General features: G+C 57.3%; 58 protein-coding genes (2 of these 58 cut by a window edge). 35 read left to right on the plus strand and 23 right to left on the minus strand.

Annotated features, from left to right (window positions below; all coding sequences use genetic code 11):
• The 5 genes in view from tsaD to INHI_RS0116340 are tightly spaced (at most 44 nt apart) and all read left to right on the plus strand, a layout consistent with a single transcriptional unit that may run on beyond the window.
• Window positions 1–69, plus strand: the end of a protein-coding gene (gene tsaD / locus INHI_RS0116320) for a tRNA (adenosine(37)-N6)-threonylcarbamoyltransferase complex transferase subunit TsaD (RefSeq protein WP_027248304.1). 1,029 nt of this gene lie to the left of the window's left edge; the window shows 69 of its 1,098 coding nt (coding positions 1,030–1,098); its start codon lies off the left edge, out of view; it ends in the stop codon at window positions 67–69.
• Window positions 66–1,028, plus strand: coding sequence for an NAD(P)H-dependent glycerol-3-phosphate dehydrogenase (locus INHI_RS0116325; protein WP_027248305.1), 963 nt, complete (start codon window positions 66–68; stop codon window positions 1,026–1,028). The genes tsaD and INHI_RS0116325 overlap by 4 nt, the downstream gene beginning before the upstream one ends.
• A gap of 1 nt (window position 1,029) precedes the next feature.
• A complete protein-coding gene (locus tag INHI_RS0116330; RefSeq protein WP_027248306.1) occupies window positions 1,030–1,302 on the plus strand; it encodes a YciI family protein in 273 nt (90 codons plus the stop codon).
• Entirely contained in the window at window positions 1,302–1,724 is a 423-nt protein-coding gene (locus INHI_RS0116335; RefSeq protein WP_027248307.1) for an EVE domain-containing protein, read from the plus strand. Before INHI_RS0116330 ends, INHI_RS0116335 begins: the two co-directional genes overlap by 1 nt.
• Window positions 1,725–1,768: 44 nt before the next feature.
• A complete protein-coding gene (locus INHI_RS0116340) occupies window positions 1,769–2,164 on the plus strand; it encodes a DUF1761 domain-containing protein (protein ID WP_014876429.1) in 396 nt (131 codons plus the stop codon).
• A gap of 369 nt (window positions 2,165–2,533) precedes the next feature.
• Here the strand turns inward: INHI_RS0116340 and INHI_RS0116345 are convergent, their stop codons facing one another.
• The 4 genes from INHI_RS0116345 to INHI_RS0116360 all read right to left on the minus strand — a co-directional run bounded on the left by INHI_RS0116345 (window position 2,534) and on the right by INHI_RS0116360 (window position 5,891).
• Entirely contained in the window at window positions 2,534–2,875 is a 342-nt protein-coding gene (locus INHI_RS0116345) for a DUF2853 family protein (protein WP_014876428.1), read from the minus strand.
• A 250-nt stretch (window positions 2,876–3,125) separates the two neighbouring features.
• Window positions 3,126–3,785 (minus strand): PRC-barrel domain-containing protein, encoded by a 660-nt coding sequence (locus INHI_RS0116350; protein ID WP_014881560.1) that lies wholly within the window; start codon window positions 3,783–3,785, stop codon window positions 3,126–3,128.
• 254 nt (window positions 3,786–4,039) lie between these two features.
• Complete coding sequence (gene ahcY, locus INHI_RS0116355; protein ID WP_014881559.1) at window positions 4,040–5,431, minus strand: adenosylhomocysteinase; 1,392 nt, start codon at window positions 5,429–5,431, stop codon at window positions 4,040–4,042.
• 145 nt (window positions 5,432–5,576) lie between these two features.
• A complete protein-coding gene (locus tag INHI_RS0116360; protein ID WP_027248308.1) occupies window positions 5,577–5,891 on the minus strand; it encodes a hypothetical protein in 315 nt (104 codons plus the stop codon).
• A gap of 272 nt (window positions 5,892–6,163) precedes the next feature.
• Between INHI_RS0116360 and INHI_RS0116365 the strand changes: the two genes are divergently transcribed.
• On the plus strand, window positions 6,164–6,760 hold the full coding sequence (locus INHI_RS0116365) for an HD domain-containing protein (RefSeq protein WP_014881557.1): 597 nt from the start codon (window positions 6,164–6,166) through the stop codon (window positions 6,758–6,760).
• Between the two features lie 43 nt (window positions 6,761–6,803).
• Here INHI_RS0116365 and INHI_RS0116370 read toward each other — a convergent pair whose 3' ends face one another.
• Window positions 6,804–7,358 (minus strand): ActR/PrrA/RegA family redox response regulator transcription factor, encoded by a 555-nt coding sequence (locus INHI_RS0116370; RefSeq protein ID WP_014876423.1) that lies wholly within the window; start codon window positions 7,356–7,358, stop codon window positions 6,804–6,806.
• A gap of 81 nt (window positions 7,359–7,439) precedes the next feature.
• On the minus strand, window positions 7,440–8,060 hold the full coding sequence (locus tag INHI_RS0116375; RefSeq protein WP_027248309.1) for an SCO family protein: 621 nt from the start codon (window positions 8,058–8,060) through the stop codon (window positions 7,440–7,442).
• Between the two features lie 388 nt (window positions 8,061–8,448).
• Here INHI_RS0116375 and regB point away from each other — a divergent pair, with 388 nt between their 5' ends.
• From regB to INHI_RS0116425, 10 genes are all read left to right on the plus strand, one after another.
• Complete coding sequence (regB, locus tag INHI_RS0116380) at window positions 8,449–9,846, plus strand: sensor histidine kinase RegB (RefSeq protein ID WP_014881555.1); 1,398 nt, start codon at window positions 8,449–8,451, stop codon at window positions 9,844–9,846.
• Window positions 9,847–9,938: 92 nt separating this feature from the next.
• Complete coding sequence (locus INHI_RS0116385; RefSeq protein WP_027248310.1) at window positions 9,939–11,489, plus strand: PAS-domain containing protein; 1,551 nt, start codon at window positions 9,939–9,941, stop codon at window positions 11,487–11,489.
• Window positions 11,490–11,589: 100 nt separating this feature from the next.
• Window positions 11,590–12,069, plus strand: coding sequence for a tRNA (adenosine(37)-N6)-threonylcarbamoyltransferase complex ATPase subunit type 1 TsaE (gene tsaE, locus INHI_RS0116390; protein ID WP_014881554.1), 480 nt, complete (start codon window positions 11,590–11,592; stop codon window positions 12,067–12,069).
• Window positions 12,066–13,064 (plus strand): aminoglycoside phosphotransferase family protein, encoded by a 999-nt coding sequence (locus INHI_RS0116395; RefSeq protein WP_027248311.1) that lies wholly within the window; start codon window positions 12,066–12,068, stop codon window positions 13,062–13,064. The genes tsaE and INHI_RS0116395 overlap by 4 nt, the downstream gene beginning before the upstream one ends.
• A gap of 23 nt (window positions 13,065–13,087) precedes the next feature.
• Window positions 13,088–13,762, plus strand: a complete 675-nt coding sequence (locus INHI_RS0116400) for a nucleotidyltransferase family protein (RefSeq protein WP_027248312.1) — start codon at window positions 13,088–13,090, stop codon at window positions 13,760–13,762.
• Window positions 13,752–16,685 carry a double-strand break repair protein AddB gene (gene addB, locus INHI_RS0116405; RefSeq protein ID WP_027248313.1) on the plus strand — a complete coding sequence of 978 codons (2,934 nt, stop codon included), beginning with the start codon at window positions 13,752–13,754 and terminating at the stop codon, window positions 16,683–16,685. The genes INHI_RS0116400 and addB overlap by 11 nt, the downstream gene beginning before the upstream one ends.
• Window positions 16,682–20,050, plus strand: a complete 3,369-nt coding sequence (gene addA / locus INHI_RS0116410) for a double-strand break repair helicase AddA (RefSeq protein WP_027248314.1) — start codon at window positions 16,682–16,684, stop codon at window positions 20,048–20,050. The genes addB and addA overlap by 4 nt, the downstream gene beginning before the upstream one ends.
• A 62-nt stretch (window positions 20,051–20,112) precedes the next feature.
• Window positions 20,113–20,433, plus strand: a complete 321-nt coding sequence (gene trxA, locus INHI_RS0116415) for a thioredoxin (RefSeq protein WP_014876414.1) — start codon at window positions 20,113–20,115, stop codon at window positions 20,431–20,433.
• Window positions 20,434–20,524: 91 nt separating this feature from the next.
• Window positions 20,525–20,872 carry a Lin0512 family protein gene (locus INHI_RS0116420; RefSeq protein WP_027248315.1) on the plus strand — a complete coding sequence of 116 codons (348 nt, stop codon included), beginning with the start codon at window positions 20,525–20,527 and terminating at the stop codon, window positions 20,870–20,872.
• Complete coding sequence (locus tag INHI_RS0116425; protein WP_027248316.1) at window positions 20,869–21,234, plus strand: Lin0512 family protein; 366 nt, start codon at window positions 20,869–20,871, stop codon at window positions 21,232–21,234. Before INHI_RS0116420 ends, INHI_RS0116425 begins: the two co-directional genes overlap by 4 nt.
• 81 nt (window positions 21,235–21,315) lie before the next feature.
• On the opposite strand, the gene INHI_RS0116430 is transcribed toward INHI_RS0116425, so the two are convergent.
• Complete coding sequence (locus INHI_RS0116430) at window positions 21,316–21,510, minus strand: DUF1127 domain-containing protein (RefSeq protein ID WP_014876411.1); 195 nt, start codon at window positions 21,508–21,510, stop codon at window positions 21,316–21,318.
• A 334-nt stretch (window positions 21,511–21,844) separates the two neighbouring features.
• Between INHI_RS0116430 and hslV the strand changes: the two genes are divergently transcribed.
• From hslV to INHI_RS0116450, 4 genes are all read left to right on the plus strand, one after another.
• On the plus strand, window positions 21,845–22,408 hold the full coding sequence (gene hslV / locus INHI_RS0116435) for an ATP-dependent protease subunit HslV (RefSeq protein WP_014881547.1): 564 nt from the start codon (window positions 21,845–21,847) through the stop codon (window positions 22,406–22,408).
• A 1-nt stretch (window position 22,409) separates the two neighbouring features.
• Window positions 22,410–23,480 (plus strand): hypothetical protein, encoded by a 1,071-nt coding sequence (locus INHI_RS0116440; protein ID WP_027248317.1) that lies wholly within the window; start codon window positions 22,410–22,412, stop codon window positions 23,478–23,480.
• 12 nt (window positions 23,481–23,492) lie between these two features.
• Window positions 23,493–24,803, plus strand: a complete 1,311-nt coding sequence (gene hslU, locus INHI_RS0116445; protein ID WP_014881545.1) for an ATP-dependent protease ATPase subunit HslU — start codon at window positions 23,493–23,495, stop codon at window positions 24,801–24,803.
• Between the two features lie 85 nt (window positions 24,804–24,888).
• Entirely contained in the window at window positions 24,889–26,034 is a 1,146-nt protein-coding gene (locus INHI_RS0116450; RefSeq protein ID WP_014881544.1) for an alpha/beta hydrolase, read from the plus strand.
• A 21-nt stretch (window positions 26,035–26,055) separates the two neighbouring features.
• Here INHI_RS0116450 and INHI_RS0116455 read toward each other — a convergent pair whose 3' ends face one another.
• The 3 genes from INHI_RS0116455 to INHI_RS0116465 are packed head-to-tail and all read right to left on the minus strand — an operon-like array spanning window position 26,056 to window position 28,366.
• Window positions 26,056–26,658, minus strand: a complete 603-nt coding sequence (locus tag INHI_RS0116455) for a Smr/MutS family protein (RefSeq protein WP_014876406.1) — start codon at window positions 26,656–26,658, stop codon at window positions 26,056–26,058.
• Window positions 26,658–27,713 carry a murein transglycosylase A gene (gene mltA / locus INHI_RS0116460; protein WP_027248318.1) on the minus strand — a complete coding sequence of 352 codons (1,056 nt, stop codon included), beginning with the start codon at window positions 27,711–27,713 and terminating at the stop codon, window positions 26,658–26,660. The genes INHI_RS0116455 and mltA overlap by 1 nt, the downstream gene beginning before the upstream one ends.
• A complete protein-coding gene (locus tag INHI_RS0116465) occupies window positions 27,710–28,366 on the minus strand; it encodes a Tim44/TimA family putative adaptor protein (RefSeq protein ID WP_014876404.1) in 657 nt (218 codons plus the stop codon). Before INHI_RS0116465 ends, mltA begins: the two co-directional genes overlap by 4 nt.
• Before the next feature lie 115 nt (window positions 28,367–28,481).
• Here INHI_RS0116465 and INHI_RS0116470 point away from each other — a divergent pair, with 115 nt between their 5' ends.
• Both INHI_RS0116470 and secB read left to right on the plus strand, forming a co-directional pair.
• On the plus strand, window positions 28,482–28,988 hold the full coding sequence (locus tag INHI_RS0116470) for an FxsA family protein (RefSeq protein WP_014881541.1): 507 nt from the start codon (window positions 28,482–28,484) through the stop codon (window positions 28,986–28,988).
• Between the two features lie 78 nt (window positions 28,989–29,066).
• The gene (secB, locus tag INHI_RS0116475; RefSeq protein WP_014876402.1) at window positions 29,067–29,561 is read left to right on the plus strand and encodes a protein-export chaperone SecB; all 495 of its coding nucleotides are present in this window, start codon (window positions 29,067–29,069) and stop codon (window positions 29,559–29,561) included.
• A gap of 78 nt (window positions 29,562–29,639) precedes the next feature.
• On the opposite strand, the gene dnaQ is transcribed toward secB, so the two are convergent.
• The 4 genes from dnaQ to INHI_RS0116495 are packed head-to-tail and all read right to left on the minus strand — an operon-like array spanning window position 29,640 to window position 32,389.
• Window positions 29,640–30,377, minus strand: a complete 738-nt coding sequence (gene dnaQ, locus INHI_RS0116480) for a DNA polymerase III subunit epsilon (protein WP_027248319.1) — start codon at window positions 30,375–30,377, stop codon at window positions 29,640–29,642.
• Window positions 30,370–30,963 carry a dephospho-CoA kinase gene (gene coaE / locus INHI_RS0116485; protein WP_027248320.1) on the minus strand — a complete coding sequence of 198 codons (594 nt, stop codon included), beginning with the start codon at window positions 30,961–30,963 and terminating at the stop codon, window positions 30,370–30,372. Before coaE ends, dnaQ begins: the two co-directional genes overlap by 8 nt.
• The gene (locus INHI_RS0116490; protein WP_027248321.1) at window positions 30,960–31,793 is read right to left on the minus strand and encodes a shikimate dehydrogenase; all 834 of its coding nucleotides are present in this window, start codon (window positions 31,791–31,793) and stop codon (window positions 30,960–30,962) included. Before INHI_RS0116490 ends, coaE begins: the two co-directional genes overlap by 4 nt.
• Window positions 31,790–32,389 (minus strand): Maf family protein, encoded by a 600-nt coding sequence (locus INHI_RS0116495; RefSeq protein ID WP_027248322.1) that lies wholly within the window; start codon window positions 32,387–32,389, stop codon window positions 31,790–31,792. Before INHI_RS0116495 ends, INHI_RS0116490 begins: the two co-directional genes overlap by 4 nt.
• Before the next feature lie 405 nt (window positions 32,390–32,794).
• Between INHI_RS0116495 and INHI_RS0116500 the strand changes: the two genes are divergently transcribed.
• From INHI_RS0116500 to INHI_RS0116530, 7 genes are all read left to right on the plus strand, one after another.
• The gene (locus tag INHI_RS0116500; RefSeq protein ID WP_014881537.1) at window positions 32,795–33,250 is read left to right on the plus strand and encodes a CopD family protein; all 456 of its coding nucleotides are present in this window, start codon (window positions 32,795–32,797) and stop codon (window positions 33,248–33,250) included.
• A 129-nt stretch (window positions 33,251–33,379) separates the two neighbouring features.
• The gene (rho, locus tag INHI_RS0116505; protein WP_014876396.1) at window positions 33,380–34,651 is read left to right on the plus strand and encodes a transcription termination factor Rho; all 1,272 of its coding nucleotides are present in this window, start codon (window positions 33,380–33,382) and stop codon (window positions 34,649–34,651) included.
• Window positions 34,652–34,683: 32 nt separating this feature from the next.
• Window positions 34,684–35,976 carry a tRNA uridine-5-carboxymethylaminomethyl(34) synthesis GTPase MnmE gene (gene mnmE, locus INHI_RS0116510; protein WP_027248323.1) on the plus strand — a complete coding sequence of 431 codons (1,293 nt, stop codon included), beginning with the start codon at window positions 34,684–34,686 and terminating at the stop codon, window positions 35,974–35,976.
• A gap of 12 nt (window positions 35,977–35,988) precedes the next feature.
• Window positions 35,989–37,863, plus strand: coding sequence for a tRNA uridine-5-carboxymethylaminomethyl(34) synthesis enzyme MnmG (gene mnmG, locus INHI_RS0116515; protein ID WP_027248324.1), 1,875 nt, complete (start codon window positions 35,989–35,991; stop codon window positions 37,861–37,863).
• Window positions 37,864–38,478: a 16S rRNA (guanine(527)-N(7))-methyltransferase RsmG gene (gene rsmG / locus INHI_RS0116520; RefSeq protein WP_027248325.1), complete on the plus strand. Its 615-nt coding sequence runs from the start codon at window positions 37,864–37,866 to the stop codon at window positions 38,476–38,478.
• Entirely contained in the window at window positions 38,471–39,280 is an 810-nt protein-coding gene (locus INHI_RS0116525; protein ID WP_027248326.1) for a ParA family protein, read from the plus strand. The genes rsmG and INHI_RS0116525 overlap by 8 nt, the downstream gene beginning before the upstream one ends.
• Window positions 39,281–39,300: 20 nt before the next feature.
• Window positions 39,301–40,194: a ParB/RepB/Spo0J family partition protein gene (locus tag INHI_RS0116530; RefSeq protein WP_027248327.1), complete on the plus strand. Its 894-nt coding sequence runs from the start codon at window positions 39,301–39,303 to the stop codon at window positions 40,192–40,194.
• On the opposite strand, the gene INHI_RS0116535 is transcribed toward INHI_RS0116530, so the two are convergent.
• From INHI_RS0116535 to rph, 4 genes are read right to left on the minus strand one after another with little or no spacing between them, the layout of a single operon-like run.
• Entirely contained in the window at window positions 40,184–40,537 is a 354-nt protein-coding gene (locus tag INHI_RS0116535) for a YbaN family protein (RefSeq protein WP_027248328.1), read from the minus strand. The genes INHI_RS0116530 and INHI_RS0116535 overlap by 11 nt on opposite strands.
• Window positions 40,538–40,543: 6 nt before the next feature.
• Window positions 40,544–41,698 carry a radical SAM family heme chaperone HemW gene (gene hemW, locus INHI_RS0116540; protein WP_027248329.1) on the minus strand — a complete coding sequence of 385 codons (1,155 nt, stop codon included), beginning with the start codon at window positions 41,696–41,698 and terminating at the stop codon, window positions 40,544–40,546.
• Window positions 41,691–42,305, minus strand: coding sequence for an RdgB/HAM1 family non-canonical purine NTP pyrophosphatase (gene rdgB / locus INHI_RS0116545; RefSeq protein ID WP_027248330.1), 615 nt, complete (start codon window positions 42,303–42,305; stop codon window positions 41,691–41,693). Before rdgB ends, hemW begins: the two co-directional genes overlap by 8 nt.
• The gene (gene rph, locus INHI_RS0116550; RefSeq protein WP_027248331.1) at window positions 42,302–43,015 is read right to left on the minus strand and encodes a ribonuclease PH; all 714 of its coding nucleotides are present in this window, start codon (window positions 43,013–43,015) and stop codon (window positions 42,302–42,304) included. Before rph ends, rdgB begins: the two co-directional genes overlap by 4 nt.
• 154 nt (window positions 43,016–43,169) lie before the next feature.
• Between rph and hrcA the strand changes: the two genes are divergently transcribed.
• Together hrcA and INHI_RS0116560 are read left to right on the plus strand one after the other, a co-directional pair.
• Window positions 43,170–44,246, plus strand: a complete 1,077-nt coding sequence (gene hrcA, locus INHI_RS0116555; protein WP_014876387.1) for a heat-inducible transcriptional repressor HrcA — start codon at window positions 43,170–43,172, stop codon at window positions 44,244–44,246.
• 9 nt (window positions 44,247–44,255) lie between these two features.
• Complete coding sequence (locus tag INHI_RS0116560; protein ID WP_014876386.1) at window positions 44,256–44,819, plus strand: nucleotide exchange factor GrpE; 564 nt, start codon at window positions 44,256–44,258, stop codon at window positions 44,817–44,819.
• Between the two features lie 102 nt (window positions 44,820–44,921).
• Here the strand turns inward: INHI_RS0116560 and mutS are convergent, their stop codons facing one another.
• Window positions 44,922–47,537 (minus strand): DNA mismatch repair protein MutS, encoded by a 2,616-nt coding sequence (gene mutS / locus INHI_RS0116565; RefSeq protein ID WP_211233573.1) that lies wholly within the window; start codon window positions 47,535–47,537, stop codon window positions 44,922–44,924.
• Window positions 47,538–47,699: 162 nt separating this feature from the next.
• On the opposite strand from mutS, the gene INHI_RS0116570 reads away from it, so the two are divergent.
• Window positions 47,700–49,955: an NADP-dependent malic enzyme gene (locus tag INHI_RS0116570; RefSeq protein WP_014876384.1), complete on the plus strand. Its 2,256-nt coding sequence runs from the start codon at window positions 47,700–47,702 to the stop codon at window positions 49,953–49,955.
• Window positions 49,956–49,959: 4 nt separating this feature from the next.
• Window positions 49,960–50,832 (plus strand): ribokinase, encoded by an 873-nt coding sequence (locus tag INHI_RS0116575; protein ID WP_014881525.1) that lies wholly within the window; start codon window positions 49,960–49,962, stop codon window positions 50,830–50,832.
• Window positions 50,833–50,910: 78 nt separating this feature from the next.
• Here INHI_RS0116575 and msrA read toward each other — a convergent pair whose 3' ends face one another.
• Window positions 50,911–51,576, minus strand: a complete 666-nt coding sequence (msrA, locus tag INHI_RS0116580) for a peptide-methionine (S)-S-oxide reductase MsrA (RefSeq protein ID WP_027248333.1) — start codon at window positions 51,574–51,576, stop codon at window positions 50,911–50,913.
• A gap of 144 nt (window positions 51,577–51,720) precedes the next feature.
• Between msrA and INHI_RS0116585 the strand changes: the two genes are divergently transcribed.
• Both INHI_RS0116585 and INHI_RS0116590 read left to right on the plus strand, forming a co-directional pair.
• Window positions 51,721–52,629, plus strand: a complete 909-nt coding sequence (locus INHI_RS0116585) for a D-amino acid aminotransferase (protein ID WP_027248334.1) — start codon at window positions 51,721–51,723, stop codon at window positions 52,627–52,629.
• On the plus strand, window positions 52,629–53,342 hold the full coding sequence (locus INHI_RS0116590) for a sulfotransferase-like domain-containing protein (protein ID WP_027248335.1): 714 nt from the start codon (window positions 52,629–52,631) through the stop codon (window positions 53,340–53,342). Before INHI_RS0116585 ends, INHI_RS0116590 begins: the two co-directional genes overlap by 1 nt.
• Before the next feature lie 89 nt (window positions 53,343–53,431).
• On the opposite strand, the gene INHI_RS0116595 is transcribed toward INHI_RS0116590, so the two are convergent.
• The 3 genes from INHI_RS0116595 to INHI_RS0116605 form a co-directional block, all read right to left on the minus strand.
• Window positions 53,432–53,716 (minus strand): SCP2 sterol-binding domain-containing protein, encoded by a 285-nt coding sequence (locus INHI_RS0116595; RefSeq protein ID WP_014881521.1) that lies wholly within the window; start codon window positions 53,714–53,716, stop codon window positions 53,432–53,434.
• 92 nt (window positions 53,717–53,808) lie between these two features.
• Window positions 53,809–54,267 (minus strand): DUF1810 domain-containing protein, encoded by a 459-nt coding sequence (locus INHI_RS0116600; protein WP_014881520.1) that lies wholly within the window; start codon window positions 54,265–54,267, stop codon window positions 53,809–53,811.
• Window positions 54,264–55,361, minus strand: partial view of an argininosuccinate synthase gene (locus INHI_RS0116605; RefSeq protein ID WP_027248336.1) — the 3' portion only. It continues 129 nt past the right edge of the window; only the last 1,098 of its 1,227 coding nucleotides appear in the window; its start codon lies beyond the right edge, outside the window; the stop codon is at window positions 54,264–54,266. The genes INHI_RS0116600 and INHI_RS0116605 overlap by 4 nt, the downstream gene beginning before the upstream one ends.

Genomic DNA, 55,361 nt, shown 5'->3' on the forward strand with positions numbered 1-55,361 from the left:
CCCCGCTGGCCACTGGATCAGAGCAGCCCCGCCATGTTGGGCAGCGGCAAGAAAGGCGCCAAAGCATGAGTGTTTCAGTGCTTGGATCCGGCGCGTTTGGCACGGCGCTGGCAATTTCGCTCGCAGGCAATGGCCCGGTTACTCTATGGGCACGGGATGCTGATCAGGCGCGCGATATGCGGGCGACCCGTCGCAATACCAGACGCCTGCCCGGCGCCGATCTGCCCGAGACACTGACCGTGACCAGCGACCTAGAGCGTGCCACGCAGGCTGATACCATATTGCTCTCCGTGCCGATGCAGACACTACGGGATTTTGTCTTCACCCACGCTGATCTGCTGCGCAACCGGGCTCTTGTAGCCTGCTGCAAAGGCATTGAACTCGAGACCGGTCAGGGTCCGCTGGCGGTTCTCCACGCCTGCCTTCCGAAGGCTCGGACGGCCTTGTTGACTGGCCCGAGTTTCGCCGCCGACATCGCGAAAGGCCTGCCAACGGCGTTGACGCTGGCCTGTCGTGACCCGGAGACAGGTGCGCAATTGCAGCAGCAGCTGACCACGAAAAACCTGCGGCTCTATCGTACTACGGACACAAATGGTGCGGAAATCGGCGGTGCTCTGAAGAACGTCATGGCGATTGCCTGCGGTGCCGTTATTGGCGCTGGACTCGGCGACAGCGCCCGCGCCGCGCTGATGACCCGTGGTTATGCCGAGATGCAGCGCATGGCACTGGCGTCTGGCGCACAGCCCGATACGCTGGCAGGTCTCTCCGGTTTTGGCGATCTCACTCTGACCTGCAGCTCGGAGCTGTCGAGGAACTACCGTCTCGGACTGGCGATCGGGCGGAACGAGACTTTTGACCCCAGCATCACGGTTGAAGGCGCCGCCACGGCGCGTGCTGTCCATGCCGAGGCCCAGACCCGAAATCTGGACATGCCTATCACCGCCATTGTCGTGGCTCTGCTCGATCAGCGCTTGACGATTGCCGACGCCACCGCTCAACTGCTTGCAAGACCATTGAAAGAGGAATGACATGCTGATTGCCCTGATCGCGCGCGATAAACCCGATCATTTGCAGACCCGGATGGACAACCGGGCGGCGCATCTTGCGTATATTGAGGAAACCAATGTCGTGGCGCAGGCCGGTCCCTTGCTGGACCAGGATGGCGGCATGGTTGGCTCACTGATCATCCTTGATGTCGAAGATATGGCCGCCGGTCAGTCCTGGGCCGACAACGACCCCTACGCCAAAGTCGGCCTGTTTGAGGCGGTTGAGCTGATCACCTGGAAGAAAGTCGTCGGCTGATGGCGTACTGGCTGTTCAAATCCGAGCCATCCACCTGGAGCTGGGCTGACCAGCAAGCCAAGGGCGAGACGGGTGAGGAATGGGACGGTGTGCGCAACTATCAGGCGCGCAATTTCATGCGTGAAATGAAGATTGGAGATCGCGGATTTTTCTATCATTCGATGAAGGAAAAATCCTTGGTCGGGATCGTTGAAATCTGCGCTGATGTCCACCAGGACAGCACCACAGACGATCCCCGCTGGGAATGCGTTGACATCAAAGCGGTGCGCAGCTTTGCTGTCCCGGTCACTCTCGATCAGATCAAGGGCGACCCCCGTCTTGAGAATATGGTTCTGGTGAAGAACTCCCGGCTATCAGTGCAGCCTGTCACCGCAGAGGAATGGGCCCATATCTGCGCGTTAGGGAAGACAGATCCCGATTGATCTGACAAAATTCTCTCACTGATGCTGGTTTCAGGGAGAGTTCAATGGAAATTCTGAATGTTATCGCCGCGGCTATCGCCGGCTTTGTTCTGGGCGCAGTCTGGTATGGTTTGCTTGCTGAACCCTGGATGCAAGCGGCAAAAGTGCCGCGTGATGAGAATGGGAAACCTGCGGGCGGACAGACGCCAGCTGTGTTTATCGCGACTTTTGGTCTGCAAATTGTCGTGGCTGGTATGATGCGCCATGTCTTCGCGCTCTCAGGTATCGATACCGTCGGTGGCGGTCTGGTCAGCGGTCTGGGCGTGGGACTATTTTTCATCACGCCGTGGATCATGATCAACAACCTATACGGTGTTAGACCATTGCGTTTGTCGGTGATCGACGGTGGCTACGCGACGCTTGCCTGTGGCGCCATCGGTGTGGTTCTGACGCTATTCTAAGACGTGCGGCCAACAGCGGACGTCGCAATACAGGCAATGCAAATAGAAAAGGGAAGATCCGAGCATATGCCAGGATCTTCCCTTTCACCCCACGTGCTCCAATTCCACCACACGTGTTCGTAAATCTGTGATCCTGGCCATCCTGGCCGGTATATAGACGATAGGCTGGTCAGTGGTGATTCCGCAAAGGCAATACAGGTAAAATGCAACACATGTACAACCTGAGACTGTTCCCTTGCGCTGCAGCGCACTCTGAAACCCACAGGATCACGGACACGTTTTCGGTGTTTCGGCGGCTGAATAGCACAGGCCAAAACGCCCACCGGATGAGTCCGACGGGCGTTGGTTGTCGACATTTTGACTGATTGATCAACCGTATACGGCTTCTTTTCCGAAGTGCTTGACCAGCATATAGTAGACAACGGCGCGATATTTATTCCGCTCCGATTTACCGTAGGTTTCGATCACGCTGTCAATCGAAGACATCAGCTCAGGCCCATCAGACAGGCCTAGCTTTTTGATCAGGAAGTTGTTTTTGACGGTTTCCAGTTCCGCCGGCTGACTGGCCGCCACAGTCGATGCATCAGCATCGTAAATCGCCGGACCACAGCCGATGGTGACCTTTGTGAGCAGATCCATGTCCGGTTCCATGCCACATTTGGTTTTCAGATCATTTGCATATTGCTCGATCAGATCGTCGCGTTTTCCCAAAATTCTCTCTCCCATGTTACTCAGCGGAACTATTGTTATCGCCAGGCTCAACGCCTGATCGGTTCTTATTCCAACAGCTTATCCGCAGAACGGAACAGGGCAACTGGGAATTTCTGCGGCCACCTCTCATTTCTGGGAATACACCCCCGCTACCCCTTGACCAAATGCAAAAAGGCGCCCCCGCGAGAGGGGCACCATTCTATTCGGTTGGCACCTGGATCAGATGCCAGATCAAAAGATCAGAGCGTCATTATACGCTGTTGCCGATCAGGCGGTCATCCTGCAAAGGCTTGATCATATCTTCGTCGATCTCAGGCATAGAACGCAGCGCCGCTTCAGTGCGGGTATTCAGCTTCAGCTGACCGTTGCGGGTGAAATCCATGTCGGACAGCGGAACGGCAACAGTGTATTCGTTCATACCAAGAAAGCCGCCAACACCAATAACTCCTGCGAGTTTGCCATCCTGCTCAATCACATAGTCGATTTCACCTACGTCCTTACCGGTAGCGGAAAATACGTTCTTCCCAACCAGATCGGCGACGGTCATCTCGTTCAGGGGCGGCAGTGGTTTACCCGCCGCGTCCGAGCTGTCGTATTCGCCGCGCGGGATGGTGGTGGAAGCGTCAGAACTTGCATTGACGTTTACATCGCCATCCGCAGGCATCTCGTCGTTCACGGTCTCAACGCCGCTGTCGACCTTATATTCACCACGTGGAATTGTCGTGCCTTCGGTGGTGTCAAGCGACGCGCCGCTTGTGATGTCTTGACCGCCAACAGTCTCGATCTCGGTGTCCGACTTGCTCTCGCCGCGCGGTACGGAAGTGCCCGCCTGGGCAATCCCTGCGCCCGCCATCAGTGCAGCAGCAGTAACACCAGCCAGAATACGGGTCTTGGTTTTCAGTTCGGTCATGTCGTTTTCTCCTTCGCTTGAAGTACGCCAACCAAACGTCACCAACCTTGCAGACGTTCCAGGATTTTCGTGGAATTTCGCACCTAAATTTTTGGAACTTCTGTATGGGGGGTGCGTTGCGCGTCCGCGTCACGCGCTTAGGTCAATCCAGTCAAAAGGCAATGGAAATACAGTCACATAACCGAAAACACCCCGCCAATGGCGGGGTGTCGCTTTGGTCACTCGCCTGCGCAGTTGCACAGGTAGAATGATGATCAATACCGGTAGTGCTCAGGCTTGAACGGACCTTCCGGTGTGACGCCGATATAGGCGGCCTGCTCAGGCGCCAGCTTCGACAGTTTTACACCGATCCGCTCCAGATGCAGGCGGGCGACTTTCTCGTCCAGGTGCTTGGGCAGAATGTAGACATCGTTTTTATAGGTTTCACCACGGGTCCACAGCTCAATCTGGGCCAGAACCTGATTGGTGAAAGAGGCCGACATCACAAACGACGGGTGCCCGGTTGCATTGCCAAGGTTCAACAGGCGACCTTCGGAGAGCAGGATCAGACGGTTGCCCGAGGGCATCTCGATCATGTCGACCTGATCCTTGATGTTGGTCCACTTGTGGTTCTTGAGGTTGGCGACCTGGATTTCATTGTCGAAATGGCCAATGTTGCCAACGATCGCCATATCCTTCATCTCGCGCATATGCTCGATGCGGATGACATCCTTGTTGCCAGTCGTGGTGATGAAGATATCGGCGCTGTCGACAACATCCTCCAGCAACACCACCTCGAACCCGTCCATGGCCGCTTGCAGGGCGCAGATCGGGTCAACTTCGGTCACCTTGACCCGAGCGCCAGCACCACGCAGCGAAGCGGCAGAGCCTTTGCCCACGTCACCATAACCGCATACAACGGCGACCTTGCCCGCCATCATGGTGTCGGTAGCGCGGCGGATGCCATCGACCAGCGATTCCTTACAGCCATATTTGTTGTCGAACTTCGACTTGGTGACCGAATCGTTCACGTTGATCGCCGGGAAGGGCAGCTGACCCTCTTTCACCAGTTCGTACAGGCGATGGACCCCTGTGGTGGTCTCCTCAGAAACGCCCTTGATCGCGTCGCGGGTCTTGGTGAACCAGCCCGGGCTTTCGGCCATACGCTTTTTGATCTGGTTAAAGATCGCCTCTTCCTCTTCCGAGGTGGGGACTTCGATCAGATCCGTCTCACCCGCTTCTACGCGCGCACCCAGCAACACATAGAGGGTGGCATCACCACCGTCGTCCAGAATGAGGTTAGCACCTTCGGGGAACTGGAACGAGCGGTCCAGATAATCCCAATGTTCGACAAGGGTCTGCCCCTTGATCGCAAACACGGGCGTTCCGCCAGCGGCGATGGCAGCTGCGGCGTGATCCTGTGTCGAGAAGATGTTGCAGGAGGCCCAGCGTACATCCGCGCCCAGCGCTACCAGCGTTTCGATCAGAACTGCGGTCTGAATGGTCATGTGAAGCGACCCGACGATCCGGGACCCTTTCAGCGGCTTGCTCTCGCCGTATTCGTCCCGCAGGGCCATCAGCCCCGGCATTTCTGTCTCAGCGATATCGAGTTCCTTGCGGCCAAACTCGGCCAGCGCGATGTCCTTGACGATATAATCCCCGGGCATTGCGTGCTCCATTCCGGTTACATTTTGTCTACCGCAGCAGGTAACACCGCAATGGTTTATAAGCAACGAAGATGCCCCAAGAGCGCCGGGGCGCGGTGACCAGCGGTCATGCGCCCCGGCCTTCCCAACGGTCCGGGGGGACAGGTCAGCTGGGTGTGCCTTGCGGCTCGGGGTCATCCGTCACTTGGAAAAACCCCGTACCGGAGGCCACTACACAGCTGAGCCCGTTGGGATGGGAAACCAGCACCGTGAAGGTACCAGTTGTTGCAGAAGCCCAGAATTCAATCACGGTGGACACAGGCTGGCTGGATTGCAGCCCGCCAGCAGTCAGCCGTTCCGCATATGAGGATTGCAGGCGATCCACAAGGTGATCGCGGGGACTGCAGCCAGCAGCAAGCACCGGCGGCGCAGTCGCAAGCATCCCAAAGATAAGCGAAGTGCAGGCAAGACGTTTAAACATGGCAGTATCCTTTCGTGTGCATCTCAGCGACAAAAGGGGCTTGCCAGAGGAGCAAGAGCCCCTGTCGTACCTATAAATATGGGGCCTTGGCGTGGCGTTATCAAATGCCGAGCGCTCAACTGTTTGTGGTGATCCGCGTGATCGGGCCGGGGCAACCAGCCATATTATCTGAGAAACCGCACCGCTGATCACCGCCAACAGCGCAGCAGGCAATTGCACGACCTCCCCTCACCAGCTAGTCAGAAGGCGCCGTCAACAAGAAGGGACAGACCATGCCCCCCAAACCTCCGCGCGCTTGGCAACGGATGCTCTCCGGACGTCGGCTGGACCTGCTTGACCCGACTCCGGTTGACGTCGAGATTGAGGATATCGCCCACGGTCTGGCCTTCGTGGCGCGCTGGAACGGCCAGACCATTGGCGATTTTGCCTATTCTGTCGCTGAGCACTCGCTGTTGGTGGAAACGATTTACGGTCGCCTCAATCCCAAGGCGCCAGTCCGATGGCACTTGGCCGCACTGCTCCATGACGCACCGGAATATGTCATTGGGGACATGATCTCGCCCGTGAAAAACGCGGTTGGCCCCAGCTATGGTGAGTTGGATCAGCGGCTGACCGCCGCCATTCACATCCGCTTTGGCCTGCCTGCAACCCTGCCCAAGACGGTCAAGGCGCAGATCAAGAAAGCGGACCGGATCAGCGCATGGATGGAAGCAGTCGAAATTGCCGGGTTTTCCCGTGAGGAAGCCGACCGCCTGTTTGGGAAACCGGATCAAAAGCTGCTGGACGGTCTCTCCATCCGCCTGCGCCCCCCGGTCGAGGTGCGCAAGGACTACGTTACCCGCCACGCCAATCTCCTGGCGCAGCTCTGATCTCAAGAAAAAAGCCTCTCCAAGTTCAGGAGAGGCTCTGGCCTTATTTGGGACTGCGTTTGGCGAGGATCCGCTGCAATGTGCGCCGGTGCATATTTAGCCGCCGAGCGGTCTCAGAAACATTGCGGTCGCAAAGCTCATAAACCCGCTGAATATGCTCCCAACGGACACGATCCGCACTCATCGGGTTTTCCGGCGGGGGTGGCAGCTCTTCCTCATTGGCGAGCAGCGCGTTCATAATGTCCGACGCATCTGCCGGCTTTGACAGGTAATCTGTCGCACCGATTTTCACTGCGGCGACGGCGGTCGCAATCGCACCATAGCCGGTCAGAACAACAACGCGACTGTCAGGGCGACGTTCCCGCAGGATCTCCACAACATCCAGACCATTGCCATCTTCAAGCCTTAGATCCACCACCGCAAAGGCGGGCGGACGCGCTGTGGCAATCGCACTGCCTGCCGCAACGGAGCCAGCTGTTTCAACCTCAAAACCACGTTTTTCCATGGCTTTGGCCAGGCGCCGCAGAAAGGGCTCGTCGTCATCGACCAGCAAAAGTGTCTTGTCTGGTCCTATCTCCTGCATAGCAGCTTCGCCCATACTGTCGGTCCCCCGCAATGTCGTCAGGTCGTGAGGCTTGATATTACGTCTCACCCCGGAAACGTCAAACCTTCATCCAGGTTACAGATTTTCCAGGAAGCAACTGACCTTATCGGCGATTTGCTCCGAAGTCTCATCGCGGCGGAAGAATTCAACAAACCCCTGTTCTGGCAAAACCAGATAAGAAAAGGTCGAATGATCAACAAGATAGTAGTCTTCATCACCATCCTGTTTCTTGTAATAGGTCTTATAGGCACGGCTGGCCGCTTTGACCTGCTCATGCGATCCGGTGAGTCCGATCATACGCTCATGCAGATTGGCCGCGAAGTCGCCAACCACTTCGGGCGTATCGCGATCCGGATCGATAGAGATGAAAACCGGCGTCACATCCTGCCCACGCTCATCCAGCAGGTCGATGGCCTCAGCGTTGCGCGCGACATCCAGCGGGCAAACATCGGGGCAGAAAGTATAGCCGAAATACACCAGTGACGGCTTGGTGATCACATCCTTCTCAGTCACGGTTTCACCCTTGGCGTTCAACAACTCAAACGGGCCGCCAATGGTATCAGAGCCGCCGGCGATCTGGCTGGCGCGGCATTGCGCGAAATCATCATCCGCACCGCCACCTCGCGTGGCAAACCAGGCGCCGCCCACCAGGGCAGCAACAACAACGGCAGCAAGGATAGCGTAGAGACGGGTCATGAGATCACACTTTGCGCAAGGAATAGATTTATCGACAGGCTGCGCCAGACCTACCAAGAATTTCAGGCGATGCAACGGGCGGAGCGACGCAACCGCCACGCATCAACCAGACCGGGTCATGGCGATCCTGCGCGGGGTCGGACCTATCGCAGGCCACCCCCCAATGACCAGACGGACAAAACAGCGCAGCCGGGGTTGATCAGCAGGTTTTCGAGCCAGAGAAAGGCCCGTTAACCTGCTGATCAATTGTCTGTGACCGCCAGGAATGCGAGACTACCGCGACGGTCCTGCTTTGTCTTATCCGGTTTCACCTTGCCCGGAACCGGCCCGTATGCAAGCAGATTTCAACAAGACCACCAATGCCCCCTTTTTCGCCATGGAGTGCGAGATGAGCGCGACAAATATTGATCTGCTAAGCGGCCAGGAACGCAGCCACTGGATCCGCTTACGTACCTTGATCCTGCTGCGCTGGGTGGCAATTGTTGGTCAGGTGTCAGCGATCACCGTGGCCCAGCAGCTGTATAATCTGCAGCTGGAACTGGTGCTGTGCTATATCGCTATCGGTGTTTCCGTGCTCGGCAACCTGATTGCGATTATCCTGTTTCCGCAGAACAAGCGCCTGTCCGAGTTCGAGAACTTTCTGATGGTTCTGTTTGATCTCCTGCAGCTGAACTTTCTGCTGTATCTGACCGGCGGGCTGAACAATCCCTTCGCGCTTCTGGTACTGGGCCCGGTGACCATTTCCGCCTCGATGATGCGGCTTCGCTCAACGCTGATCATTGGTGCGACCGCGATCATCCTGGTGACGCTGCTGGCAGAATTTCATCTGCCGTTGCGCACACCGCAAGGTTTTGTGCTGCGGGTGCCGGATATCTTTGTCTTCGGCAACTGGACCGCCATTGTGATCGCGGTTCTGTTCATCGGCGCCTATTCCTATCGCATCAGCGCCGAGATCCGGTCCATGTCCGATGCGCTGGCCGCCACCCAGATGGCCCTGTCGCGCGAACAAAAGCTAACCGATCTTGGCGGTGTGGTGGCTGCCGCGGCACATGAGCTGGGCACGCCACTGGCCACAATCAAACTGGCCAGTGCGGAGCTGATCGATGAACTGGATGACAGGCCCGATCTGCGCGAAGATGCCGCGTTGATCCGCGAGCAGGCAGACCGCTGCCGTGATATCCTGCGGAGCATGGGCCGTGCTGGCAAGGACGACCTGCATCTGCGCCAGGCCCCTCTCTCAACCGTGATCAACGAGGCCGCTGAGCCACATATGTACCGCGGCAAGACTATCCTGTTTGAAGAGGCCCCCGAAAGCGACGGCGATCCGCAGCACCCTACTATTCTGCGCCAGCCGGAGATCATTCATGGGCTGCGCAATCTGGTCCAGAATGCGGTGGATTTCGCCCGATCAACTGTCTGGATTGATGCCAGCTGGAACGATGAGACGATCACGCTGCGCATCAGCGATGACGGGCGGGGATACCCGTCGCATCTGCTGGGCCGAATTGGCGATCCCTTCGTCCGCCGCAGACGCAGCGACAGCGACCGGCGCCAGCGGCCGGAGTATGAAGGCATGGGTCTGGGACTGTTCATTGCCAAAACTCTGCTGGAGCGCAGCGGCGCTCAGCTGACCTTTGCAAACGGCTCAGATCCAAATCAGACGCTGACCCGTGATCCGGCGCGGCGCGGGGCATTGGTGCAGGTCAGCTGGCCCCGCAGCAAAATTGACGCTCTGACGGGCGAAAATGCCGTTCCCATCGGGGAAAATAAACGTATAGAAATTTAACTATTCACTTTTAGGCAACCAATTAAACTTCATTTAACCATTATCAGGAAACATCGGGGGTAAGAGCGAAACACTTGTGGGTAACGGACATCATGCAGCAGATCCTATCGACCGACTGGCTTGTATTGGCGACGCTTTGCGCGGCGACGGCAGCGGCAGCTGTCTGGTGGCTGTCTCCAAACCCCAAACCAAAGGGGTTTGAGCAGGACCTGCTAAAGGGGGATGGACGGTCTGACGCCGTGTTTCTCTTTGATGATACAACGCTGATCGGCTGGTCCTCCGGGGCACGCCGTTTCATCGGTGAACAGGCCGAAACCTTCAGCTGGGCAAACCTGCGCGAACAACTGGCCCGCAGTTATCCAGGCTTGCCGCAATCCCCCGGCTTCCTGAAGGATGTCGGACCGCTTGTGCTCTCTGGCACAGCCAACGCCGAAAGCCGCGAAGCGCTATGCGAATGGATCGACGGTGTGACCCGCGTTCAGCTGCGCAGCACCTCATCCGAAGAACACAATCACAGCATCGATCAGGAACTGACGACACTGCGCTCAGCCGTGCATCAGGCGCCCTATCCGGTTTGGCTACAGTCTGATGATGGTGCCGTCACCTGGTCCAACCTCGCCTATGATGATCTCAGCCAGAAAATCCGCGGACGCAATGTCGATTTCTCCGAACCTCTGTTCACTGATCTCGATGACCCGATGGCCAGCGGCAAGCCTGAGCGGATCTCTATCCCGCTGCCTGAGAGCAAGAAAAAACTCTGGTACAATATCTCGACCACCGAAACCGAGGCAGGCTGGCTTTGTCATGCGGTGGATGTAAACGCGGTTGTTGACGCCGAGATCGCCCAGCGCAACTTTGTGCAGACATTGGCAAAAACCTTTGCCCAGCTGTCCATTGGCCTTGCGATTTTTGACCGCAATCGCCAGCTGGTTCTGTTCAACCCCGTATTGATTGATCTGACCGCCCTGCCAGCCAACTTCCTCAGCTCGCGCCCAAATCTGCTGACCTTCTTTGACCGGCTGCGCGATCAGCGCATGATGCCCGAACCGAAGAACTATTCCAGCTGGCGCCACCAGATGGCTGATCTGCTGGAAGCCGCGGCTGAGGGTCGTTACCAGGAAACATGGTCGCTGCCATCAGGATCGGTCTATTCTGTCTCCGGTCGCCCGCACCCCGATGGGGCCATCGCGTTCCTGTTTGAGGATATCACCGCCGAGATCACCCTGACCCGACAGTTCCGCTCGGAGCTGGAAATGGGTCAGTCGATCATGGATCAGATGGATGAAGCCATCGCGGTTTTTGCCAATGATGGCACGATGACCTTCTCCAATGCGGCCTATCATGATCTCTGGCAGATGGATCCCGACGGCAGCTTCGCCAAGATCACCATCATGGATTCCAGCCGCGTCTGGCAGGATATGTGCGCAGCAACACCAGCCTGGGGTGAAATCCGGGATTTTGTTGCCGGCAGCGAGAATCGCACAGCTTGGTGGGCCAATGTACAGCTGCGCAGCGGCACGCCTCTGGTCTGCAAAGTCAGCGCCATTCAGAACGGGGCAACCATGGTCAGCTTCCGCTCCCCGGAACCAGCCCCCGCCCCGGTTGATCAGCAACGGTTTGCGATTACAAAACAGGGCAAATAGAAGAGCTCTGTTTCTCTGAAATCAAAGAGATTGCCCGGTTCGATGCCGGGCTTTTTCGATCCGGCTTGCAGCGCCGCGCGCAGGGCGGCATTGTCGCGCCATGACAACCCAGAAGACCCTCGTAATCCCGCTACCCTCGCCCGAGGCAACTACCAATCTGGCCACCCGATTAGGCGCAGAACTGAGCAACGGCGACTGCCTGCTTCTGTCGGGCATCATCGGTGCGGGCAAAACCCATTTTGCCCGCAGCCTGATCCAGTCGGAGATGACGGTGCCTGAGGATGTGCCCTCACCAACATTCACCCTTGTTCAGACCTATGATCTGCCAAATGGTGAGTTGTGGCATGCCGACCTCTATCGCCTGTCTTCCTTGGATGAGATTGAGGAGCTCGGCCTGATCTCCGCCTTTGAGTCCGCTATCTGCCTGATCGAATGGCCCGATCGGCTGGCCGAACTAACGCCAGCTGCCGCGCTGCATATATCGCTGGCCTTGGATCCAAACGAAGACGACGCCCGTATCGCCACATTGCGCTGGAGTGATGCGCGTTGGGAGCCTTTGATGAAGCAGATTACCCCATGACCGACCGACAAAGCCTCATTTCCACCTTCCTGACCGATACGCCATGGCACAACTGGACCCGCGCGCCGCTGGCCGGGGATGCCTCCAATCGACGCTATGAGCGGCTCTGCGATGCAGATGGCGCCACCGTGGTACTGATGGACGCTCCACCGGATCAGGGAGAGGATGTCGCACCGTTCGTCGCGATTGCGAACTACCTGCGGGATCAGGGTCTGAGTGCGCCGCAAATCCTGGCCGAGGATCATGACAATGGCTTCTTGGTGATCGAAGATCTGGGGGACGCACTATTTGCGCGGGTGATGCGCGACGACCCAGCGCAGGAGCGCCCCCTATATGAAGCGGCAACCGATGTGCTGGTCGCGCTGCATGAGGCCCCGATGCCGGAACTGGAACCACTCGGGCCACGGTTGATGGCGGAGTTGTCCAGCCTCGCCTTTGCCAAATACCGCGATGTGATTCGTGAGGAGCCCTCACCGGAACATGTCGCCCGCTTCACCGATCAGTTCGAGGATATCCTGCGCCGCACGATAAAAGGCGACGTGGTGCTGGTTCAGCGCGATTACCATGCCGAGAATCTGATCTGGCTACCGGAACGCAACGGCGTCGCACGGGTCGGTCTGCTGGATTTCCAGGCCGCGCGCGCCGGCCATCGCGCCTATGACCTTGTGTCACTGCTACAGGATGCCCGCCGCGACGTACCTGCAGTGATCGAAATGCAGATGATGGAGCGGTATATCGCTGCGACCGATGTTGATGAGGGCAGCTTTCGCGCCGCCTATACCGTGCTGGGTGTGCAGCGTAACATGCGTATCTTAGGTGTTTTTTCCCGCCTCGGGCGTGACTATGGCAAACCGCACTACGTCGATCTGATTCCCCGCGTCTGGGATCATTTCCATCGCGGTCTGGATCACCCGGCGATGGCGCCACTGGCGGAGTTCCTGCATCAGGAAATGCCTGCACCCACCCCTGAGGTGCTGAACCGGTTGCGCGGCTGATGGCAGAGATCACTTATCCCGCTATGATCTTCGCTGCTGGTTTCGGCACCCGGATGCGTCATCTGACCAAACATCAACCCAAACCGATGATCCCAGTCGCCGGTCGCCCGCTGATCGACCATGCGCTGGATCTGGCGCGGGAGGTCACACCGCCGGTGATCGTGGCCAACAGCCACTATAAGAGTGACGTTTTGGCCAACCATCTTGCAGGCAGCGAGGTGGTGATCAGCCATGAGGATCCTCAGATACTCGACACCGGTGGCGGGCTGCGACATGCGCTGCCGCTGCTCGGAACACGCTCGGGACCGGTCTATACCGTGAACCCGGATGTGGTTTGGCGCGGGCCGAACCCGCTGCGCCTGCTGCGCGACGCTTGGGACCCTGCGCGCATGGACGCGCTGTTAACTTGTATTCCAATGAGCCGAACTGTCGGGCGCAGCGGCGATGGTGATTTTTACACAGATGAAAAGGGGCGTCTGCATCGAGGCGGTAATCTGGTCTATGGCGGTGTTCAGTTGCTACGGACCAACAGGCTGGCCGAGATCGACGAGACCGTGTTTTCGCTGAACACACTGTGGGATTTGATGGCCGCCGAAGGACGCCTGTTTGCGCTGGAATATCCCGGCCATTGGTGCGATGTCGGCACCCCCGAAGGGATCCCCCTGGCTGAGGACCTGATAGCCCAAGATGAGATTTGAGCCGCAAGACACGCCGCGCCTTTTTGCCGTTCCCTGCGGCGTTGATTTCCCACGCGCCCTGGTCGACGGGCTGGTTGCCCGCAGTGAGAACACATCACCAGAAGAACTGGCCAAGGTTGAACTTATCGTCAACACCTCCCGCATGGCGCGCCGGGTACGAGATCTGTTTGATCAGGGACCGGCCCTGCTTTTACCGCGTATTTCGCTGCTGAGTGATCTCGATATGCGCGCCACCTTACGTGGTTTGCCGCCAGCCCTTCCGCCGTTGCGGCGACGGCTGGAGCTATCGCAGCTGATTGCCAAATTGCTGGAAGCCCAGCCCGATCTTGCGGCCCGGTCCTCACTCTATGACCTATCAGATAGTCTCGCAGCACTGTTTGACGAAATGCAGGGCGAAGGGGTCAGCCCGGAGATTATTCGGTCGCTGGATGTCTCCGATATGTCCGGCCATTGGGCGCGGGCGCAGCAGTTCATCGCAATCGCCGATGAATTTGCCGAAACCCACGAACACGCAATGGATGCGCAGGCCCGTCAGCGACAGGTCGTTCTTGATCTGATCGGAGAGTGGCAGGATAGCCCACCGCAACACCCGGTCATCCTGGCCGGCTCTACCGGATCGCGTGGCACCACTCTGATGCTGATGGAGGCAATTGCGCGCCTGCCGCAGGGCGCGGTGATCCTACCCGGTTTCGATGACCAGCAGCCGGGCCACGTCTGGGAACATCTAGATGATCCGCTGATGTCAGAAGACCACCCGCAATATCGGTTTTTCAAGATCATGCGCGATCTAGACATGACCCCGGATCAGGTGCGTCCATGGGTCGATGCACTACCAGCCTCCACGGCGCGCAATCGGCTGGTCTCTCTGGCGCTGCGCCCGGCGCCTGTTACGGATGCCTGGATGCGCGAAGGGCCTGAGCTGCGCGGTATCGATCAGGCCACCGCCGATGTGACCTTGGTGGAGGCCCCCAATCCCCGCGCCGAGGCGCTGACCATTGCCCTGCGACTGCGCAAGGCTGCCGAGGATGGACAGACAGCCGCGCTGATCACACCGGATCGTATGTTGACCCGCCAGGTGGCGGCCGCGCTGGATCGCTGGGATATTCTGCCGGACGATTCCGCTGGCCAACCACTGCAACTGTCACCTCCGGGCCGGTTTCTGCGCCACATCGCGGAACTGTTCTGCAAGCCGCTGGCCTGCGATACGCTGTTGACGCTGCTGAAACATCCGCTTTGTCACGATGGGGCAGGGCGCGGTGATCACCTGCGCCACACCCGCGAGTTGGAGCTGCGGCTGCGCCGCTACGGCCCCCCCTTTCCGGAGGCCGACAGTTTTGCCGCGTTTGAAATTGGGCGGGAGCTGATGCCCGGGTGGACCGCCTGGCTGACGCAGTGTTTTGCCGACAAACCCATCCGTGGAACGCAGCCCCTGTCACAATGGGTTGATGCCCTTAGGAATCTCGCCGAGGCAATCGGCCGTGGCAGTCAGGAGGCATCTGCCGGTAGCCTCTGGGACAAGAAGGCTGGTCGCAAAGCACTGGAAATCATGAACAACCTTCAGGCGGAGGCTGGTTATGGCGGCCAGATGACCGCCCGCGATTTTGCCGATCTTCTGCGCGCGCTGCTATCGCAGGGAGAGGTGCGGGACCGCGATGCGCCCTATGGCTCCATCCTGATCTGGGGAACGCTTGAGGCGCGCGTGCAGGGGGCCGATCTGGTGATCCTTGGCGGCCTGAACGAAGGCAGCTGGCCCGAGGCGGCCACCCCTGATCCATGGCTCAACCGACAGCTGCGCCATCAGGCCGGGCTGTTGCTGCCGGAACGTCGCATCGGGCTGTCGGCGCATGATTTCCAACAAGCCATCGCTGCACCCGAAGTCTGGTTGACCCGCTCCGAACGGTCGGATGAAGCGGATACAGTTCCGTCACGCTGGCTCAACCGAATGACCAACCTTCTGTCCGGCTTGCCGGGGCAGGGCGGCCCTGCCGCGCTGGCAGATATGAGGGCCCGTGGTCAGGAATGGCTGGGCTGGGCGGAGGTGTTGGAGGCACCAACCTCTCTGCCCCCCGCCAAACGACCCGCGCCACGCCCCCCCGTCGCTGCACGCCCCCGGCGCCTGACAATCACGGAAATCCCGCGTCTGATCCGCGATCCTTATGCGATTTACGCCAAACATGTCCTCAAACTGCGCCCATTGGATCCATTGGTGCAGGAACCCGACGCCCTGCTGCGCGGCATCGTGCTGCACAAGATTCTTGAGGATTTCATCAAGGCCAGTGTGACAGACCCCAAAAGGCTGACGGTGCCCGATTTTCTCACCACCGCCACGGCACATCTCGAGGCGAAGGTCCCGTGGCCCGTAGCGCGCAGCCTCTGGCTGGCGCGGCTCGAACGCATCGCCGAGGATTTCATCACCGGCGAACAACAGCGGCAGGCCATTGCGCAGCCCTCCGGGTTTGAGGTTTCTGGCACAGTGCGTGTTGCACCGCTTGATTTCGAGATTGCAGGTACAGCTGATCGAATCGATGTGGATGAACGCGGCGGCCTGCATTTATTTGACTACAAAACTGGCGATCCACCGACAGAAAGCCAGCAGAAAACCTTTGAAAAGCAGCTTCTGATTGAGGCCGCCATGGCCGAACGCGGCGCGTTTGAGCGATACGGCGAGGGCAGGGTGGAACGGGCGCTGTTCCTTGGCCTCAAAAGCCCGCTGAAAGAGGTCGCAGCCCCGCTCCTGGATGAGCCTCCCAGTAAGGTCTGGGAAGAGTTGACCAAACTCATCAGCGCCTATTTCGAGCCGGATCAGGGGTATAGCAGCCGTCGCATGGTGTTTCAGGACACCCAGACAGGCGATTACGATCATCTGGCACGCTACGGAGAATGGGACCGAAGCGATCCACCGGTATCGGAGATTTTGACATGACAGCCCGTGACGCCGCCTCAGAGGCGCAGTTCCGCGCCGCCCGTCCCGATGCCTCTACCTGGCTGGCCGCGAATGCCGGCTCTGGCAAGACCAAGGTGCTGACGGATCGTGTGGCCCGCCTGTTGCTGCGCGGGGTCCAACCGCAGCACATCCTGTGCCTGACCTACACCAAAGCCGCCGCCAGCGAGATGCAGAATCGCCTGTTCAAGCGGCTCGGCGAATGGGCCATGCTGGGGGATGATGCGCTAACGTCCGCACTGACAGAGCTGGGCGCCCATGATGTGATCTCTGCCGAAGGGATGGCGCAGGCGCGTACCCTGTTTGCTCGTGCGATTGAGACGCCCGGTGGCCTGAAAATCCAGACCATCCACTCCTTTTGCGCCTCGCTACTGCGTCGGTTCCCGCTAGAGGCCGGCGTCAGCCCACAGTTTTCCGAAATGGACGACCGCGCCGCGGTGTTGTTGCGGGGCGAGGTGGTGGAAGCCATCGCAAACAGCGAAAACCCGGGTGAGGCCGGTCTGATCGCCAGACTGGCCCAGCAGGTGACCGATAGCGATTTTGACACCCTGACCGCCGCAATCTGTCAGCGACGCTCCGATTTTGAGGTGCCACTGGATCGCGCCGGATTGCGTGCGCTGTTCGATCTTCCGGCGGAATTCGATGCAAAAATGTTGGAGCACAGCGTCTATCTGGGGGGGGAGGCGGACCTGCTGACGCGCACCTGCTCCATGTTGGAGCAGGGTGGTAGTACCGATGCCAAGGCCGCTGCCAAGCTGCGCAAAATCACCGAGCCAACGCTCGCGGATTTGCCAGTTCTTGAATCCGTGTTTCTGACCGGAGCCTCCGCAAAGGCACCCTTCACGGCCAAAATCAACGCCTTTCCCACCAAAAAGCTGCGGGAAAGCAATGTCGCGCTGATGGATCAGTTGGAACCTCTGATGCGGCGGGTTGAGGCTGCCCGCGCCCAGCGCCTCGCCCTGGCCGCAGTGGAGAAATCGCTGATCCTGCATGATTTTGCCGCTGTATTCCTGCCGGAATATGATCGCCGCAAACAGCTGCGCGGCTGGCTCGACTTCGATGATTTGATCCTGAAGGCACGTCAGCTGCTGAATGATCCAGCCGTGGCTGCCTGGGTTCTTTACCGGCTGGACGGCGGCATTGATCACATATTGGTGGATGAGGCTCAGGATACCAGCCCGGTGCAATGGGATGTGGTCGAAAAGCTGGCGCAGGAGTTTACCGCCGGCGAGGGCGCGCGATCCGAGGTCGAGCGCACAATCTTTGTCGTCGGAGACAAGAAACAGTCGATCTATTCTTTTCAGGGTGCAGACCCCGACGCCTTTGACAGAATGCAGGCCGAATTCGCCGACCGGCTCGCGGAAACCGGCAGTGCGCTACAAAACGCGGCGCTGGAATTCTCGTTCCGCTCCTCCGCAGCGATTCTTGGGCTGGTCGATCTGGTGTTCAAAGACAGTCCCGGTGCTGGGTTTCACCGCGATGCACTACACCGCGCCTTTAAATCGGAATTGCCGGGGCGCGTCGATCTTTGGCCTGTCGTGGACAAAGTTGACACCGAAGAAGAGCGTGATTGGACCGATCCGGTGGATCGTCCCGGTGCGCGCCATCACACCGTCATTCTGGCTGAACGGATCGCAACCGCGATCAAGGAAATGATCGACGGCAAGGTTACCCTGCCGGAGGATGGGCCCGAGCGCGGCAGCTTCCGCCGCCGTCCGGTACAGGCCGGTGATTTTCTGATCCTCGTGCAGCGCCGGTCTGAGCTGTTCTCGGAAATCATCCGCGCCTGTAAGGCTGCGAGACTGCCCATCGCTGGCGCCGACCGGTTGAAGATCGGCGCCGAACTGGCGGTGAAAGACCTGGCTGCATTGCTGTCCTTTCTCGCCACGCCCGAGGATTCCCTGTCGCTGGCTGCAGCGCTGAAATCGCCTCTGTTTGGCTGGGACGAACAGACCCTGTTCGATCTGGCGCACCGGCGCGATGGCGGCAGTTACCTCTGGACCGCGCTTCGGGATCGGGCAGCGGAATACCCTGACACGATGGCCATCATTGATGACTTGCGCAGTCAGACCGACTTCCTGCGCCCCTATGACCTGATCGAACGTATTCTGACACGCCACAGTGGGCGTCAACGCCTGCTCGGCCGGCTGGGACCGGAGGCCGAAGATGGTGTCAACGCCCTGCTTAGCCAGGCACTGGCCTATGAACGCACGGATATTCCCAGCCTCACTGGGTTTTTGGTCTGGATGCAGGCCGACGATCTGGAAATCAAACGCCAAATGGGAGCAGCCGGAAACATGATCCGGGTGATGTCGGTGCATGGGTCAAAAGGTCTCGAGGCACCAATCGTAATCCTGCCTGACACCGCAAAACGCAAACCTCCGCGCGACGACGAAATCATGCGCGCCGAGGCTGGGCCAATGTGGAAACTGCCCAGCGCACAGATGCCCGATGTGATGCAAGCGGCCCGCGAGACCGCGCAGGAAAAGGCCCGGAATGAACGGCTGCGGCTGCTCTATGTGGCGCTGACACGTGCAGAAAAATGGCTGATAGTCGCTGCTGCGGGCGAACTGTCCAAGGATGGGGACAGTTGGTACCAGATGGTCGAGCGCGCGCTGCGGGAAGCCGGTGCCAATCCCTATGATACCGGATATGGTGAGGGCCTGCGGCTGCAACACGGGGACTGGGACGGGCTGCCGTTTCATGCAGATCCCCCAGTGGTCACGTCCGCACCCCAGTTGCCGGAAGTGTTCAGGCAGCTGCCACCGCCCTATCAGCCGCCAGTCCCAACACTCAGCCCGTCGGAACTGGGCGGGGCCAAGGCCTTGCCGGGGGATCTGGGACAGGACGAAGACATTGCCAAGGCGCGTGGCAGCTGGTTGCATAGTCTACTGGAACATCTGCCACCGGCGGATCAGGATACATGGCCTCAGCTGGCCAACGCTTTGCTGGCTGGACATGAAGACACCGCAGATCTGCTGACGGAGGCAACACATGTGCTGACCAATCCAGACCTGAAAGCGATCTTCGCTCCAGACACTTTGGCGGAAGTTGCGATAACCGCAGATCTGGATGGCCGTCGCATTCACGGCGTGATTGACCGGTTGATCGTAACGCCGGAACGGGTTCAGGCGATTGATTTCAAATCGAACGCCACCGTGCCCACAAGCGTAGAGACATGCCCGGAGGGGCTGTTGCGGCAAATGGGGGCCTATGCCCATGCGCTGGCAGCACTCTACCCTGATCGGCGGATTGACACGGCGCTGCTATGGACCCGTACCGCGACGCTGATGAACCTGCCACACGATATTGTGTCATCCGCCCTTAAGCGCCGCCAGATACCTTGACGATCCGTTAAGGCATTCATAGGTTCACAGCCGAACTGCCACACTCTTAGGGAGACATTCCAATGTCCACCGTCGCCGTAACCGATGCCACTTTCGATGCCGAAGTGAAGAATTCCGAAGTCCCCGTAGTAGTGGATTTCTGGGCCGAATGGTGCGGTCCCTGCAAACAGATTGGCCCCGCTCTGGAAGAGCTGGCCGCAGAATACGGCGACAAGGTCAAGATCGCCAAGGTCGATGTCGACAGCAACCCCAACGCAGCTTCGGCCATGGGTGTGCGCGGCATTCCAGCGCTGTTCATTTTCAAGAACGGCGAGGTTGTCTCCAACCGCTCTGGTGCCGCACCCAAAGCTGCGCTGCAAAGCTGGATTGACGAGTCGATCTGAGCAAACAGACAATCAGAAATATCAAAAGGCGTCCCAATGGGGCGCCTTTTTCACAGGTCGTTTTCAAAGCGACAAAATTGGGGGAGGAATCATGGCTGAAACACGGGTGCTGGTAGAGTTCGGCATGGGGACGTCACTACGGCGACAGGATTATACCGAGGCTGCAAAACGCGCGATCAAGGACGCGCTCTGGCATAACTCTGTCAATGTTGCCGAATTGTTCGACTTCCCCAAATCCGCCATGCACATCCGTGCTGAAATCGGCGTACAAAACCCCGACGCCATCGACCGGGACGCGCTCAGCGCAGTCTTTCCCTATGGAACAGCCGAGATTCATGTGACCAAAGGCGGCCTCGATATCGACAAATCAGGCACGGGCCACACGGTAATCGCCAATGCAGCCATCATCGTCTCATTTGATATGGAGCCGACAGAATGACCGAGAAACGCATTATTCTGGAAATGGGCACCGGCAACGATCTTTATGGGCAAGATTACACCAAAGCAGCCCGCCGCGCCGTGCAGGATGCGCTGCACCACTCGTCGATCACGCTCTTTGCCAAACTGGGCATAGATCATACTGAAATGCGGGTTGAGGTCACAATCGGCGTTCAGGAGCCTGACAAGGTCGACTGCGATCTGGTGGCCGCCGATCTGCCACGTGGACGCGCCACTGTGCGGGCGGTTTTTGGCGGATTGGATGTAGATGATCATGCGGATGGTAGCAAACATGTGGTTGCCACCGCAGCGATTGAGGCCTGGCTGCCGGATCAGTCAGGACGCTACCGATTGCGATCCTGATCACAGAAACAGGCTCTAACAAAAGAAAAAGCCGCCCTGAAAGGAGCGGCCAAATCATCTTTGGTACTGAGGGACGTGCCCTTAGATCTTTGCGATATCCGCGCGTGTCAGACCGATGTCTTCCAGCTGAGTATCGGTCAGCTCGGACAGGGCGTTGCGGGTGTCGCGTGCTTCTTTCCACGCCAGGATCGAAGACTTGGCGTTGTAGACTGCGTCCACCAGGCGGAGTACGGTCACTGCTCCGAGCGGCGCATGGATGTTTGCTGTGGTAGCCATTTGCGCATTCCTTATGAGAACCAGCCGACACCATGTCGGTTGTGAGCCTCATGTAGGATGAGCTGCCGAGTCTCACAATTGCCGGTTCGACAGCCCCGAATTGCAGTTTTTGCATAGCATGTTTTTTAGGCGATCTGCCCGTATTCCGGGCGCGCGGCTTTCCTCAGGCATCGCCGGCGAGGCGCCTTTGCTGCTCAACTGGACCATTTCATATGGCCCGGGGCCAGGCACGGCACGCGGCTATTCGCTTGATCACCGGCCCCCGCAACGGATAGCACCCGGTTGAGGTACAAATGACCAGTGCCCATATAGGCCTGGAAACGAGGAGAACATGATGGCAGACGATCAATTTCCGGGCTGGCACGGCACCACGATCATTGGTGTGAAGAAAGGCGGCGAAGTCGTCATCGCCGGCGACGGGCAGGTGTCCCTGGGCCAAACCGTGATCAAGGGCTCTGCCCGCAAAGTGCGCCGCCTGTCGCCCGGTGGATTTGATGTCGTGGCAGGGTTTGCCGGCTCCACCGCCGATGCCTTCACTCTGCTGGAACGGCTGGAGGCGAAACTGGAAGCCACTCCCGGGCAGCTCGCCCGCGCCAGTGTTGAGCTGGCAAAGGACTGGCGCACTGACAAATACCTGCAAAAACTGGAAGCCATGCTGATCGTGACCGACGGCGCCGATATGTTCGTGATCACCGGCGCCGGCGATGTGCTGGAACCCGAACATGACGTCGCCGCCATTGGATCAGGCGGTAACTTCGCGCTGGCGGCAGCGCGCGGCATGATGGACAGTGATCGCAACGCCGAAGCCGTTGCCCGGGATGCGATGGCGATTGCCGCTGATATCTGCGTCTATACCAACGGTCGCCTGACAGTCGAAAGCATCAGCCAAAAGGACTGACATGAGCCATATCGATCAAAACGATATTCGTGCAGCGGTGGGCTCAGGTCTGCTGAGCGAGGCACAGGCGGCCTCTCTCATGGCCTTGGCACATAGCCGACGGGGCGCGCGTGAAAACCTTGCTCCCGGTGATGAACCTTTTGAGCTGTTCAAAGGGTTCAACGAGATCTTCATTGTCATCGGCTTGATCATTCTGGCCACCGGGTGGGCCGCTGTAACCGGCATTTCCATGACCGAAGGGTTGGGTGGTCTGGTTCAAAAGGCAACCATGTCCTCTGTGATTGGTGCCGTGGTTTTATGGGTGCTGAGTGAGTATTTCATCCGCCGCCGCCGCATGGTCGCGCCGGCGATTGCGCTCTCAATTCTCTGGACCCTAAACGCCGGCGTCGGGCTTTCAGCGGAATATTCGCAGGTGTTCATGGTCGCGCAGGGTGACTATTCCAGCCTGCCACTGGCTGTTGCCCTGACCACCATCTCAATTGCGATCTACTGGCTGCGGTTTCGGGTCCCCTTTGCCATGGCACTGATCGCGCTTGGCGTGTTCACGCTGGCGCTAATGCTGGCCGCAAATCAATCGGGCAGTCTGACAGTCATGAGTGATTTGTTTCTACTGTCAGCCTCCGGCCCGTTTGCATGGGTCACCCTGCTGGTTGGCGTCGGCGTATTTGCGGTTGCGATGCTGTTTGACCTGAGCGATCCGCACCGGGTGACCCGGCGCTCTGCTCAGGGGTTCTGGCTGCACGTGGTGGCCGCCCCGGCATTGGTCAACACCATCGCTCTCAGTCTGCTGGACAACGGCACATCCAGCGCCAATCTGACACTGATGGCGGTGCTCCTCGCCTTCGCGCTGGTTGCGATCATCATCGACCGGCGGTCATTTCTGATCGCTGCGATCGGATATAGCGTCACCTTGGCGGCCACAGTCTTCGACGGGGACGGCGCCGCCACTACCATTCTTGTGCTGGGCCTGTTCCTGGTGATCCTTGGTGCCTTCTGGGCACGGATCCGGGCCTTGCTGATTTCCCCTCTCTCACGGGTACTGCCGCTGGACCGGCTACCGCCTGCTCACTGAAACGGACCTCACATGACTGACCTCACTCCTCGCGAAATTGTCTCTGAACTTGATCGCTTCATTATCGGCCAGACAGATGCCAAACGTGCGGTTGCCGTGGCGCTGCGCAACCGTTGGCGCCGCAAGCAGCTGGGCGATGATCTGCGCGACGAAGTCTACCCAAAAAATATTCTGATGATCGGGCCCACCGGTGTCGGCAAGACAGAGATCTCTCGCCGGCTGGCAAAATTGGCCCGCGCGCCCTTCATCAAGGTGGAAGCCACCAAATTCACCGAGGTCGGCTATGTCGGTCGCGACGTTGAGCAGATCATTCGGGATCTGGTGGATATAGCCATTGTTCAAACGCGCGAACACATGCGCGACGACGTAAAGGCCAAGGCCCGCCAGGCTGCTGAAGAACGGGTGATTGATGCCATCGCCGGCACTGACGCCCGAGATGCCACCCGCGATATGTTCCGCAAGAAGCTGAAAGCCGGCGAGCTGGATGATACCATCATTGAACTGGATGTTTCAGACACTTCCAACCCGATGGGAGGCATGTTCGAAATCCCAGGCCAGCCAGGCGGCAACATGGGCATGATGAACCTCGGCGATCTGTTCGGCAAAGCGATGGGCGGACGCACCACGCGCAAGAAGATGACTGTTGCAAACAGCTACGATGTGCTGATCGGCGAAGAAGCCGATAAGCTCTTGGACGATGAAACCGTGACCAAGGCAGCGCTCGAGTCAGTTGAACAAAATGGCATCGTGTTTCTGGATGAAATCGACAAGGTCTGCACCCGTCAAGACGCGCGCGGCGGCGACGTCAGCCGCGAAGGCGTGCAGCGCGATCTGCTGCCCCTGATTGAAGGCACCACTGTTTCGACCAAACACGGCCCGGTCAAAACCGACCATATTCTGTTTATCGCTTCGGGTGCGTTTCATATTGCCAAACCGTCAGATCTGTTGCCCGAACTGCAGGGCCGACTGCCGATCCGCGTCAATCTGCGCGCGCTCAGCGAAGAGGATTTTGTACGTATCCTGACCGAAACGGACAATGCGCTGACACTGCAATATACTGCCCTTCTGGGTACTGAGGAGGTCAATGTCAGCTTTACCGATGACGGGATCGCATCGCTGGCGAAGATTGCAGCTGAGGTCAATCAGACCGTCGAGAACATCGGCGCGCGTCGTCTCTACACGGTGATTGAGCGTGTGTTTGAAGAACTGTCCTTCAGCGCGCCTGATCGCTCAGGTGAAACGGTGACTGTGGATGCCGCATTTGTTCGCAAGAACCTTGGTGAACTGACCAAATCTGCAGATGTCAGCCGATATGTGCTCTGACCACCGTTAGGGCATCTGCGCAATCAGTGGACATGGCGGTGGGCGCCCAGTAGCCTGCCGCCATTGTCAATTGGTGGTCCAAAACATGCGTTTTACACGAGTCCTCTCCCGTCTTTGCATCGTGTTGATTGTTGTGGCTGGATGCACCGACAGATCCTTTACACCAACCGTTCCCGACGCGTTGGAGGTCGGCAAAGCCAAAACCATATTCGGCGCAACCACTCGTGAGCCGCTGCCCAACGGGACCTTTGGCCCGGAACGATCCGATACTCTACGCCTGTTGGAGCTGACAGTGTCGATCCCGCCCAGTCATTCGCCGGGACAATTGGATTTTGCCTATGCCGAACCCAACCCTGAAACCCAGTTCACCATGGCGGGTCGGCAACGGCTCGACGGGATGGCTGAGCTGAACCGCCGGATCGAGCGTGAGCTTAAGAGCTACCCGGTTGGGGAGCGTGACATCACCGTTTTTGTCCATGGCTTCAACTCAACCCAAGCTGAAACGGCCTTTCGTGCTGCGCAGCTGAGCAACGACATTGGTATTCCCGGCGCCACGATCATCTACTCCTGGCCCAGTCAGGGCAATCCATTGGGTTATGCCTACGACGGCGACAGCGTGTTGTTTGCACGCGATGGCCTGGAGCAATTGCTGCGCAATCTGAAACCTGGTGTGTCCAACCGCGTGGTGCTGGTGGCACATTCCATGGGATCGCAACTGGTGATGGAAACCATGCGCCAAATGGAGATCAAGACACCCGGCTGGAGCAGCAAAAATCTTGGTGCGGTGATCCTGATGTCGCCGGATCTGGATGTCGAAGTCTTCCGCAGTCAAATGCGCAGGATCGATCCGGTACCGCAGCCGTTTGTCGTGATGGTCTCGCGCAAGGACAATGTGCTGAACCTGTCGCAACGCCTGCGTGGAACCCACAACAGGGGCCGGCTCGGCAATCTCAAATCACTTGATGACGTGTCAGAGTTGCCCATCGAAGTGGTCGATACAACGGCCTATGCCGATACTGCGGAATCCGGGCATTTCGTGGCCGCAACCTCGCCGGCAGTGCTGTCTATCCTGAATTCGGCCCGCCAGACTGCTGCGGCCTTTGACCGCGAGGCGCTCTCGATCCAACGCCTGTTCCCCGGCCGACTGGTCGTTGACAAGGAGGACAACGCTGTCGAGATCACGCTGTCGGATAACTATCAGGCTAACATCTATCGCGGCGAAGATCGCTGACCCAAGCGTCTTGAACCGATCTCAGCGGTGGCGGCGCAGGTAGACGTAGTACGCCCCGCCGCCGCCATGGCTGACATGGGCCGGTGTCACCTGAAGCACCACCTGCGACAGTGGCGGCAAGGACAACCACTGCGGCACCTGATGTCGCAAGACGCCGCGGGGGACCGGCATCGGGCCGGGTTCGTCGCGATCCTTCCCCTTGCCGGTGATCACCAACACCAGCCGCTTGCCGGCAGAATGCGCTGACAGGACAAAGCCAACCAACGCCGGATGCGCGGAATCAACCCGCATTCCATGCAGATCCAGCTTACCCTCGGGCTTCAGTTTACCGCGTTTCATCTTGCGATAGGCCTTACCGTCCATCTGCATCGGCGCAGCGATCAGCCCACTGGTGACACTGGGCTTAAGATCATGTCTGGCCGACTTTGGCCCAACCTTGGACCCCAACTCGAACAGCTCTGGCGTGAATCGCTCCTGTGGCGGAAGTATCGATTTAGTTGGCTTTGGTTTTGGCAAATGGGCCGTGGCAGGGGCGGTGTGTGTTTTCGGGTGCAGCCGCTCAGCCTGTTTGGCAACGCGGTGCCACAGGTCGATTTCCTCAGATGTCAGTTTGCGGCGGGTCATCAGTAGTCCCCTGGCAACAGCGCATAGGCACGTTGGATCGGCAACAGAACGACCATTCTACCCGGATCCCGCAGCTTGCCGGCCTCAATCCCGGCTTCGTCACCGCTGCCAAAGAACACATCGGCGCGCTGCGCGCCCTTGATCGCTGATCCGGTATCCTGCGCAATCATCAAGCGGCGCATCGGCTTCGCTCCGTCTTTTTCAAGCCAGACCGGCGCGCCCAGCGGCGTGAAACGTGGATCAACTGCCAGACTGCGTAGAGTGGTCACCGAGCGGTTCATTGCCCCCAGCGGCCCGGCAGAGGCGGGAATGCGGCTTACCTCACGGAAAAACACATATGAGGGATTGTGCATCAGGAGATCCTCGCCGGCGAGGGGATTGCGCCGCACCCAACGCTTGATCACTGCAGCGCTGACCTGATGGATATTATAAATACCGCGGCGGACCAATTCAGTGCCGATGGACCGGTATTCATGACCGTTTGCACCACCATAGCCAACACGGATCGACGATCCATCGGGCAGGCGAATTCGACCAGACCCTTGAATTTGCAAGAAAAACAGTTCCACCGGATCATCGACCCAGGCGATTTCCAACCCGCGCCCCTCCATCACACCGCTTGTCAGAAGTTCGCGTCGTGTCAGCCACTGACTGATCTTGCGCGACTCCGGCGGTTGACGATAAACCGGATACCGGTAGCGCGAGCTGGGTCGGCGAGCGCCTGAAAGCTCGGGTTCAAAATAGCCGGTGAACAGGGCCGGCGCGCCATCTTCAATCAGGACCGGGCGAAAGAACAGCTGAAAAAAGCCACGCGCTGCCTTAGGGTCTTGTTCGTTGGCCAATGCGCAGAGCGCGCGCCAGTCGGGATCTTTCAAATCACGGCAAGTCTGTAGAAATGCACCCAGCGCCGCTTCGTGATCATCGTCTGCCCATCCCTCCAGCTGAGCGAAGGACAGCATGGTATAACTGGTTTCCGCCTGTCCGCCCTGCGGAAACAAATATGCGCCAGCTCCAAGAGCCAGCGCACAGAGTGCCCGCCGGAGCCCACGCATCATGCGTCCGTAGCGACCAGATGCCAGTTCGGGTCCGCGCTGCCCATGGTGCGGCCAAAGACCCAGGTGTCTTTCTGGCGCTTCACCGCCTTGGGATCACCCTCAACAATATCTCCACCGCGATCACGCACAACCGAGGTCAACTCAGCGACAAACCGCATCGTGATCTGTGCATCTCCAGTCGCCGGATCAAAGCTGGTGTCGGTCAACGTCGTCTCACGGACGCCAATAAACTCTGCCTCAATCGTCAGCCCCTGATCCTCACGATGAGCAACTGCGGTGACAAAACTGTCAAAGACGTCAGGCGCAAGGAAAGCTTCAATATCATCCAGCTCGCCGCGTTCAAAAGCCATGAGGATCATTTCATATGCGCCACGGGCGCCCTGCACGAAATCACGCACCTCAAACGAAGGTTCGGCTTTTTTCATCGCGGCAAGATCGCTGGCCTGCGGGCTGTCTTCGGGGACATAATCAACGATATCGTGATCTGGTCCGCCTTCGATCACCTCAAGTTCGGGGCGTCGGTTCTGGCGATCGGCCTGCGGCACGGCCGGCTTTTCAAACCCTTCACGGGTGCCCAGTACGCTTTTCAGGCGCAGGATCAAAAACACGGCAATACCGGCCAAAACCAACAGCTGAATCACGGGCGACTCCATAACAACCTCTACGGTAGATGTTCATGCTTCGTTTGAAACTAAAGCGTTCCAACCTTATGTAGGTGACGGGTCGGCGCAAGTCCACCGTTCCGCGCAAGTTCTGAGGAAACCCAGCATGTATCTCTTTCTCGCCTTTCTGATGGTTCCGATCATTGAAATCGCACTTTTTATTCAAGTCGGTGGCGCCATCGGCCTCTGGCCAACGCTGGCTATCGTGGTGCTGACGGCCGTGTTGGGGACCTGGCTGGTCCGTACGCAGGGTCGGCTCGCGCTCGGCCAGCTGCGTAGCTCTTTCGAGCAGTTGAATGACCCCACCGAACCCCTGGCGCATGGCGCCATGATTCTGGTGGCCGGCGCCCTGCTGCTAACACCCGGTTTTTTCACGGATGCGGTTGGCTTCGCCCTTCTGGTCCCACAGATACGTATTGCTGTTTATCGCTACCTGCGCTCAAAAGTGACGGTTGCCCGGTTCCAGATGGGCCCTGGCAGCATGCACGGACGCAGCTACCCTGGCGACAATTCCCCTAAACCTCAGGGCGACGTCATTGATGCCGATTATGAGGACGTCAGCAACGATCGACCGCGAAAAGGCCCCTCCGGCTGGGTTGATGGGCAGGGCTAGGCGGGAGGCGTGACACCCCGTTGAGGTACCGCTCCCAAGCTGATAAGCACGAGCAAAACATAGTTTAGGAGTAGCTTCATGGCCGAAAACGGCGCAACAGAAGGCGTGCAGCAGCCGCAAGTCCAGATGAATATTCTGGGCCAGTTCATCCGAGATATGTCGTTCGAAAACGTCATGGCACAAAAAGGCGTCGGCGCCGACGTTCAGCCAGATGTCAGCGTGCAGGTTGCCCTTGATGCAAAAAAGCGTCAGGCGGAAAACCAATATGAAGTGATGACCAAGCTGAACATCGAGTCCAAGGACAAAGAAGGCAATGTCGTCCTCTTCGTTCTGGAACTGGAATATGTCGGGATTTTCAACATTTCCGGCATTCCCGAAGATCAGCTGCATCCGTTCCTGCTGATCGAATGCCCGCGCATGCTCTTCCCGTTCCTGCGTCGCATCGTTTCCGACGTCACCCGTGACGGTGGCTTCCCGCCGTTGAACCTCGATAATATCGATTTCGTTGCGATCTATCGCAACGAACTGGCGCGTCGGCAGCAGGCCGAGGCTGCGGAACAACCGCAGCAATAAGCGTTCCCTGCTTGGGATACGAAAAACGCCGCTGTTTTCAGCGGCGTTTTTTTTGCGTTTGGCCCTTAGGGTCAGAAATCAGCTATTGGCGCCGTTCCACAGGGCGGCATCCCCCATTTTAGCAACGAAATTGGCATGTGCTTCCTGTTCCTGCTCGGTCAGTCGCGACGGCAGCGGGGATGGCCGTGCAGTCGGGCGCCAGTCATCTGTCACCGTCGCCCCGCTGCTGGCCTTATCATTGGAGGCTGAAAGGCCAAAGTCCGGCTGTCGGCCACCAATCAGCTCCAGATAGACATCGGCCAGAATTTCAGAATCGAGCAACGCCCCGTGCAGGGTTCGATTGCTGTTGTCGATATTGAACCGGCGGCAGAGCGCATCCAGCGTCGCCGGCGAGCCAGGAAAACGTTTACGGGCAATCGCCAGCGTATCGACCGCCTGATCCATCGGCAGCTTTGGCAGCCCCATCCAATCCAGCTCCGCATTGAGGAACTTCATGTCGAAGGCCGCATTGTGGATCACCATTTTGGAATCCCGGACAAAATTCAGAAATTTCTGGCCCACTTTCGCGAACACAGGCTTGTCGCGCAGGGTGACAGCACCCGGGCCGGGCTGCTGTGGCGGCTCCAGAAGATCCGGCCCGATGCCGTGCACCTTGAACGCATCCTGCGGCATGGAGCGTTGAGGGTTGATATAAACGTGAAATGTCTCGCCCGTTGGCATGTGATTGAGCAGTTCAACCGCACCGATCTCAACAATCCGGTCGCCGGAAAACGGGTCAAAGCCCGTGGTTTCCGTATCAAGAACAATTTCACGCATCTGCTATCAGCCTTCTAATCTGTGCGAGGATGGTCCGTACCTGAGTCTGGGCATGGTCCGGGGTGTCGGTCTCGATCAGATAATCGGCCCGCGCTTTCTTCTCCTCTATCGGCATCTGTTTCTGCAGGATTTGTTCAAATTGCTCAACTGTCATCGTCCCGCGCGCAAGGACCCGCTGGCGCTGTGTCTCAGCATCGATCCAGACGCAGGCGACGGCATCCATTCCTGTGTCGCCACCGGTTTCAAACAGCAGTGGGATATCAAACACCAGAACATCATGCGGCGACGACGTTCTGAAACCCTCGCGGTCAGCAGCGACAAGTGGGTGTACGATGGTTTCAATTCGGGGCAGGGCGCGACTATCGTCGGCGATGATTTCGCGCAGGCGCCCCCGGTCAACCCGGCCTTCTATAACGGCCGTGGGCCACGCGTTCCCAATGGGGGCGACCGCCGCACCGCCTACATCATAAAGACGGTGAACTGCAGCATCCGCGTCCCAAACTGCGCAACCCTCTTCGGCAAAGATCTGCGCGGTTGCGCTTTTCCCCATCCCGATAGACCCGGTTAGTCCTAACGCATAACTCATGCCAATGCGGCCTCCCGCGTAGCGGTGTCAACCTCGGGCCGCTTGCCAAACCAGCGTTCAAATCCCGGTACCGCCTGATGCAACAGCATTCCCAGACCATCAACAGTGGTACAGCCAATATCCTCGGCCCATTGCAGCATTTCCGTTTTCAGCGGTGTGTAGACCAGATCTGTCACAACAGTGCTGGAACGAAGCCCATCCAGGGGCACACGCAGACGCGGCTTTCCAACCATTCCAAGAGAGGTCGTATTCACCAGAAGAGCAGCCTGTTCGATGACATTGCCAACCTGCACCCAGTCGACCACCTGAATGCGGGAGCCAAATTCACTGCGGAACTGATCCGCCCGTTCCCGCGTCCGGTTGCTCAACAGAATCTCTGGTACGCCTGCCTCAAGCAGGGAGGCGATCACCGCGCGACTGGCGCCGCCGGCCCCAAATACAACGGCCGGACCTGCGGCAGGATCCCAGTCCGGCGCGGATTGGTGTAGGTTGGTGATAAAACCGTAACCATCTGTATTATCAGCAAGGATAGAGCCATCAGCGCGGAATATCAGCGTATTGGCAGCGCCAATCAATGTCGCACGATCCGTCACCTGATCGGCGATCTCCATGATCTGTTCCTTGTGCGGGATGGTGATGTTTGCGCCGACAAACCCCATCTTGGGTAAACTGCGAACAACCTCCTCCAACTGACCCGGTTCGACATGCAGCGGTATATAATGACCAGCAATGCCATAGGTCTGGAGCCAATGGCCGTGCACCAGAGGTGATCGGGAATGTGCAACGGGGCTGCCGATCACGCCAGCCAGCGGAATCCGAGTATCATTCATTGTTCTATCACTCCCTGAAGGGCCAGATAGTTCAGAAGCTCCAGCAAAGGTAATCCGAGCACATTGAAGTAGTCTCCCTCGATGGCGCTGAACAATCGCACCCCTTCTTCCTCCAGCTTATATCCGCCAACGGCATACTTAATACTGTCCCAGTTCCGCATAACATAACTGCGCAGATATGCATCGGAACTCGACCTCATCCTAAGCCGCACCTGCCCGATATGCCGCCATAGCGGCTCATTGTCGCGATAGATAACCGCAGCGGACAATAACATATGTCGCTTGCCGCGCATCATCTTCAGCTGATCAAACGCATCATCCGAATCTTTTGGTTTTGATAACAATTTTCCATCAAACTCGAGAACCTGATCACAGCCCAAGACCAGGGCTCCAGGATGCTTCGCGCTGACCTTGCGCGCCTTCGCCTCTGCGAGCGTATCGGAGATATCACGCGGCGTGGCCTCCTCTGCCAGAAGCGCCGCCTTGATCGCCGCTTCGTCAATACGGGCTGCGGCGACCTCAAACGGAACGCCAGCCTGCCGCAACAGCTGGGCGCGTATCTGCGATCCGGAAGCCAGAACGATGTGGGTAGACATGTGGAAAACCCCGTGGGCAAGAGTGTGATGAGCTTTGGACGGTTTGTATGAAATTTCGGCCAATTCGCAAGCCGTGGAGAACCTCAAAATCCCCATTTGCTTGCCGGCAGATTCGCCCTGAGAGGATAGGGATAACTTTGAAATCGTGGATATCTCAGTTGCTCTGATTTCACCCCAAGTTTATCCCCACGACCAAACCCCAGATTGCACGTAATATTTCTCATGTTTTTATAGCCTGCCGGCAAGAGTCATCATGTCGCTGGGGGTAAAGCTGGTAAGTTATCCCAAGCGGGGATAAGCCGGTGGACGAGTCAGTTATCCACCGTTTTTAGGGTGCACTACTAAAACATCATCCTTTTAAAATACTTATATTTTAAGGGGAGAGAGGGAACCGAGAGGCCAACCATGGATCTGAGCGATCTGCTCTTTGAAATTTACCCCTACGCCAAATCTCTGCACATCATGGCAGTGATCAGCTGGATGGCAGGTCTGTTCTACCTCCCGAGGTTATTTGTCTATCACGTGGAGCAGGCAGAGAAGGTACCGGACAGCCTTCCCATCTTTGTCATGATGGAAGAGAAGTTGCTTCGCATCATTATGAGGCCCGCCATGTACGCCAGCTGGGCTGCAGGGCTGCTAATGGTACTGACGCCGGGGTTGGTCGACTGGAGCAGTCTTTGGCCCTGGACGAAGGGCCTGAGCGTTCTGGGGATGACCTGGTTTCACCACTGGTTGCTGGTTCGTCACCGTGATTTCGCGAATGGAAAAAACACCCGCAGTGGTCGAAGCTATAGAATGATGAATGAAGTCCCGACATTGCTGATGGTGGTCATCGTGGTATCGGTCATTTTCAAGTTCTGAGCGAAGATTTGACTCAACAGGGTGGACCCCTTATGTATGCGACCAACGGGCCCGTCCGGGCACTCGTGTCTTCCTTATACCAATGACACCGCTCCCCAGATCTCAGGGGAGAACAAAGGCCGTATATATATGACCGTTCAATCCCTGAACCTTTCCGATCTTAAGGCAAAGAGCCCTAAGGACCTGTTGTCCATGGCAGAAGAGCTGGAGATCGAAAACGCCTCCACCATGCGCAAGGGCGAGATGATGTTCCAGATTCTCCGCGAACGTGCGGATGAGGGCTGGGAAATTGCCGGCGATGGTGTGCTTGAGGTTCTGCAGGATGGATTCGGTTTCCTGAGATCGCCTGAGGCCAACTATCTGCCCGGTCCTGATGATATCTATGTCTCGCCCGATATGATTCGTCAGTATGCGCTACGGACTGGTGACACGGTCGACGGTCAGATCAAATCGCCGCTGGAAAACGAACGGTATTTTGCGCTGACAAATGTCACCAAGATCAACTTCGAAGAACCGGAGAAGGCCCGTCACAAGATCGCCTTTGACAACCTGACACCGCTCTATCCTGATGAACGCCTGAAGATGGAGATCGAAGATCCGACCATCAAAGATCGCTCTGCCCGCGTGATCGATTTGGTCTCCCCGATTGGTAAAGGCCAGCGATCCCTGATCGTGGCGCCACCGCGGACCGGTAAGACAGTTATTCTCCAGAACATCGCGCATTCCATCGCGAAGAATCATCCGGAATGCTATCTGATCGTTCTCCTGATCGACGAACGTCCGGAAGAGGTCACCGATATGCAGCGCTCGGTTAAGGGTGAGGTCGTGTCCTCCACCTTCGACGAACCTGCGACGCGGCACGTTGCGGTGTCCGAAATGGTGATCGAGAAGGCCAAGCGTCTGGTGGAGCATAAACGAGATGTTGTTATTCTTCTAGACTCTATCACAAGACTTGGTAGGGCATTCAACACAGTGGTGCCATCTTCTGGTAAAGTCTTGACTGGTGGTGTTGATGCAAACGCGCTGCAACGTCCCAAACGATTCTTTGGTGCAGCCCGAAATATCGAAGAAGGTGGTTCTTTGACGATCATCGCCACGGCACTGATCGATACTGGTAGCCGGATGGATGAAGTGATCTTTGAAGAATTCAAAGGAACCGGTAACTCTGAAATCGTCCTCGACCGGAAGATTGCGGACAAACGTGTATTCCCGGCGATCGACATTCTCAAATCCGGTACACGGAAAGAGGACCTGCTCGTTGACAAAGGGGATCTTGCAAAGACATTTGTGCTTCGCCGGATTCTAAACCCAATGGGCACTACCGATGCGATTGAATTCCTTTTGTCTAAGTTAAAGCAAACAAAGACAAATTCTGAGTTCTTCGACTCAATGAACACCTAATAGACGGGCCGGCACGAAAGGAAGGTCATCTGATGGACACGATCTTTGCGCTGGCCTCCGCCCAAGGGAAGGCCGGCGTTTCTGTTATTCGCCTGTCTGGCCCAAAGGCCATTAGCACCGCTTCTGTCATCAGTGGCGGTGATTTGCCCCGTCCTGGCAGGGTTTTACGCGTTCTTTCTGATTGCAGCGGAGCACGTATAGACGAAGCTCTACTGCTTACCTTTACCGGCCCGAATAGCTTTACTGGTGAAGATACTGTTGAATTTCAGGTGCATGGTAGTACTTCGGTTGTCAGCGCAATGCTTGATCTGCTGGGCCAGTTCGAGGACGTGCGGCTGTCTGACCCTGGTGAATTTACGCGCCGTGCTCTTGAAAACGGTAAGCTGGACCTCTCCCAAGTTGAAGCATTGGCGGACCTGATTGATGCCGAAACCGAAGCGCAACGGGTACAGGCGCAAGCCGTCCTAGCCGGCGGGTTGGCCGACCTCGCTGAGCGCTGGCGAAAAGATCTCATTCGCGCGGCATCGCTGATTGAGGTGACGATTGACTTCGCTGATGAAGACGTCCCGGTTGATGTAACGAAGGAAGTCAAAGAACTTCTGGCCGGCGTGACGGCGGATCTGGAACCTCAAATTGCCGGCGTAAAAATGGCTGAACGGATACGCAGCGGTTTTGAGGTCGCGATCATTGGTGCACCAAACGTTGGGAAATCAACTCTACTTAACGCTTTGGCCGGTCGTGAGGCTGCGATCACGTCTGAATATGCCGGGACCACTCGGGACGTAATCGAAGTAAGAATGGATCTTTCCGGGCTGCCGGTAACTCTTCTCGATACTGCCGGCCTGCGCGAGACTGATGATCATGTCGAGGGGATCGGTATTAAAATGGCGAAAGAACGCGCAGAGAAGGCTGATCTGCGCGTATTTTTGACCGAAGATCGAACTGCAATTGATATCGACATCTCTGAGGATGATATTGTCGTCGCACCCAAGGCTGATCTCGTCGGTGATGGTGTTCCTCAAAAGGCGGTTTCCGGAAAAACGGGACAGGGCATAGATATGCTAATTGCAGATATCACCAAAGTACTGCGGAATCGCGCTGGTAAGGTGGGTATTGCAACTCGCGCACGACATCGAGAGACAATGAAGACGGCATATGACCGGCTTCAGTCCGCGCAAGATGTGCTAAGGTATGGCCCTGAGTTTTATGATGTTGCTGCTGAAGATATGCGTTCGGCCATTCGCTCCCTGGAGATGCTTGTTGGCCGTGTTGGGGTTGAAAACCTGTTGGATGAAATCTTCTCCAGTTTTTGCTTGGGAAAGTAGGGAGTGTTTCACGTGAAACATCCAAATTACGATGTGGTCGTTGTCGGTGGCGGGCACGCAGGAACCGAGGCAGCGCATGCGGCCGCCCGGATGGGCGTAAAAACGGCTCTCGTAACCCTCACCAAGGACGGCATTGGTGTGATGTCCTGCAATCCGGCAATTGGCGGATTGGGGAAAGGTCATTTGGTTCGAGAGATTGATGCGCTTGACGGCGTTATGGGGCGTGTCGCTGACAAAGCTGGCATACAATTCCGTCTCCTGAATAGACGGAAAGGGCCCGCTGTGCAGGGCCCGAGGGCGCAATCCGATCGTAAGATCTATCGTCGTGAGATGTTGGCGGAAATCGAAGCACAACCCAATCTTGATATTGTCACTGGTGAAGTTGTCGATTTCCTTATGAAAGGTGACAAAATCCGTGGCGTACGTCTTGCCGACGAGAGTGAAATCACAAGCCGTGCTGTGATTTTGACATCCGGAACGTTCCTGAGAGGTGTCATTCACATAGGTGATGTATCTAAGCCTGGTGGACGTATGGGGGATAGGCCATCTGTCCGCCTCGCAGAACGGCTCGACAGCTTTGATCTGCAATTAGGGCGGCTAAAGACGGGTACGCCACCACGGCTGGATGGGCGTACAATTGCCTGGGAAAAGCTGGAGGGGCAACCCGGAGATGACGATCCGACGTTTTTCAGCTTTCTGACGACATCCGTATCGGCGTCTCAAGTCGTATGTGGCATTACACACACCAATACGCATACACATGACATTATCCGCGATAATCTGGAAAGATCTGCCATGTATGGTGGACATATCGACGGTGTGGGTCCGCGCTATTGTCCGTCGATCGAAGATAAGGTTGTGCGCTTCTCAGATAAGACAAGTCATCAGATCTTCCTCGAACCGGAGGGCGTGGATGATCATACGGTCTATCCGAATGGGATTTCGACAAGTCTGCCACTTGATGTTCAGGAACGCTATGTGCGCTCTATTGTCGGATTGGAAGATGCTGTTATCTTGCAGCCCGGGTATGCGATTGAATATGATTATGTAGATCCGCGCGCGCTGGGACTAGATCTGGCCCTAAAGTCCTATCAAGGTCTGTATCTTGCGGGGCAGATTAACGGTACCACCGGATATGAGGAGGCTGCGGCACAGGGGCTTGTAGCTGGATTGAATGCTGCGCGCTATTCAAAGGAAATGGAACCGGTCACGTTTAGCCGATCTGATAGCTATATTGGCGTGATGGTGGATGATCTCACCACCAATGGCGTGACCGAGCCATATAGAATGTTCACCTCCCGAGCTGAATTCAGACTATCATTGCGTGCAGATAACGCTGATCAGCGGTTAACTGGTATTGGTTCCAATCTAGGATGTGTCGGTGAGGTGCGTTGTGAGCTTTTTTCCAGAAAGATGGAAAAACTTGAAGAAGCACGAGCCAAGATGGATACCCGCCAATTTACGCCGAAAGAAATCAATGAAGCCGGTATCGCAGTAAACCAGGACGGAAACAGACGGACCGCGACTGATGTATTGGCGTTTCCTGACGTCGCATTCGAGGATATTTTGCGCCTGCTTCCCGATCTGGAAACCTGCGAAGATCCTATTCGCCGTCAGATCGAGCGAGACGCGCTTTACGCTAATTATATCATCCGTCAGAAACGAGAGATTGAGGCTTTGAAGCGTGATGAAGGGTATCGTATTCCACCTGATTTTTCTTACGATTTCGAGGGTCTATCGAATGAACTACGTGGGAAACTTGAAAAATCACGACCGGAAACACTTGCCCAAGCGGGGAGGGTTGACGGGATGACACCTGCGGCGTTGGCATTGATCTTGGCACGGCTGCGCCGTGGTGCCACGGACAGCCAAGGGAAGACAGCTTAAATGAGTGAGGTGAAGATCGGAGAGGCGCATGTTTCACGTGAAACATATGACCGCCTTAAACACTATGAAAGTCTCGTCAAGAAATGGTCTCCTAAAATAAATCTGATTGCGAAGTCGACTTTGGATGATGTCTGGGGCCGTCATATTGTGGACTCTGTTCAAATCTGCCAAGGAATCGATTTTCCGCAAACTTGGCTTGATATCGGGAGTGGTGGCGGGTTTCCAGGAGTCGTCGTTGCGATTCTCGCGGTTGAGCGTGCGCCAGATTGCGTGATTACTTTGATCGAGAGCGATCAACGGAAGTGCGCCTTTCTTCGCACGGCGATTCGCGAATGCGGAGCGAATGCAAAAGTTGTGTCAGAGCGGATCGAAAAGGTGCCACCGATGGCGGCTGATGTTATTTCAGCACGCGCATTGGCTGATCTTACAACGTTGCTTGGCTTTGCCGAGAGACACCTCCAACCGGGAGGAATTGCGCTTTTCTCCAAAGGAATACAGTGGAAAAAAGAAGTGGATAACGCGCGGAGCCAATGGCAATTCGACCTGAAATCCACTAATAGTTGGACTGAACCCGAGGCGGTTGTTTTAGAAATCAGGGGAGTAACGCGTGTCTGATTTGTCCCGGCCGGCTGGGCCTCGAATAATTGCAGTGGCCAATCAAAAGGGTGGGGTTGGTAAAACGACGACCGCGATCAACCTGGCAGCAGCCTTAGTTGAGACCGGATATCGAGTCCTTGTTGTAGATTTGGATCCGCAGGGTAATGCCTCAACGGGTCTTGGGATTGAAGTGACAGATCGCACCCGTACAACCTATGATCTTCTTGTAGATGACGTTGCACTAAATGACGTTATTCGCGAGACGGAGATCGAAGATCTTTGCATCATTCCAGCAACGATTGACCTGAGTTCAGCGGATATCGAGCTTTTTACAAATGAAAAGCGCAGCTTCCTACTGCACGATGCGTTACGTCAGCCGGCAATGGATGATTATGACTGGGATTATGTCCTGATCGACTGCCCACCATCGCTGAACCTATTGACAGTCAACGCCATGGTTGCAGCCCATTCAGTCTTGGTCCCGCTACAGAGTGAGTTTTTTGCACTTGAAGGGGTTTCACAGTTGATGCTCACAATTCGTGAGGTGCGTCAGACCGCGAACCCGAACTTGCGGATCGAGGGAATTGTTCTGACGATGTACGATCGGCGGAATAACCTGTCTCAGCAGGTGGAACAGGATGCCCGTGGGCATCTGGGGGAATTGGTCTTTGAAACTAAAATCCCTCGAAATGTACGTGTCAGCGAGGCGCCGTCTTATGCGTTGCCGGTGTTGAACTATGACACGAACTCGCTTGGGGCGAATGCGTATCGCGCCCTTGCAGAAGAACTGATTGCGAGACATCAGAAACTCGCAGCCTAACGACAGCTGGAGGCGCAGTAATGTCAGAAAAGAAAAACAAACCCAGAGGATTGGGAAGAGGCTTGTCAGCTCTAATGGCGGATGTGAACCCGGAACCTGTTAGCACAGAAAAACAGGCAATCAGAAGCACCGAAGTCATGGTGCCTATCGAAAAAGTTATCGCGAACCCGGATCAGCCGCGTCGCCAGTTCCTGCAAGAAGATCTGGACGATCTGACCGCATCCATTCGAGAAAAGGGGGTTCTTCAGCCCCTTATCGTGCGGCCGCGTCCTGGTGGGCAGTATGAGATTGTTGCCGGTGAACGCCGCTGGCGTGCCGCTCAAGGCGCACAACTGCACGAAGTTCCGGTTATCATTCGGGACTATTCCGATGTCGAGATGATGGAAGTTGCCATTATCGAGAATATTCAACGCTCTGACCTCAATGCGATGGAGGAGGCGCAGAGCTATAAGCAGCTGATGGACAAATTTGGCCATACGCAAGAAAAAATGGCAGAAGCACTTGGTAAGAGCCGGAGCCATATTGCCAATCTGGTCAGACTCTTGCATCTGCCGGATGACGTACAGTCTTTGGTTCAAGAGCGTCGTCTTTCAGCTGGCCATGCCCGCGCGCTCATCACTTCCGACAATGCGTCAGATTTGGCGAAGAAAATTGTCAAAGGCGGTCTCTCAGTGCGTGCCACCGAGGCATTGGTGAAGAAGGACGCGGCCGGCTTGCAAGTCGCAACAGCACGTTCGGCGAATAAAACAGCTGAGAAAGATGCGGATACGCGCGCCTTGGAGGCTGACCTCTCAGCCGCGTTGCGTATGAAGGTGTCGATTGATCATCGCGCCGGCGGTGAAAGCGGTGTTTTGTCGATCAGCTACACATCTCTGGATGAGCTGGATGATCTTTGTGGACGTCTCAGCCGTTAGGTCGTGACCAGATGAATATCATCACTGCGCTGAGCGTGATGGCCTGGATGATCAGGACGTGACTTGGTGCAGAGAGAATAACCGACAAACCGAACACGGCGGCAACTGAGAAAGTTGCCGCCTTTTTTGCAGAAGGTCGGATGGCGCCTCGTTCATGCCAGTCCTGAATCATTGGGCCAAACAGTCGATGGTTCAGGATCCAGTCGTGCAGGCGTTCGGAAGAGTTGGCAAAGAAAAAACTGGCGAGCAGCAGAAACGGAACGGTTGGTAAGAGGGGAAGCGCCACTCCGACGAGCGCCAACCCAACGCATAAAAGCCCAAGCCCAGCGTAGAGAAGTCGCATCAGTTGTCACTCCACCAGTAGATCGCGGAGTACCGCATTCAATACCGCGCGACCGGCGTCAGTTGCCTGAATACGATTGTCAGAGAGCTCCACCATGCCGATTTCTCGGAGATTAGAGATACGCTCCGAAGAAAGAGTACGACCTGAAATGGCACGAAACCGATCTAAATCGAGTCCCTCAACCAATCGCATCCCCATCATGAGGTATTCAGCACCAGCATCTTCAGGGGTAAGTGGGATTCGCGAACACTCACCGGTGTGATTTTCTGCAGCAGCAAGCCAAGCTCCAGGTTGCAGATAGGTTTCAGTCGCGTATCTGGTCCCGTCAAGAGTTAAGCGCCCATGGGCCCCCGGTCCGATACCAAGGTAATCGCCATAGCGCCAATAAATCAGGTTGTGCCGCGACTCCGCGCCGGGACGCGCGTGGTTGGAGACCTCATAGGCGGGCAGGCCATGTTTGTCGCAGATCTCCTGCGTGGCGAGATACATATCAGCGGCGTTATCGTCGCTTGGAAGATCGCGTAATTTCCCCCGCGCGTAGCGATCCCCAAATGCGGTGCCTTCCTCAATGGTCAATTGATAGAGGGACAGGTGGTCGATCGCCATAGATAAGGCTTGGTCAAGTTCCTGTTGCCAGCCGACCAGTGTTTGGCCCTGACGGGCGTAGATTAGGTCAAAACTAACTCTGTCAAAGCACTTTCGAGCCACATCAAAGGCATTTTGCGCCTCAGAAACGCTGTGCATCCGTCCGAGGCGGTGTAGATCACCATCGTTAAGCGCTTGAATACCCATAGAAATTCGGTTGACGCCAGCATCTCGGTAACCCGTAAAGCGACCTGCCTCGACTGAGGTTGGGTTTGCTTCAAGAGAGATCTCTATGTCGTTGGAAAAAGGCCATATTTCTCGAGCTGTCTCGATGATTGTGGCCACAGTATCGGGGTGCATCAGCGAAGGTGTTCCGCCCCCGAAAAAAATCGTATTCAGGACGCGACCAGACAGAGCAGGTGCCGCGCGTAGCATCTCAGCACGATAGGCTGCAGCCCATCTGGTTTGGTCAATTTGCGCGGTGACATGACTGTTGAAATCGCAATAGGGGCATTTGGCCTGACAGAAGGGCCAATGCACATACAGGCCAAACCCCCCGTTGCGCCAATCATCCACCGAAACATGCCTCTACAAATTTCGCGACTGCCTGGCCGCGATGGCTGATCTTGTTTTTGGCCCAGCGATCCATTTCGGCGCAGGTCTGGGTATGCCCGTCTGGCTGGAACATTGGATCATAGCCGAATCCGTCCTTACCGCGAATGGGCCAGACCAGCTGGCCGGGCATCACGCCTTCGAATACCTCATCATGACCATCAGGCCAGGCAAGAACCAGCGTGCAGCGGAATTGTGCAAGGCGAGGGTGGGCCGCACCCTTGGCTTCCAACTCATTATGAGCACGGGTCATGGCCATCATGAAATCGCGGCCATCACCGGTTTCTGCCCAGTCGGCGGTATACACTCCCGGGGCGCCGTCGAGCGCGTCAATGGTGATACCCGAGTCATCAGACAAGGCGGGCAGACCGGTCGCCTTAGCGGCCGCATGAGCCTTGATCCGGGCATTTCCGACAAATGTATCCTCGGTTTCGGCCGGTTCTGGAAGATCCATCTCGCCGGCGCCGACGACAGTCACACCGAAGGGGTGGAGAAGATGTTTCATCTCCTCCAGTTTACCCTTGTTATGTGTGGCGACCAGCAGCCGGTCGCCGACAAATTTACGGGTCATACGCAGGCTGCCTTCTGCAGTTCTGCCAGCTCGGCGGTGCCCTTGGTTGCAAGGTCCATCAACGTGTTCATCTGCTCACGGCTGAACATGGATCCTTCCGCGGACATCTGCACTTCGATGAGTTGGCCCGACCCGGTCATAATGAAGTTGCCATCGACGCCGGCCTCGGAATCTTCCGGGTAGTCAAGGTCCAGTACGGGCTGACCTGCGTAGATGCCGCAGGAAACTGCGGCCACAGGATCAACGAGGGGATCAATCTTGACCTCGCCGGTTTTCATCAGCTTGTTCACTGCAAGGCGCAGCGCGACCCAACCGCCGGTGATGGAGGCGCACCGGGTGCCGCCGTCGGCCTGTAGCACATCACAGTCGATGCTGATCTGGCGCTCGCCGAGTGCAACGCGATCGACGCCGGCGCGCAGCGCGCGACCGATAAGGCGCTGGATTTCGACGGTGCGGCCGCCCTGTTTGCCCATCGCGGCTTCGCGGCGCATACGGGTGTTAGTCGCGCGGGGCAGCATACCATATTCAGCGGTCACCCAACCGAGACCTGAGCCTTTGATAAACGGCGGCACACGATCCTCAATGGTGGCAGTGCAGAGCACATGGGTGTCGCCCATCTTGATCAGGCAGGATCCCTCAGCGTGTTTGGTGAAGCCGGTTTCGATGGAAACGGCGCGCATTTGGTCTAGGTCTCGTCCGGAGGGTCGCATGGGTCATCCTTTATTTGCTTACCAATCGGGATAGCGTCCGCAGGGTTGGCTATGCAAGCATGATTGACCTTTTGGTGCTGCGCTCTTTAATGACAACTGTAGGACAGGGAGCCAAGGCTTGCGGAACTTCGGCAGTGACCACACATAGAATGCGATGAACAGCAGTACCGACATATTGAAGGATATGAACGATCGGTCACGGGATGTGTTCCGTGCGGTCGTGGAATCCTATCTTGAGACGGGAGATCCCGTTGGCAGCCGGACTCTGACGCGATCCCTGAATGAGAAGGTGAGCGCTGCTACCGTGCGCAACGTGATGCAGGATCTGGAGCATCTTGGGCTGTTGAACAGTCCGCACACCAGCGCTGGTCGGGTTCCGACACAGGTCGGATTGCGGATGTTTGTGGACGGCCTGCTTGAAGTTGGGGACTTGAACACCCAGGACCGTCAGAGGATTGATGAGACCATGGGCGGGACTGCGGGCGGTGGATCTGCGGGTCTGGCAGGCATGCTGGATCGTGTGGGTTCGGCCCTGTCGGGGGTGACACAGGGTGCCTCTCTGGTGCTGACACCGAAACATGAGGCCGAAATCCGCCATATTGAATTTGTCACTTTGGCCCATGATCGGGCGCTGGTCGTGCTGGTGTTTTCAGACGGTCACGTGGAAAACCGCCTGTTCACGCCACCGCCCGGGCAGACGCCCAGCTCAATGCGAGAGGCGGCGAATTTCCTCAATGCGCTGATTGAGGGACGGACATTAGGTGATGTGCGCGGTGCCATTCAGGAAGAGATCAAGGCCCGGCAGCAGCAGATAGATGTCTTGGCCCGTGAAATGATCGAAAGCGGCTTGGCGGCCTGGGAAGATGACGGCAGCGATTCTGCGCGGCTGATCGTGCGTGGCCGGTCGAATCTCCTATCGGACGGCGGGGCTGCGGAGGAGTTGGACCGGATCCGAAACCTGTTTGATGACCTGGAACGCAAACGCGATATCGAAGAGTTTCTTCAACTGACCGAAGATGGTGAAGGTGTGCGCATTTTTATCGGTTCGGAGAACAAACTTTTTTCACTTTCGGGTTCCTCTTTGGTGGTGTCTCCCTATATGAACGCGGATCGAAAGATCATTGGTGCGGTGGGTGTCATTGGCCCGACCCGCCTGAATTACGGCCGGATCGTGCCGATCGTGGACTATACGGCGCAACTGGTCGGGAAGCTGCTTTCCGACCGGAGTTAGAGGTGAGATATGGCAGAGCCCAAGAACGACGATTTTTTGGACGACATCACAGAAGCCGAAGCAGAGGAGCTCTCTGCGCAGACTGAAGAATTTGATGATGCAGCGCTGGAGCTTGATAGCCTGCGGGCCGAACGGGATGAGCTGAAAGATCGGTTCATGCGGGCCTTGGCTGATGCGGAGAACGCACGCAAGCGCGGTGACAAGGCACGCCGCGAAGCTGAGCAGTATGGTGGTTCTAAACTGGCGCGGGACATGCTGCCGGTTTACGACAACATGAAACGTGCGATCGAAGCCGCAAGCGATGAACAGCGCGAAGTTTCCGCTGCCTTGATTGAAGGTGTGGAACTGACCATGCGTGCGTTGCTTGGTGTGTTTGAAAAGCACGGTATGCAGGTGATCGCGCCGGAAGTTGGTCAGAGATTCGATCCGCAGGTGCATGAGGCCATGTTCGAGGCCCCGGTGCCCGGCACCAAAGCCGGCGACATCATCCAGGTCTCCGCCGAAGGGTTCATGCTGCACGACCGTTTGCTGCGCCCGGCGCAGGTTGGTGTCTCCTCGACGCCTGCGAGCTGATCCGCAGTATCGACGGGCCTTGTGGCCCGTGCCTGCGGCGCGAGTATTTTTGGAAAGATGACAAGCGGCCCCTTGCTTATCCGAGGAGGCCGCTTTTCTGTCTCAGTTCGCGGCCTCTTTCAGGCGATAGAGTGCTTCCAGTGCTTCCCGTGGTGAGAGATCATCGGGATGAATATCGTCCAGAAGCGTTTCGATCAGTGAGGGTCCGACTGGTGCTGCTGCTTGAGGCGGTGGAGCCGCTGCGAAGAGGGGGAGATCGTCGATCTGGATTTTGCCAGCGCCACTGCGGCTGCCCTCTTCCAGCATATCCAGAACGTCCCGAGCCCGCGCAACAACCGAGCCGGGCAGGCCGGCAAGCTGCGCGACCTGTACGCCGTAGGAGCGATCTGCAGCCCCTTTTTTAACCTCGTGCAGAAAGATGACCTCACCTTTCCATTCCTTGACGGAAACGGTGGCATTGTCGACGCCGGGCAGCTTACCGGCGAGTTGGGTGAGTTCGTGGTAATGGGTTGCAAACAGCGCGCGGGCGCGATTGACCTCATGCAGATGTTCCAGCGTGGCCCAGGCGATTGACAGCCCGTCATAGGTCGCTGTGCCTCGCCCGATTTCGTCGAGGATAACCAGTGCGCGATCATCAGCCTGATTGAGGATCGCAGCGGTTTCAACCATCTCAACCATGAAGGTCGAGCGTCCGCGAGCGAGATCGTCGGAGGCACCAACCCGGCTGAACAACTGGCTGATCAGGCCGATATGGGCGCTGTCGGCTGGGACGTAGCTCCCCATTTGGGCAAGGATGGCAATCAGGGCGTTCTGGCGCAGAAACGTTGATTTACCGGCCATGTTGGGGCCGGTCAGCAGCCAGATGGCGGCCCCTGTATCAGCGGTCAGATCACAGTCATTTGCAACGAAGCTACTACCGCCCTGTTGCCGCAAGGCCTGTTCCACAACGGGGTGCCGCCCTCCGGAAATATTGAATTCCCGCGAGTTGTCTACAGTTGGGCAGGACCAGTTCTCACCCAGGGCGAGATCGGCCAATGCGGTGATCAGGTCCAGTTCCGCCAGTCCCCGGGCCGCTGCATTCAATAGGGCCGCATCTGCCAGGATAGCGTCTGATAGCCTTGTATAGAGCCGCTTTTCAATTTCCAGTGCCAGATTCCCGGCATTCAGAATACGGGTCTCGATTTCGCTCAACTCGACCGTTGTGAACCGAACCTGATTGGCTGTTGTCTGGCGGTGAATATAGGTTTCCGACAGAGGGGCAGAGAGCATTTTCTCTGCATGGGTTGCGGTTGTTTCTATGAAGTAGCCGAGCACATTGTTGTGCTTGATTTTTAGTGAGTTGATACCTGTGTGATCGGAGTATTTCTTTTGCAGTGCCGCAATAACGGAGCGCCCTTCGTCACGCAGCGTGCGCGCCTCGTCCAGTTCGCTGTCGTAGCCTTCTGCAATAAATCCGCCGTCGCGGGCTAAGAGGGGCGGCTCTGTAATCAGCGCGGCGTCAAGCAGGGGCAGCAGAGCATCAAATCCGGTGAGCCCTGAGCGTGCCTGCTGCAATAGTGCTGGCATATCGGCTTTGTTACAGAGATCGGAAATTGCCTCGGCCTGGATCAGCGTGTTGCGTACGGCGGCCAGGTCCCGGGGGCCGCCGCGATCCAGAGCAAGCCGGGACAGGGCCCGATCCAGATCGGGTGTTTTGCGCAGTGCCGTGCGTAGCGACTGGGCGAGTTGTATCTGTCCCACCACGAAGTCCAGCGCCGTCAACCGGGCTCGGATCACATCAAGATTACGCGAGGGGCTGGACAGCCGTTGTTCCAGAAGCCGACCGCCAGCGGGGGTAACAGTCCGGTCCACCACTGCAAGCAGCGAACCACCGCGACCACCGGTCAGCGCGCGGGTGAGCTCCAGACTGCGACGGGTTGCAGCATCAATCTGCACCACACGATCCTCAGCCTCCTGCTGCGGGGGCTGAAGCAGCGGTAGCTTACCCTTCTGTGTGATGTCGAGATAGTCGATGACCGCGCCCATGGCCGAAATCTCTGCCCGGCTGAAAGAGCCGTAGGATTCCAATGTTGAGACCTTAAAGAGATCACAGATGCGTTTTTCAGCGGCGGTGCTGTCGAAGCTGGATTTTGCCAGAGGGGTTACTGGGATCTGGTGGTCCTCTGCAATGGTGCGCAGCTGGTCCAGCGCAGGACCATCGGGGACAATCAACTCCGATGGCGCCAGTCTGGCCAGTTCAGGGGACACCCGGACGGAGGCAACCGGCATCACATGGAACGCGCCAGTTGAGATATCCGCCCAGGCGAGTGCTGCCTGATCGCGCAGCTCGCAATAGGCGGTGAGGAAATTATGGCGGCGCGCCTCCAGAAGGGAATCTTCGGTGATGGTTCCGGGTGTGACCAGCCGCACCACATCGCGTTTCACGACGGATTTGGAGCCACGCTTCTTGGCCTCTGCCGGGCTTTCCAGCTGCTCTCCGACCGCGACGCGAAATCCCTTTCGGATCAGTGTCAGCAGATAGCCCTCGGCGGCATGGACCGGGACACCGCACATCGGAATATCGTTGCCATCGTGTTTGCCGCGTTTGGTCAGCGCGATGTCGAGTGCCTCTGCCGCGTTGACGGCATCGTCAAAGAACATCTCGTAGAAATCGCCCATGCGGTAGAACAAGAGGGCATCCGGATACTGCGCCTTGATGTCGAGGTATTGGGCCATCATCGGCGTGACTGTGGACAAAGTTCGGCTCCGTAAAATGGGGGATTTCTTTGGCGCGACCTTACAAATCAGGCGGCTGCGACGAAAGGTGAAAACGCAACTTCGTTGAGAAGAGGCGCGCGCTGGGCTATGACGCTTGGGACAGTGAGAGGACACCCAAAGCCAATGCCCAAAGCGAAGATTACCAACGAAGAGGCGCTTGCCTTCCATCTGGAACCGACCCCCGGCAAATGGGAGATCAACGCAACGGTCCCGATGACCACGCAGCGTGATCTGTCATTGGCCTATTCTCCCGGTGTCGCTGTGCCCTGCGAAGCCATCGCGGAAAATCCAGAGACGGCCTATGACTATACAAACAAGGGAAATTTGGTCGCGGTCATCTCCAACGGGACTGCGGTTCTGGGGCTGGGCAATCTTGGGGCGCTGGGCTCCAAACCGGTGATGGAGGGCAAATCTGTCCTGTTCAAACGGTTTGCCGATGTGAATTCGATCGACATTGAGCTGGATACCGAAGACCCGGATGAGTTCATCAAGGCGGTACGTCTGATGGGGCCGACCTTTGGTGGGATCAATCTTGAGGATATCAAGGCGCCGGAGTGTTTCATCATTGAGCAGCGCCTCAAAGAAGAGATGGACATTCCTGTCTTCCATGATGATCAGCATGGCACGGCGGTGATCTGTGCGGCCGGTCTGATCAATGCGTTGCATATTTCCGGCAAGAAGATCGAGGATGTGAAGATCGTCCTCAACGGTGCCGGTGCCGCGGGTATCGCCTGTATTGAACTGCTGAAGGCGATGGGCGCCCGGCATGACAATTGCATCGTCTGCGATACCAAAGGTGTGATCTATCAGGGTCGCACCGAGGGTATGAACCAGTGGAAGTCTGCCCATGCGGTCAAGACCGATCTGCGCACGCTGGAAGAGGCGATGCAGGACGCTGATGTGTTCCTTGGCGTATCTGTCAAAGGGGCGGTGACACAGGACATGGTGAAATCCATGGCGGACAATCCGGTGATCTTTGCAATGGCAAACCCCGATCCGGAAATCACCCCGGAGGAGGCGCATGAGGTGCGTGTGGATGCGATTGTCGCCACTGGTCGGTCGGATTACCCCAACCAGGTCAATAACGTTCTTGGCTTTCCCTATCTGTTCCGTGGCGCCCTGGACATCCACGCCCGGGCCATTAATGACGAGATGAAAATCGCCTGTGCCCATGCGCTGGCCGGTCTCGCGCGTGAGGATGTACCGGATGAGGTGGCGCTGGCTTACGGCAAATCGCTATCCTTTGGCCGGGACTATATCATCCCGACTCCATTTGATCCGCGTCTGATCCACCGGATCCCGCCTGCTGTGGCAAAGGTCGGGATGGACACAGGTGTTGCGCGCCGTCCGATCATTGACATGGATGCCTATGAGCATGGGCTGCGTGGGCGGATGGATCCAACCCAGTCGATCCTGCGTGGTCTGAACGCTCGCGCCCGTGCAGCGCAATCACGCATGATCTTTGCCGAGGGCGACGACCCTCGCGTTCTGCGCGCGGCGGTAATGTATCAGCGATCCGGCTTCGGCAAAGCACTGGTTGTTGGTCGTCCAGAGGATGTGCGTAGCAAGCTGGAAACTGCAGGTCTGGGCGATGCGGTGCGCGAGCTGGAGATTATCAACGCGGCCAATACCCAGCATTTCGAGACCTATAAGGATTTCCTTTACGAGCGGCTGAACCGCAAGGGCTTTGATCGCAAGGATGTCCACCGTCTGGTCGGGCGCGACCGGCATGTATTTTCGGCCCTGATGCTCGCCCATGGTCACGGCGACGGGTTGGTCACCGGAGCCACCCGAAAATCAGCGCATGTTCTTGATCAGATCAATCATGTGTTTGATGCCGATGCGACCAACGGATCTGCGGGCGTCACGGCGCTGCTACACAAGGGGCGCATCGTGCTGATTGGTGATACTCTAGTGCATGAATGGCCAGATGAAAACGATCTGGCCAATATCGCGGAACATGCTGCAGGCGTTGCCCGACATATGGGGTTGGAACCTCGGGTCGCATTTGTCAGCTTCTCCACCTTTGGCTACCCGGTATCTGAGCGCGCGGAAAAAATGCATCTGGCACCTGCAGTGCTGGATCAGCGTGGTGTCGATTTTGAGTACGAAGGCGAGATGACTGTGGACGTTGCTCTGAACGCCAAGGCGCAGGAGGCTTATCCCTTCCAGCGCCTGACTGGACCAGCCAATATCCTGATCGTTCCGGCGCGGCATTCCGCGTCGATTTCGGTCAAGCTGATGCAGGAAATGGGTGGGGCAACTGTTGTTGGTCCGATCCTGTCAGGTGTCGACAAGCCGATCCAGATCTGCTCGACCACCTCGACAGCAAATGATGTTCTGAACATGGCGGTTCTGGCTGCCTGTAATATCGGGTGATCTCATGGCGATCTGGAACCTAGGCTCAATCAATGCCGACATGATTTATGCTCTGCCTCATATGCCGACTGCGGGGGAAACCCTCGCGGCGACGGGGCTGGAGCAGTATCTGGGCGGCAAAGGCGCCAATATGTCGGTCGCGGCTGCGCGTGCCGGTAGCCATGTTTGTCATCTGGGTGCCGTCGGGCCGGAGGGGGCATGGGCCGTCACGCGTTTGTTGGAATACGGTGTCGATACGCGTCACATCGCCCAGTTGGATGTGCCTACCGGCCACGCCATCATTGCCGTTGACCCCACTGGCGAGAACCAGATCATTCTATTCCCCGGCGCAAACCGGGAGATCAGCGAAGACCAGATTGGCGCAGCGCTGTCTGCCGCCAGTGCCGGTGATATCCTGGTGATGCAGAACGAGACCAACATGCAGGCCGAGGCAGCCCAAATGGGGCGTGATCTGGGGTTGAAGGTTGCCTATGCGGCAGCACCGTTTGATGCAGCGGCGGTTCAGGCGGTCTTGCCCTATCTCGACTATCTGTTCCTGAATGAGGTGGAGGCTGAGCAGTTGCGCGCTGCGACAGGCAAAACGCCTGAGGCGCTGGGCGTTGCAGATGTGATTGTGACGTTGGGCGCCAAGGGGGCGCGCCACTACGACACGACGGCGGGAACCACTCATGACGTCGCGGCGCATTCCGTTGTCCCGGTTGATACCACAGGGGCGGGTGACACTTTCACTGGCTATGTGCTGTCTGGTCTGGATCGTGGGTTGCCAATGGCGCAGGCGCTGGCACAGGCCAATCGCGCTGCCGCGCTGATGGTGACACGTAAGGGCACCGCAGATGTGATCCCAGATTTGAAAGAGGTGCAGGACGCACGTTTCTGATCGCCACGACCTGTTCTTAGCAGGAAAAGGCGCGGTGTATTCCCGCGCCTTTTCCATTTCATCACCTCAGGGCCGTTGTTAATGCCCCTTTGCGAAAGGCGCTGCATCCCCCCAAAGCTGCAACACGCGGGCGTCACGCCCACAGGCCTTTCGATAGCGCTTATAGGCTTCCGACTGACGTTTGGGGCCAAAACGCGTGAGAACCAGTTTGCGACCCTTGTAGTAGTCCTGATGATAAGCCTCGGCAGGGTAGAAAGCGGTCGCTGGCAGAATTGGCGTGACGATGGTTTGGCCGAGTGCGGATTGCGCCTCGGATTTGGCGGCCTTGGCGACAGATGTCTGATCCGCGCCGGAAGTGAAAATGGCCGTCCTATAGCTGTCGCCGCGGTCACAGAACTGACCACCTGCGTCGGTGGGGTCGACCGAGCGCAGGAACATCGACAACAGCTGCCCGCGCGTCACCTTGGTCGGATCAAACCGGATCTGGACCGCCTCATAGTGACCGGTGCCACCGGCGGTGACCTGTTTGTAGGTGGGCGATTTGGTGCTGCCACCCGTGTAGCCGGATACTGCCGAGAGCACGCCAGGGACGCTTTCGAAATCACTCTCAACACACCAGAAACAGCCGCCGGCGACGGTCAGGGTTTCAACATTCTGGGCGTGGGCCTGATGTCCTTTCAGCGCCACGGCCAGCAGCATGAACAGGGTCAGGACAATTGGTCTTGCTGTGTTTGTCGAACGCATCATCGCCTCCATCGTTGCGCTACATTGGCCCGAGGGTTGTTCAGGCTCAATCACATGACATGGTTTGTCACGGCTTGGTGACGGGAAGTTACCGCTTGGAAATAGGATCCAATCCTTCTAGCGTGCGCCTCGCAGGAGGAGCAGATGACCGAAAAAATGAGCACGCATCAAGCGCAGGAAGATCAGCGCAACGAAGAGATCCTGATCTATCTGAATGGTGAGATTGTTCCCAAAGCCGAGGCCAAGGTCAGCGTCTATGACAGCGGTTTCATGCTGGGGGATGGTGTCTGGGAGGGGCTGCGGCTGTACAACGGGACCTGGGCGTTCATTGATGAACATCTCGACCGCTTGTTTGAGGCTGCGAAGACCATTGATCTGGACATCGGGATGGACCGAGATCAGGTCAAACAAGCTGTTTTAGACACACAAAACGCCAATGACATGATCAGCGATGCCCATGCGCGCCTGATGGTCACGCGTGGGGTTAAAACCCGCCCGTTCCAGCATCCATCGCTGTCGCAGCAGGGGCCGACGTTCACCATTATCATGGAGCATTCGCGCCCAAACCTGCCGCGCCCGATCCGGTTGGCGACAGTGCCACATCTGCGCGGGTTGCCGATGACACAGGATCCGAAGCTGAATTCACATTCCAAGCTGAACTGCATTCTGGCCTGTATCGCGGCGGAGAAAGCGGGCGCCGATGAGGGGCTGATGCTGGACGTGAATGGGTTCGTGAATACGACCAATGCCTGTAATTTTTTCATCGTGCGCAAGGGGGCGGTTTGGACCTCGACCGGTGACTATTGCATGAACGGGATTACCCGGCAGAAGGTCATCGACCTGTGCCGCGCCAATGATATTCCGGTGTTTGAGCGCAACTACTCCCTGGTGGATACCTACGGCGCTGATGAGGCGTTTCTGACCGGCACCTTTGGGGCACAGACACCGGTGGGTGATATCGATGGGCGGCAGATTGGTGATGGCGAGATGGGGCCGGTGACCAAGCGTTTGCGTGCGCTGTACAAGGATCTGATCGCGCAGGAGTGTGCCTGATGCGGATTGCCATGTGGTCAGGGCCACGCAACCTGTCGACTGCAATGATGTATGCCTTTGGCAATCGCGGCGATTGCGCTGTGGTGGATGAGCCCTTTTATGCGGCCTATCTGGCGCAGACCGGTCTGGAGCATCCCATGCGTGCCGATATTCTGGAAAGTCAGTCCAGAGACGCTGAGGTTGTCGCCGCGTCCCTAATGGGGCCTGTGCCTGCTGCAAAACCGTTTTTCTATCAAAAACATATGACTCAGCATATGATTGACGGAATACCGCGCGACTGGATGCGCGAGGTCACAAATGTGTTTCTGATCCGCCATCCGGCGCGGGTCATTGCCTCATATGCCGAGAAACGGGAAAATCCTACGTTGGATGATATTGGGTTTCGCCAGCAGGCTGAGCTGTTTGATCTGGTGAAACGCTGGGATCAGGCGCCGGTGGTGGTGGATAGCGATGATATCCGCAGCGATCCTGCAATGGTGTTGGAGCGGCTCTGTGAGAGACTTGGCATACCGTTTTCCCCGAAGATGCTATCATGGCCAATGGGGGGACATAAGGACGATGGCATCTGGGCGGCGCATTGGTACGGGTCTGTCTGGCAGTCGACCAAATTTGCAGGACCCGAGGGGCCGTTGCCTGAAGTGCCTGCAACCTTGCAGCCGGTTCTTGAGGCCGCTTTGCCCTACTATGAACGATTGAAAGCGCAGAAAATCTGATCGGGTAAGGGGGCGCTGCCCCCTCGCGCCTCTGGCGCTTCACCCCCGGAGTATTTTCGGAAAGGTGACACCTATCAAGCGTGTTTCGCTTAGCTGATCAGTTTGCCCAGCTTCATCGCCACGCCCATATCACCTGATATTTTCAGCTTCCCCATCATCACGCCGGTCATCGGGTTCAATTTCCCGGTAAGCAGCTTTTTCAGATTCTCGGTGCTGATGCGGATAGTGCAGTCAGTGTCTCGGTTCTTCATTGAAGCATCGCCATCCGCAAGGACGATGACACCATCGTCGCCACAATCGAATTTCAGCGACCCGTCAAAGGTTTTTCCGGTCAGGCCGGCGCGGATGCCCTCCGTCAATGGTTGTAGTGCCATGATGTCTCCCCTCGGTGTCTCTCGTTGCGCCAAGGGTTAGGCATCGGGGTGTCAGCGGGCAAGGGTGACCAAAGGGGAGGTCGCGTCAGCTGTCAGCCAAGCGCATCATGGGTGACAGGGCAGGGGATGCCGTCGAAGAACGTCTCCAACACTGCATTGAATACCTGTGGAGCGTCAGAAACCGAGGTGAAGAGCGTCATGGAGGAACGCAGTTTCTTGGCATCGGTTTCGCCAAGGATATCCTGGGCGCTGCGATCCTTATGACTCAGCAGCAATTCGCTGGCTTCGGTCAATCGCGTGCGCAGAACCGGGTGGGCAAGGTAGGCGGTTGCCTCCGCCAGGTCCTCTATCCCGTAGAGCTGGGCCATATGGGACTGACCAAGGTCGGCCAGTTGCGGAAAGACGAACCACATCCAGTGGCTCGTCTTTTTTCCCGCAGAGAGTTCGGCGCGGACATCGTTCCAAACGGTGTCTTGCGCTTCGACGAACATCTCCATCTCTTCAGTCAGATCGTCGTCTATATCGTCTGTGATATCGACGTGGTCGCTCATTTTTTCAACCGGCGCTCGCGGGCGGCGAGGAGCTTCAGTCGCAGTGCGTTCAGCTGGATGAAACCGGCGGCGTCTTTCTGATCATAGGCGCCGGCGTCGTCCTCAAAGGTCACGTGGGCTTCAGAGTAGAGTGAGTGATCTGACCAGCGACCTACCGTGGTTGCCGAGCCTTTGTAAAGTTTCACGCGGACGGTGCCGGTGACATGTTCCTGGCTGCGATCAATGGCGGCTTGCAGCATTTCGCGCTCGGGCGAGTACCAGAAACCGTTGTAGATCAGCTCTGCATATTGCGGCATCAGCTGGTCTTTGAGGTGCATTGCGCCGCGGTCCATGGTGATGGATTCAATACCACGGTGGGCCTCAAGGAGGATGGTGCCGCCGGGGGTTTCGTAGATGCCGCGGGACTTCATGCCGACAAAACGCCCCTCGACGAGGTCAAGACGGCCGATGCCGTGTTTGCCGCCGTATTCATTGAGCTGGGTCAGGATGGTCGCGGGCGACATCGCTTCGCCGTTGATGCTGACCGCGTCTCCTTTTTCGAAACCGATCTCGATGAATTCGGCCTCGTTTGGGGCGTCCTCCGGATGAACGGTGCGCTGGTAGACATAGTCGGGCGCGGCCACGGCGGGATCTTCCAGTACCTTGCCCTCAGAGGAGGTATGCAGAAGATTGGCATCAACCGAGAAAGGCGCCTCGCCACGCTTGTCCTTGGCCACAGGGATCTGGTGGGCTTCTGCGAATTCCAGCAGGCGGGTCCGCGAAGTCAGATCCCACTCACGCCATGGGGCAATCACTTTGATCTCGGGGTTCAGCGCATAGGCCGCCAGTTCGAAGCGGACCTGATCGTTGCCCTTCCCGGTGGCGCCATGGGCGACCGCATCGGCACCGGTGGCTTCGGCGATCTCAACAAGGCGTTTGGAGATCAGCGGGCGGGCGATGGAGGTGCCCAGCAGGTAGAGACCTTCGTAGACGGCATTTGCTCGGAACATCGGGAAGACGAAATCCCGCACGAATTCCTCGCGTACGTCTTCGATGAAGATGTTCTCCGGCTTGATACCCAAAAGCTCGGCTTTCTGGCGTGCGGGCTCCAGTTC

The sequence above is a fragment of the Phaeobacter inhibens DSM 16374 genome (assembly GCF_000473105.1).
Lineage (GTDB): Bacteria > Pseudomonadota > Alphaproteobacteria > Rhodobacterales > Rhodobacteraceae > Phaeobacter > Phaeobacter inhibens.

What these genes read in the sequence shown, in the direction of transcription:
- hslV (WP_014881547.1), top strand. Translation starts at nt 21,845, where the DNA reads ATGGCAGACGATCAATTTCCGGGCTGGCACGGCACCACGATCATTGGT.
- INHI_RS0116560 (WP_014876386.1), top strand. Translation starts at nt 44,256, where the DNA reads ATGGCAGAGCCCAAGAACGACGATTTTTTGGACGACATCACAGAAGCC.
- rph (WP_027248331.1), bottom strand. Translation starts at nt 43,015, where the DNA reads ATGCGACCCTCCGGACGAGACCTAGACCAAATGCGCGCCGTTTCCATC.
- INHI_RS0116530 (WP_027248327.1), top strand. Translation starts at nt 39,301, where the DNA reads ATGTCAGAAAAGAAAAACAAACCCAGAGGATTGGGAAGAGGCTTGTCA.
- INHI_RS0116375 (WP_027248309.1), bottom strand. Translation starts at nt 8,060, where the DNA reads ATGACCCGTCTCTACGCTATCCTTGCTGCCGTTGTTGTTGCTGCCCTG.
- INHI_RS0116425 (WP_027248316.1), top strand. Translation starts at nt 20,869, where the DNA reads ATGACCGAGAAACGCATTATTCTGGAAATGGGCACCGGCAACGATCTT.
- hslU (WP_014881545.1), top strand. Translation starts at nt 23,493, where the DNA reads ATGACTGACCTCACTCCTCGCGAAATTGTCTCTGAACTTGATCGCTTC.
- INHI_RS0116450 (WP_014881544.1), top strand. Translation starts at nt 24,889, where the DNA reads ATGCGTTTTACACGAGTCCTCTCCCGTCTTTGCATCGTGTTGATTGTT.
- secB (WP_014876402.1), top strand. Translation starts at nt 29,067, where the DNA reads ATGGCCGAAAACGGCGCAACAGAAGGCGTGCAGCAGCCGCAAGTCCAG.
- INHI_RS0116535 (WP_027248328.1), bottom strand. Translation starts at nt 40,537, where the DNA reads ATGCGACTTCTCTACGCTGGGCTTGGGCTTTTATGCGTTGGGTTGGCG.
- INHI_RS0116335 (WP_027248307.1), top strand. Translation starts at nt 1,302, where the DNA reads ATGGCGTACTGGCTGTTCAAATCCGAGCCATCCACCTGGAGCTGGGCT.
- rdgB (WP_027248330.1), bottom strand. Translation starts at nt 42,305, where the DNA reads ATGACCCGTAAATTTGTCGGCGACCGGCTGCTGGTCGCCACACATAAC.
- mnmE (WP_027248323.1), top strand. Translation starts at nt 34,684, where the DNA reads ATGGACACGATCTTTGCGCTGGCCTCCGCCCAAGGGAAGGCCGGCGTT.
- hrcA (WP_014876387.1), top strand. Translation starts at nt 43,170, where the DNA reads ATGAACAGCAGTACCGACATATTGAAGGATATGAACGATCGGTCACGG.
- addA (WP_027248314.1), top strand. Translation starts at nt 16,682, where the DNA reads ATGACAGCCCGTGACGCCGCCTCAGAGGCGCAGTTCCGCGCCGCCCGT.
- INHI_RS0116490 (WP_027248321.1), bottom strand. Translation starts at nt 31,793, where the DNA reads ATGAATGATACTCGGATTCCGCTGGCTGGCGTGATCGGCAGCCCCGTT.
- addB (WP_027248313.1), top strand. Translation starts at nt 13,752, where the DNA reads ATGAGATTTGAGCCGCAAGACACGCCGCGCCTTTTTGCCGTTCCCTGC.
- INHI_RS0116350 (WP_014881560.1), bottom strand. Translation starts at nt 3,785, where the DNA reads ATGACCGAACTGAAAACCAAGACCCGTATTCTGGCTGGTGTTACTGCT.
- INHI_RS0116395 (WP_027248311.1), top strand. Translation starts at nt 12,066, where the DNA reads ATGACCGACCGACAAAGCCTCATTTCCACCTTCCTGACCGATACGCCA.
- msrA (WP_027248333.1), bottom strand. Translation starts at nt 51,576, where the DNA reads ATGCGTTCGACAAACACAGCAAGACCAATTGTCCTGACCCTGTTCATG.
- INHI_RS0116455 (WP_014876406.1), bottom strand. Translation starts at nt 26,658, where the DNA reads ATGACCCGCCGCAAACTGACATCTGAGGAAATCGACCTGTGGCACCGC.
- INHI_RS0116585 (WP_027248334.1), top strand. Translation starts at nt 51,721, where the DNA reads ATGACCGAAAAAATGAGCACGCATCAAGCGCAGGAAGATCAGCGCAAC.
- INHI_RS0116365 (WP_014881557.1), top strand. Translation starts at nt 6,164, where the DNA reads ATGCCCCCCAAACCTCCGCGCGCTTGGCAACGGATGCTCTCCGGACGT.
- INHI_RS0116385 (WP_027248310.1), top strand. Translation starts at nt 9,939, where the DNA reads ATGCAGCAGATCCTATCGACCGACTGGCTTGTATTGGCGACGCTTTGC.
- INHI_RS0116370 (WP_014876423.1), bottom strand. Translation starts at nt 7,358, where the DNA reads ATGGGCGAAGCTGCTATGCAGGAGATAGGACCAGACAAGACACTTTTG.
- mutS (WP_211233573.1), bottom strand. Translation starts at nt 47,537, where the DNA reads ATGATGGCCCAATACCTCGACATCAAGGCGCAGTATCCGGATGCCCTC.
- INHI_RS0116595 (WP_014881521.1), bottom strand. Translation starts at nt 53,716, where the DNA reads ATGGCACTACAACCATTGACGGAGGGCATCCGCGCCGGCCTGACCGGA.
- INHI_RS0116600 (WP_014881520.1), bottom strand. Translation starts at nt 54,267, where the DNA reads ATGAGCGACCACGTCGATATCACAGACGATATAGACGACGATCTGACT.
- INHI_RS0116500 (WP_014881537.1), top strand. Translation starts at nt 32,795, where the DNA reads ATGGATCTGAGCGATCTGCTCTTTGAAATTTACCCCTACGCCAAATCT.
- rho (WP_014876396.1), top strand. Translation starts at nt 33,380, where the DNA reads ATGACCGTTCAATCCCTGAACCTTTCCGATCTTAAGGCAAAGAGCCCT.
- INHI_RS0116340 (WP_014876429.1), top strand. Translation starts at nt 1,769, where the DNA reads ATGGAAATTCTGAATGTTATCGCCGCGGCTATCGCCGGCTTTGTTCTG.
- INHI_RS0116575 (WP_014881525.1), top strand. Translation starts at nt 49,960, where the DNA reads ATGGCGATCTGGAACCTAGGCTCAATCAATGCCGACATGATTTATGCT.
- INHI_RS0116325 (WP_027248305.1), top strand. Translation starts at nt 66, where the DNA reads ATGAGTGTTTCAGTGCTTGGATCCGGCGCGTTTGGCACGGCGCTGGCA.
- regB (WP_014881555.1), top strand. Translation starts at nt 8,449, where the DNA reads ATGAGCGCGACAAATATTGATCTGCTAAGCGGCCAGGAACGCAGCCAC.
- INHI_RS0116330 (WP_027248306.1), top strand. Translation starts at nt 1,030, where the DNA reads ATGCTGATTGCCCTGATCGCGCGCGATAAACCCGATCATTTGCAGACC.
- INHI_RS0116465 (WP_014876404.1), bottom strand. Translation starts at nt 28,366, where the DNA reads ATGGAGTCGCCCGTGATTCAGCTGTTGGTTTTGGCCGGTATTGCCGTG.
- INHI_RS0116495 (WP_027248322.1), bottom strand. Translation starts at nt 32,389, where the DNA reads ATGTCTACCCACATCGTTCTGGCTTCCGGATCGCAGATACGCGCCCAG.
- INHI_RS0116590 (WP_027248335.1), top strand. Translation starts at nt 52,629, where the DNA reads ATGCGGATTGCCATGTGGTCAGGGCCACGCAACCTGTCGACTGCAATG.
- INHI_RS0116400 (WP_027248312.1), top strand. Translation starts at nt 13,088, where the DNA reads ATGATCTTCGCTGCTGGTTTCGGCACCCGGATGCGTCATCTGACCAAA.
- coaE (WP_027248320.1), bottom strand. Translation starts at nt 30,963, where the DNA reads ATGAGTTATGCGTTAGGACTAACCGGGTCTATCGGGATGGGGAAAAGC.
- tsaE (WP_014881554.1), top strand. Translation starts at nt 11,590, where the DNA reads ATGACAACCCAGAAGACCCTCGTAATCCCGCTACCCTCGCCCGAGGCA.
- mltA (WP_027248318.1), bottom strand. Translation starts at nt 27,713, where the DNA reads ATGATGCGTGGGCTCCGGCGGGCACTCTGTGCGCTGGCTCTTGGAGCT.
- ahcY (WP_014881559.1), bottom strand. Translation starts at nt 5,431, where the DNA reads ATGCCCGGGGATTATATCGTCAAGGACATCGCGCTGGCCGAGTTTGGC.
- INHI_RS0116360 (WP_027248308.1), bottom strand. Translation starts at nt 5,891, where the DNA reads ATGTTTAAACGTCTTGCCTGCACTTCGCTTATCTTTGGGATGCTTGCG.
- INHI_RS0116470 (WP_014881541.1), top strand. Translation starts at nt 28,482, where the DNA reads ATGTATCTCTTTCTCGCCTTTCTGATGGTTCCGATCATTGAAATCGCA.
- rsmG (WP_027248325.1), top strand. Translation starts at nt 37,864, where the DNA reads ATGAGTGAGGTGAAGATCGGAGAGGCGCATGTTTCACGTGAAACATAT.
- INHI_RS0116420 (WP_027248315.1), top strand. Translation starts at nt 20,525, where the DNA reads ATGGCTGAAACACGGGTGCTGGTAGAGTTCGGCATGGGGACGTCACTA.
- dnaQ (WP_027248319.1), bottom strand. Translation starts at nt 30,377, where the DNA reads ATGCGTGAAATTGTTCTTGATACGGAAACCACGGGCTTTGACCCGTTT.
- INHI_RS0116430 (WP_014876411.1), bottom strand. Translation starts at nt 21,510, where the DNA reads ATGGCTACCACAGCAAACATCCATGCGCCGCTCGGAGCAGTGACCGTA.
- trxA (WP_014876414.1), top strand. Translation starts at nt 20,113, where the DNA reads ATGTCCACCGTCGCCGTAACCGATGCCACTTTCGATGCCGAAGTGAAG.
- INHI_RS0116570 (WP_014876384.1), top strand. Translation starts at nt 47,700, where the DNA reads ATGCCCAAAGCGAAGATTACCAACGAAGAGGCGCTTGCCTTCCATCTG.
- INHI_RS0116440 (WP_027248317.1), top strand. Translation starts at nt 22,410, where the DNA reads ATGAGCCATATCGATCAAAACGATATTCGTGCAGCGGTGGGCTCAGGT.